The 57,671-nt window shown below is 44.4% G+C and carries 48 protein-coding genes, 1 tRNA gene, 1 other RNA gene and 1 other annotated feature (2 of these 51 running past the window's edge); of the genes, 43 read left to right on the top strand and 7 right to left on the bottom strand.

The annotated features are described in order from the left end of the window. From ftsH to AB5916_RS02735, 10 genes are all read left to right on the top strand, one after another. Positions 1 to 397 carry the 3' end of an ATP-dependent zinc metalloprotease FtsH gene (gene ftsH, locus AB5916_RS02780; RefSeq protein ID WP_368189155.1) on the top strand. 1,457 nt of this gene lie to the left of the window's left edge, so only the last 397 of its 1,854 coding nucleotides appear in the window; its start codon lies off the left edge, out of view; its stop codon occupies positions 395 to 397. Between the two features lie 120 nt (positions 398 to 517). Further along, on the top strand, positions 518 to 856 hold the full coding sequence (locus AB5916_RS02775; RefSeq protein ID WP_158421620.1) for an anti-sigma factor: 339 nt from the start codon (positions 518 to 520) through the stop codon (positions 854 to 856). A gap of 16 nt (positions 857 to 872) precedes the next feature. After that, positions 873 to 3,512 carry a DNA polymerase I gene (gene polA, locus AB5916_RS02770; protein WP_368189154.1) on the top strand — a complete coding sequence of 880 codons (2,640 nt, stop codon included), beginning with the start codon at positions 873 to 875 and terminating at the stop codon, positions 3,510 to 3,512. Beyond that, positions 3,513 to 4,112 (top strand): dephospho-CoA kinase, encoded by a 600-nt coding sequence (gene coaE / locus AB5916_RS02765; RefSeq protein WP_158421622.1) that lies wholly within the window; start codon positions 3,513 to 3,515, stop codon positions 4,110 to 4,112. It abuts the gene before it with no gap. Beyond that, positions 4,099 to 4,896, top strand: a complete 798-nt coding sequence (locus AB5916_RS02760; RefSeq protein ID WP_368189153.1) for an MBL fold metallo-hydrolase — start codon at positions 4,099 to 4,101, stop codon at positions 4,894 to 4,896. The genes coaE and AB5916_RS02760 overlap by 14 nt, the downstream gene beginning before the upstream one ends. Positions 4,897 to 4,922: 26 nt before the next feature. Beyond that, on the top strand, positions 4,923 to 5,195 hold the full coding sequence (locus AB5916_RS02755; RefSeq protein WP_173726738.1) for an ACT domain-containing protein: 273 nt from the start codon (positions 4,923 to 4,925) through the stop codon (positions 5,193 to 5,195). Between the two features lie 84 nt (positions 5,196 to 5,279). Further along, positions 5,280 to 6,644 (top strand): PFL family protein, encoded by a 1,365-nt coding sequence (locus AB5916_RS02750; RefSeq protein ID WP_368189152.1) that lies wholly within the window; start codon positions 5,280 to 5,282, stop codon positions 6,642 to 6,644. A 45-nt stretch (positions 6,645 to 6,689) separates the two neighbouring features. After that, positions 6,690 to 6,939 (top strand) — a binding site (T-box leader). A 243-nt stretch (positions 6,940 to 7,182) separates the two neighbouring features. Next, positions 7,183 to 8,211 carry an ABC transporter substrate-binding protein gene (locus AB5916_RS02745; RefSeq protein WP_368189151.1) on the top strand — a complete coding sequence of 343 codons (1,029 nt, stop codon included), beginning with the start codon at positions 7,183 to 7,185 and terminating at the stop codon, positions 8,209 to 8,211. 21 nt (positions 8,212 to 8,232) lie between these two features. Next, entirely contained in the window at positions 8,233 to 9,153 is a 921-nt protein-coding gene (locus AB5916_RS02740; RefSeq protein ID WP_334297995.1) for an ABC transporter permease, read from the top strand. A 3-nt stretch (positions 9,154 to 9,156) separates the two neighbouring features. Further along, the gene (locus AB5916_RS02735) at positions 9,157 to 9,954 is read left to right on the top strand and encodes an ABC transporter ATP-binding protein (protein WP_368189150.1); all 798 of its coding nucleotides are present in this window, start codon (positions 9,157 to 9,159) and stop codon (positions 9,952 to 9,954) included. Positions 9,955 to 10,007: 53 nt separating this feature from the next. On the opposite strand, the gene AB5916_RS02730 is transcribed toward AB5916_RS02735, so the two are convergent. Then, on the bottom strand, positions 10,008 to 11,216 hold the full coding sequence (locus tag AB5916_RS02730) for a nucleotidyltransferase (RefSeq protein ID WP_368189149.1): 1,209 nt from the start codon (positions 11,214 to 11,216) through the stop codon (positions 10,008 to 10,010). A 333-nt stretch (positions 11,217 to 11,549) separates the two neighbouring features. Here AB5916_RS02730 and pta point away from each other — a divergent pair, with 333 nt between their 5' ends. The 5 genes from pta to AB5916_RS02705 all read left to right on the top strand — a co-directional run bounded on the left by pta (position 11,550) and on the right by AB5916_RS02705 (position 16,217). Then, positions 11,550 to 12,554 (top strand): phosphate acetyltransferase, encoded by a 1,005-nt coding sequence (gene pta, locus AB5916_RS02725; protein ID WP_368189148.1) that lies wholly within the window; start codon positions 11,550 to 11,552, stop codon positions 12,552 to 12,554. A gap of 93 nt (positions 12,555 to 12,647) precedes the next feature. Continuing rightward, complete coding sequence (locus AB5916_RS02720) at positions 12,648 to 13,838, top strand: acetate/propionate family kinase (protein ID WP_158420518.1); 1,191 nt, start codon at positions 12,648 to 12,650, stop codon at positions 13,836 to 13,838. A gap of 177 nt (positions 13,839 to 14,015) precedes the next feature. Further along, positions 14,016 to 14,543, top strand: a complete 528-nt coding sequence (locus tag AB5916_RS02715) for a DUF177 domain-containing protein (RefSeq protein ID WP_158420517.1) — start codon at positions 14,016 to 14,018, stop codon at positions 14,541 to 14,543. Positions 14,544 to 14,546: 3 nt separating this feature from the next. Continuing rightward, a complete protein-coding gene (gene rpmF / locus AB5916_RS02710; RefSeq protein WP_118509587.1) occupies positions 14,547 to 14,729 on the top strand; it encodes a 50S ribosomal protein L32 in 183 nt (60 codons plus the stop codon). A gap of 117 nt (positions 14,730 to 14,846) precedes the next feature. Continuing rightward, positions 14,847 to 16,217: an MATE family efflux transporter gene (locus tag AB5916_RS02705; RefSeq protein WP_368189146.1), complete on the top strand. Its 1,371-nt coding sequence runs from the start codon at positions 14,847 to 14,849 to the stop codon at positions 16,215 to 16,217. On the opposite strand, the gene AB5916_RS02700 is transcribed toward AB5916_RS02705, so the two are convergent. Continuing rightward, positions 16,205 to 18,052: a glycoside hydrolase family 2 protein gene (locus tag AB5916_RS02700; protein ID WP_368189145.1), complete on the bottom strand. Its 1,848-nt coding sequence runs from the start codon at positions 18,050 to 18,052 to the stop codon at positions 16,205 to 16,207. The genes AB5916_RS02705 and AB5916_RS02700 overlap by 13 nt on opposite strands. Positions 18,053 to 18,344: 292 nt before the next feature. Between AB5916_RS02700 and AB5916_RS02695 the strand changes: the two genes are divergently transcribed. From AB5916_RS02695 to selB, 3 genes are read left to right on the top strand one after another with little or no spacing between them, the layout of a single operon-like run. Next, entirely contained in the window at positions 18,345 to 20,159 is a 1,815-nt protein-coding gene (locus tag AB5916_RS02695; protein WP_368189144.1) for an ABC-F family ATP-binding cassette domain-containing protein, read from the top strand. Then, positions 20,152 to 21,516: an L-seryl-tRNA(Sec) selenium transferase gene (gene selA, locus AB5916_RS02690; protein ID WP_368189143.1), complete on the top strand. Its 1,365-nt coding sequence runs from the start codon at positions 20,152 to 20,154 to the stop codon at positions 21,514 to 21,516. The genes AB5916_RS02695 and selA overlap by 8 nt, the downstream gene beginning before the upstream one ends. A gap of 41 nt (positions 21,517 to 21,557) precedes the next feature. Continuing rightward, positions 21,558 to 23,039 carry a selenocysteine-specific translation elongation factor gene (gene selB / locus AB5916_RS02685; RefSeq protein ID WP_368189142.1) on the top strand — a complete coding sequence of 494 codons (1,482 nt, stop codon included), beginning with the start codon at positions 21,558 to 21,560 and terminating at the stop codon, positions 23,037 to 23,039. 30 nt (positions 23,040 to 23,069) lie between these two features. Here selB and AB5916_RS02680 read toward each other — a convergent pair. Then, positions 23,070 to 23,164 (bottom strand) — tRNA-Sec (locus AB5916_RS02680). Between the two features lie 60 nt (positions 23,165 to 23,224). Between AB5916_RS02680 and moaA the strand changes: the two genes are divergently transcribed. From moaA to queA, 14 genes are all read left to right on the top strand, one after another. Continuing rightward, positions 23,225 to 24,214: a GTP 3',8-cyclase MoaA gene (gene moaA, locus AB5916_RS02675; protein ID WP_368189140.1), complete on the top strand. Its 990-nt coding sequence runs from the start codon at positions 23,225 to 23,227 to the stop codon at positions 24,212 to 24,214. Positions 24,215 to 24,374: 160 nt separating this feature from the next. Beyond that, positions 24,375 to 25,403 (top strand): phosphate acyltransferase PlsX, encoded by a 1,029-nt coding sequence (plsX, locus tag AB5916_RS02670; RefSeq protein WP_158420505.1) that lies wholly within the window; start codon positions 24,375 to 24,377, stop codon positions 25,401 to 25,403. A 294-nt stretch (positions 25,404 to 25,697) separates the two neighbouring features. After that, positions 25,698 to 26,381, top strand: coding sequence for a ribonuclease III (rnc, locus tag AB5916_RS02665; RefSeq protein WP_158420501.1), 684 nt, complete (start codon positions 25,698 to 25,700; stop codon positions 26,379 to 26,381). 17 nt (positions 26,382 to 26,398) lie between these two features. After that, positions 26,399 to 29,959: a chromosome segregation protein SMC gene (gene smc / locus AB5916_RS02660; protein WP_368189139.1), complete on the top strand. Its 3,561-nt coding sequence runs from the start codon at positions 26,399 to 26,401 to the stop codon at positions 29,957 to 29,959. 14 nt (positions 29,960 to 29,973) lie between these two features. Next, on the top strand, positions 29,974 to 30,936 hold the full coding sequence (gene ftsY, locus AB5916_RS02655) for a signal recognition particle-docking protein FtsY (RefSeq protein ID WP_368189138.1): 963 nt from the start codon (positions 29,974 to 29,976) through the stop codon (positions 30,934 to 30,936). 27 nt (positions 30,937 to 30,963) lie between these two features. Next, a complete protein-coding gene (locus tag AB5916_RS02650; protein ID WP_368189137.1) occupies positions 30,964 to 32,154 on the top strand; it encodes a right-handed parallel beta-helix repeat-containing protein in 1,191 nt (396 codons plus the stop codon). Between the two features lie 192 nt (positions 32,155 to 32,346). Further along, the gene (gene ilvA / locus AB5916_RS02645) at positions 32,347 to 33,558 is read left to right on the top strand and encodes a threonine ammonia-lyase (protein WP_368189135.1); all 1,212 of its coding nucleotides are present in this window, start codon (positions 32,347 to 32,349) and stop codon (positions 33,556 to 33,558) included. A 632-nt stretch (positions 33,559 to 34,190) separates the two neighbouring features. After that, a complete protein-coding gene (ylxM, locus tag AB5916_RS02640) occupies positions 34,191 to 34,514 on the top strand; it encodes a YlxM family DNA-binding protein (RefSeq protein ID WP_158420491.1) in 324 nt (107 codons plus the stop codon). 3 nt (positions 34,515 to 34,517) lie between these two features. Next, positions 34,518 to 35,867, top strand: coding sequence for a signal recognition particle protein (gene ffh / locus AB5916_RS02635; protein WP_368189134.1), 1,350 nt, complete (start codon positions 34,518 to 34,520; stop codon positions 35,865 to 35,867). 63 nt (positions 35,868 to 35,930) lie between these two features. Beyond that, positions 35,931 to 36,176, top strand: coding sequence for a 30S ribosomal protein S16 (rpsP, locus tag AB5916_RS02630; RefSeq protein ID WP_158420487.1), 246 nt, complete (start codon positions 35,931 to 35,933; stop codon positions 36,174 to 36,176). A gap of 60 nt (positions 36,177 to 36,236) precedes the next feature. Next, positions 36,237 to 36,467, top strand: coding sequence for a KH domain-containing protein (locus tag AB5916_RS02625; RefSeq protein ID WP_158420486.1), 231 nt, complete (start codon positions 36,237 to 36,239; stop codon positions 36,465 to 36,467). Between the two features lie 167 nt (positions 36,468 to 36,634). Beyond that, positions 36,635 to 37,138: a ribosome maturation factor RimM gene (gene rimM / locus AB5916_RS02620; RefSeq protein ID WP_368189133.1), complete on the top strand. Its 504-nt coding sequence runs from the start codon at positions 36,635 to 36,637 to the stop codon at positions 37,136 to 37,138. Further along, the gene (gene trmD / locus AB5916_RS02615) at positions 37,139 to 37,942 is read left to right on the top strand and encodes a tRNA (guanosine(37)-N1)-methyltransferase TrmD (RefSeq protein ID WP_368189132.1); all 804 of its coding nucleotides are present in this window, start codon (positions 37,139 to 37,141) and stop codon (positions 37,940 to 37,942) included. Beyond that, positions 37,939 to 38,973 (top strand): tRNA preQ1(34) S-adenosylmethionine ribosyltransferase-isomerase QueA, encoded by a 1,035-nt coding sequence (queA, locus tag AB5916_RS02610; RefSeq protein ID WP_368189131.1) that lies wholly within the window; start codon positions 37,939 to 37,941, stop codon positions 38,971 to 38,973. The genes trmD and queA overlap by 4 nt, the downstream gene beginning before the upstream one ends. A 159-nt stretch (positions 38,974 to 39,132) precedes the next feature. Here queA and AB5916_RS02605 read toward each other — a convergent pair whose 3' ends face one another. Then, positions 39,133 to 40,377, bottom strand: a complete 1,245-nt coding sequence (locus AB5916_RS02605; protein WP_368189130.1) for a CapA family protein — start codon at positions 40,375 to 40,377, stop codon at positions 39,133 to 39,135. A 232-nt stretch (positions 40,378 to 40,609) separates the two neighbouring features. On the opposite strand from AB5916_RS02605, the gene AB5916_RS02600 reads away from it, so the two are divergent. Further along, entirely contained in the window at positions 40,610 to 41,455 is an 846-nt protein-coding gene (locus AB5916_RS02600; protein ID WP_368189129.1) for a deoxyribonuclease IV, read from the top strand. Positions 41,456 to 41,560: 105 nt separating this feature from the next. After that, positions 41,561 to 41,899, top strand: coding sequence for a hypothetical protein (locus tag AB5916_RS02595; protein WP_173727356.1), 339 nt, complete (start codon positions 41,561 to 41,563; stop codon positions 41,897 to 41,899). Positions 41,900 to 42,109: 210 nt separating this feature from the next. Here the strand turns inward: AB5916_RS02595 and AB5916_RS02590 are convergent, their stop codons facing one another. From AB5916_RS02590 to AB5916_RS02580, 3 genes are all read right to left on the bottom strand, one after another. Next, a complete protein-coding gene (locus tag AB5916_RS02590) occupies positions 42,110 to 43,099 on the bottom strand; it encodes a 2-hydroxyacid dehydrogenase (RefSeq protein ID WP_368189127.1) in 990 nt (329 codons plus the stop codon). A gap of 390 nt (positions 43,100 to 43,489) precedes the next feature. Then, entirely contained in the window at positions 43,490 to 44,761 is a 1,272-nt protein-coding gene (aroA, locus tag AB5916_RS02585; protein ID WP_368189126.1) for a 3-phosphoshikimate 1-carboxyvinyltransferase, read from the bottom strand. A gap of 15 nt (positions 44,762 to 44,776) precedes the next feature. Continuing rightward, entirely contained in the window at positions 44,777 to 45,868 is a 1,092-nt protein-coding gene (locus tag AB5916_RS02580; RefSeq protein WP_368189125.1) for a prephenate dehydrogenase, read from the bottom strand. 207 nt (positions 45,869 to 46,075) lie between these two features. On the opposite strand from AB5916_RS02580, the gene AB5916_RS02575 reads away from it, so the two are divergent. The 9 genes from AB5916_RS02575 to pheS all read left to right on the top strand — a co-directional run. Continuing rightward, entirely contained in the window at positions 46,076 to 48,163 is a 2,088-nt protein-coding gene (locus tag AB5916_RS02575) for a translation factor GTPase family protein (RefSeq protein ID WP_158420476.1), read from the top strand. A gap of 461 nt (positions 48,164 to 48,624) precedes the next feature. Next, entirely contained in the window at positions 48,625 to 49,599 is a 975-nt protein-coding gene (locus AB5916_RS02570) for a cell wall hydrolase (RefSeq protein WP_368189124.1), read from the top strand. A gap of 173 nt (positions 49,600 to 49,772) precedes the next feature. Continuing rightward, positions 49,773 to 51,263 carry a threonine synthase gene (gene thrC, locus AB5916_RS02565; protein WP_368189123.1) on the top strand — a complete coding sequence of 497 codons (1,491 nt, stop codon included), beginning with the start codon at positions 49,773 to 49,775 and terminating at the stop codon, positions 51,261 to 51,263. Position 51,264: 1 nt separating this feature from the next. Beyond that, a complete protein-coding gene (locus AB5916_RS02560) occupies positions 51,265 to 52,707 on the top strand; it encodes a deoxyguanosinetriphosphate triphosphohydrolase (RefSeq protein ID WP_368189122.1) in 1,443 nt (480 codons plus the stop codon). Between the two features lie 107 nt (positions 52,708 to 52,814). Beyond that, positions 52,815 to 52,992, top strand: a non-coding RNA gene (gene ssrS / locus AB5916_RS02555) — 6S RNA. A 95-nt stretch (positions 52,993 to 53,087) separates the two neighbouring features. Beyond that, entirely contained in the window at positions 53,088 to 54,146 is a 1,059-nt protein-coding gene (locus AB5916_RS02550) for an aldose epimerase family protein (RefSeq protein WP_368189121.1), read from the top strand. A gap of 70 nt (positions 54,147 to 54,216) precedes the next feature. Next, positions 54,217 to 55,494 carry a SpoIID/LytB domain-containing protein gene (locus AB5916_RS02545; RefSeq protein WP_368189120.1) on the top strand — a complete coding sequence of 426 codons (1,278 nt, stop codon included), beginning with the start codon at positions 54,217 to 54,219 and terminating at the stop codon, positions 55,492 to 55,494. A 64-nt stretch (positions 55,495 to 55,558) separates the two neighbouring features. Continuing rightward, positions 55,559 to 56,521, top strand: coding sequence for a YihY/virulence factor BrkB family protein (locus tag AB5916_RS02540; protein ID WP_368189119.1), 963 nt, complete (start codon positions 55,559 to 55,561; stop codon positions 56,519 to 56,521). 438 nt (positions 56,522 to 56,959) lie between these two features. Then, positions 56,960 to 57,671, top strand: the 5' portion of a protein-coding gene (gene pheS, locus AB5916_RS02535) for a phenylalanine--tRNA ligase subunit alpha (RefSeq protein WP_158420537.1). 308 nt of this gene lie beyond the right edge of the window; the window shows 712 of its 1,020 coding nt (coding positions 1–712); its start codon is at positions 56,960 to 56,962; its stop codon lies off the right edge, out of view.

Raw genomic sequence — 57,671 nt, 5'->3', positions numbered from 1 at the left:
TGCTACTTTTACAGGAGGACGTGCAGCAGAAGAGCTGATCTTCCATAGCATTACCACTGGAGCTTCTAATGATATAGAGCAGGCGACCAAGATTGCCAGGGCAATGATCACCCGGTATGGTATGAGTGATGATTTTGACATGGTTGCCATGGAAAGCATGAGCAATCAGTATCTGGGCGGAGATTCAAGTCTTACCTGTTCCTTTGAGACCCAGACCCTTCTGGACAAAAAGGTTGTTGAGCTGGTACGCAGACAACATGAGAAAGCAACCAGAATTCTTACTGAGAATATTGACAAGCTTCACGAATTGGCCAAATTCCTGTATGAGCAGGAGACGATTACAGGAGAAGAGTTTATGAAAATCCTGAATGGGCCATCTGCATCTGTAGGGGCATAATATACCACGCTAAAGAGGGACTGACACACAGATTTTTGATCTGCGGGAGTCGGTCCCTTGTTTTTTTACAGATTATCCGTTATAATACCTCTGATATAGGGCTGAAAGGAGACTGGCATTATGGACTGCAGCACTGCGGAAAGCATGGTGAATCGTTATATTGACCATACATTAAGTGTAAATGAATTAGAGAGCTTTCTGGAACATGTAGAGGAGTGTTCTTCCTGCTATGATGAACTGGAAACCTATTTTATTGTCCATAAGGCGATGGAGCAGCTGGATGAAAACGGAAAAGACCAGATTCTGGATTTTCGGGAGTTGCTTGAAGAGGATATTCGTAAAAGCAGAAGATATATCCTGAAAAAGAAGTTTTTCAGGACTGTTGAAGGCGTAGTGATCTGTATTCTTGCGGCAGGGCTGGCAGGATTTCTGTTTTATGCAGTCACGCAGCTATTGTAGGAAAGGAGACAGACAGATGAGTGAAAAAATATTGCTGATAGATGGGCACAGTATTCTGAACAGGGCATTTTACGGTCTTCCGGATCTGACCAATTCAGAAGGGCTGCATACAGGAGCTGTCTATGGTTTCCTGAATATTATTTTAAGAATCCTAGAAGAAGAGAAGCCGAAGTATCTGACGGTAGCATTCGACCTGCATGCACCGACCTTTCGGCATAAGATATATGAAGCATATAAAGGTACACGTAAGCCTATGCCGCAGGAACTGCGGGAACAGCTTCCGCTGATCAAGGAGATGCTGCAGGCAATGGGCGTGGAGATTGTGTCCAAAGAAGGATATGAAGCGGACGATCTGTTAGGAACTCTTGCAAGACAAAGTGAAGCAAAGGGTATGGATGTAACTATTCTGTCCGGTGACAGGGACCTGCTTCAGCTGGCAACCGAAAAAGTGATGATCCGCCTTCCTAAGACTGTACGTGGCAAGACTACCATAGAGGATTATCATGCACAGCAGGTAATAGAAAAGTATCAGGTAACACCTGCACAGGTCATTGAACTGAAAGCATTAATGGGAGATTCAGCAGACAATATCCCAGGGATTCCTGGTGTGGGCGAAAAGACTGCCACCAAGCTGATCGTTGAATACGGTTCCATTGAGAATGCTTATCAGCATGTGGAAGAGATCAAGCCAAATAAGGCCAGAGAATCCCTGCGGGAGCATTATGACCTGGCTCAGTTGTCAAAAACACTTGCAACCATTAATACAGAAAGTCCTGTGGATTTCTCCTATGAAAAAGCCAGACTGGGCGATCTGTATACAAAAGAAGCATTTGCCCTTTGCAAAAGGCTTGATTTTAAGAATCTGTTGGCCAGGTTTGATCAGACAATGCCCCAGGAGCTTACAGAAGTAAAAGAATTTTTTACCTGTGAGGATCTGTCCGGATGTGAAGCCCTTTTTGAAAAAGCAGGGAAGCAAAAGGTTGTAGGAACAGCTCTTTTATCTGACAAGGAAGAGGTTTACGGACTGGGACTTGCCATCACTGAGCAGGAGATATATTATATTCCAGTGGCCAATTTTATTACAGGCCCCTATTTATGCGGAAAGATCGCAGATCTTGCGTTAAATACCAGGATCTGCGCCATAGATATAAAAACAATGTTGAAGCATGTGAACCTGGAAGAAGAACACCAGGTTTTTGATGCAGGTGTGGCAGCTTACCTTCTGAATCCCTTGAAATCCACCTACACTTGCGAGGATCTGGCGAGGGAGTATGAAGGAGGGAAGATGATACCATCCAGGGAAGAACTTCTTGGAAAGGCATCCTTTAGAAAGGCCTGGGAGGAGGACCAGGAAGGGCTTTCCTCCTATGCCTGCTATACAGCAGAAACTGTGCTTTCCTGTATGGAGCCTTTAAAGCAGGCATTGGAAGAAACAGGAATGTGGAAGGTATATACCCAGATCGAGCTGCCTCTTATTTTTACTCTTGATTCCATGGAGAAAACAGGAATTCAGGTAAAGGGAGAGGAACTAAAGGCTTATGGGGACAGACTGGCAGTCAGGATCCATGAACTGGAACAGGCTATTTACCAGCAGGCAGGAGAAGAATTCAATATTAATTCACCAAAACAGCTGGGAGTAGTCCTTTTCGAGAAAATGGGGATCAAAGGCGGAAAGAAGACCAAAACCGGTTATTCCACAGCTGCAGATGTGTTGGAGAAGCTGGCAGAACAGCAGCCCATTATTAAAGATATCCTGGAATACAGGCAGCTGGCAAAACTGAAGTCCACATATGCAGATGGTCTTGCCGGTATGATCGATAAGGATGGCAGGATCCATTCTACCTTTAACCAGACCATTACTGCAACCGGCAGGATCAGCAGCACAGAGCCTAATCTTCAGAATATCCCGGTACGTATGGAACTTGGGCGACTGATCCGTAAGGTTTTTGTACCTGAAGATGGCTGCGTTTTTCTGGATGCAGACTATTCCCAAATCGAGCTTCGTGTTCTGGCACATATGTCCGGGGATCAGACCCTGATCCAGGCGTATCAGCAGGCTCAGGATATTCACAGGCTGACAGCGTCCCAGGTGTTTCATGTACCTTTTGATCAGGTGACAGCTCTTCAGCGAAGAAATGCAAAGGCAGTGAATTTTGGTATTGTTTACGGAATCAGTTCCTTTGGACTGAGCCAGGACTTAAGTATTACCAGAAAAGAAGCAGCAGATTATATTCAGAAATATTTTGAGACCTATCCAAAGATCAAGGAGTTTCTGGATGATCTGGTGGAGACTGCCAGGGAGAAAGGCTATGCCAGCACCATGTATGGCAGACGGCGTCCTGTACCGGAATTAAAGTCCAGTAATTTTATGCAGCGTTCTTTTGGAGAAAGGGTGGCTATGAATTCACCTATCCAGGGAACCGCTGCAGATATTATTAAGATTGCCATGAATCGGGTATACAAACGCCTGAAATCAGAAGGCAAAAAATCCAGGCTTGTTCTGCAGGTGCATGACGAGCTTCTGATCGAGACAAGGAAAGAAGAACTTACGCAGGTAGCCAGGATCCTGGAAGAAGAGATGAAAGGTGCAGCTAGCCTTCAGGTAGAACTGGAAGTGGATATGCATGAAGGAAGCAGCTGGTACGAGGCAAAATAAATGAGGATAATCGGGATCACAGGAGGGGTAGGTGCAGGAAAAAGCACTGTACTTGCTTTTCTGGAAAAAGAATACGGTGCAGCCGTCATACAGGCAGATCAGGTGGGCCATCTGGTAATGGAACCAGGAGAAGAATGTTATGAGGATGTAATAGGTATTTTCGGAAAAGAAATCATAAAAGAGGATAAAACTATTGACCGAAAGAGGGTATCGGATGTAGTATTTGAACAGCCGCATCTTCTGAAAAGGCTGGAGTCTGTAATCCATCCGGCAGTAAAACGGTACATTTGCCGCAGGATCCGGGAACTTCAGGAAAGTGGATGCAGGCTTTGTGTGGTGGAGGCAGCCCTTCTTCTGGAAGAACATTATCAGGATTTTTGTGATCAGGTCTGGTATATCCATACAGATCCACAGATTCGGATTCGTCGCCTGGAAGAAAGCAGAGGTTATACAAGGGAAAAAGCGGAAGGGATCATTGCCAGCCAGGCAACTGAGGAGTATTTTCGTGCCCATACAGATTATGTGATTGAAAATAATAATGATCTGGACAGAACTTATGCCCAGATCAGGGAGAGGATAGAGAAACATGCGGTTTTGTAGTATTGCCAGCGGAAGCAGCGGAAACTGTATTTACGTAGGCACCCAGGAGACACATCTTCTGATAGATGCAGGGATCAGCGGCAGACGGATCGAGAAGGGTCTGAATGAACTTGATCTTACAGGGAAAGATATTGATGGGATCTTGATCACTCATGAGCATTCTGACCATATAGGCGGTCTTGGCGTGATCTCAAGAAAATACCAGATTCCCATTTACACAACAGGAGGTACTGCAGATGCCATCAGCAGGTCGAAAGGGCTGGGCCAGCTGCCCCAGGGGCTGATCCAGGAGATCCGGGAGGATGAACCGTTTCAGATAAAGGATCTGAAAGTAAATGCATTTACCATCCCTCATGATGCAGCACAACCGGTTGGCTTCCGGATTGAGCATGACAGCAGTTCTGTTGGGATTGCAACTGACCTTGGAAAATATAATGATTATATTGTGGAGCATCTTCAGGGGCTGGATGCCTTGCTCCTGGAAGCAAACCATGATATCCGCATGCTTCAGGTGGGGAAATACCCATATTATCTGAAACAGAGGATACTGGGAGATCGGGGGCATCTTTCCAATGAAAATGCAGGAAGGCTTTTGTGCAGACTTCTCCATGATAATCTGAAGGCCGTATTTTTAGGCCATCTTAGTAAAGAGAATAATTATGAACAGCTGGCATATGAAACTGTGTGCTCGGAAGTAACACTGGGGGATAATCCATATCGTTCCGGTGATTTCAGAATTCAGGTTGCCAGGAGGGACTGCTTATCCCAACCGGTTATTATTTAAATTTTACATATAGAAAGGATAATACGATGAAAAAGACAATTATTACTGTGGTAGGAAATGACACTGTAGGGATTATTGCGAAAGTATGTACTTACCTGGCTGAGAATCAGGTAAATATTCTTGATATTTCCCAGACCATCGTTCAGGGGTATTTTAACATGATGATGGTAACAGACACCAGCGCTTCTAAGAAGGATACAGGCGCTCTTGCTGACGGGCTTTCAGCTCTGGGCGATGAGATCGGCGTAGTGATCCATTGCCAGCATGAAGATATTTTCAATGTGATGCACCGTATCTGATATGGTTTTTTGAAAAGACTGCAGAAAGTAAAGCAGCGGTAACAAAAGAACAACGGAAGCAGACCTGGAAGCAAGGAGAAGAATATGATCAACATTTTTGAAGTGAATGAGACAAATAAAATGATAGAGCAGGAGAATCTGGATGTGCGTACCATTACCCTTGGTATCAGCCTTCTGGACTGTATTGACAGTGATTTGGATAAGTTAAATGAGAAGATCTACAATAAGATCACAAAGAAGGCAGAGAACCTTGTATCTACCGGAGAACAGATTTCTGCAGAGTTTGGAATTCCCATTGTTAATAAAAGGATTTCCGTTACCCCCATTGGACTGATCGGAAGTGCTGCCTGCAAAACAACAGAGGATTTTGTATCCATTGCCAAAACACTGGATCGTGCTGCCAAAACAGTTGGTGTGAATTTTATCGGTGGATATACAGCTCTTGTAAGCAAGGGCATGACACCTGCAGAGGAACTTCTCATCCGTTCCATTCCCAAAGCCCTTGCCTGCACGGATCGTGTATGTAGTTCGGTAAATGTAGGATCCACAAAGACAGGTATCAATATGGATGCAGTAAAGCTTATGGGAGAGATGGTGGTTGAGACTGCAAAAGAAACAAAGGATCAGGATTCCCTGGGCTGTGCCAAGCTGGTTGTATTTTGTAATGCACCGGATGACAATCCGTTTATGGCCGGCGCTTTCCATGGCGTTACAGAAGCAGATAGTATTATCAATGTAGGGGTCAGCGGTCCGGGTGTTGTAAAGACCGCTCTTACAAAAGTGCGTGGTGCAGATTTTGAAACTCTTTGTGAGATGATCAAACGTACTGCATTTAAAGTAACCCGTGTAGGACAGCTGGTAGCAAGGGAAGCTTCCAGACGTCTTGGTGTGCCTTTTGGCATTGTAGACCTTTCCCTTGCTCCCACACCGGCTATTGGAGACAGTGTGGCTGAGATCCTGGAGGAAATCGGTCTGGAACGTACAGGCGCACCAGGTACTACTGCAGCACTGGCGCTTCTGAATGACCAGGTAAAGAAGGGGGGAGTTATGGCTTCCACAGCAGTAGGCGGCTTAAGTGGCGCTTTTATTCCTGTCAGTGAGGATCAGGGTATGATCGATGCGGTGAATGCAGGCGCTCTTTCCATCGAGAAGCTGGAAGCTATGACTTGTGTATGCTCTGTAGGCCTTGATATGATCGCAGTACCAGGGGATACCAAAGCCTCTACTATTTCCGGTATCATTGCAGATGAAGCTGCTATTGGTATGGTCAATCAGAAAACAACAGCCGTTCGTCTGATCCCAGTGATCGGAAAAGGGGTAGGAGAGACAGTTGAGTTTGGCGGTTTGTTAGGCTATGCACCGATCATGCCGGTGAACCCATTCTCCTGTGATGCATTTGTGGAAAGAGGCGGCAGGATCCCGGCTCCTATCCATAGCTTCAAAAATTAAAAAATGTGTTGACATTCGGGTATTAGTGTGCTAAAGTAAAACACAGTTAAACCAACGAGAAAGAGTAGTAAGCATTCATGTAACATTTCAGAGAGCAGGTATTGGTGGAAGCCTGTATGGAGCGGTTTGCTGAATGGCCTTTTGAGGGCGGCCCGAAATCATTTTACAGCAGAGTAGGAGCCGACGGGAACCGGACCCGTTATCAATCAGGAGTGTATGATAGTACATGCAAGAGTGGATCAAGGATCAATTTGAGTGGTACCGCGATAATAAGAACATTATTACCGTCTCAAGAACAGCAGATATGTTGTCTTGGGACGGTTTTTTTGACACCAGGGTCAAAAGGTCTAAATCCACATGAGCTTGCTCATAAGTGGATGAAAGACCTTGGGACCCGCCCCTATATGAGCATAAAAGTGGGATGTTAATCCCACGATATGCGAATAGAGGGTAGGATTGCGAGAGTGCAAAGCACGGAGCAATCCGTAGGTGTCATAACACTAAGACAGGTTCAGCGGATCAAGAAAGGAGAACGAAAATGAAAAAAAAGATGATGGTATGTGTAATGGCAGCAATGGCAGCAACAGCAATGATGACAGCAACTGTAATGGCAGATGATTTCAAGATCGGCATCTGCAATTATGTGGATGATGCATCCCTGAATCAGATTGTAGATAATCTTCAGACAAAACTGGAAGAGATTGGTAAAGAAAAAGGTGTAAATTTTGATATTTCTTATGAAAACTGTAATGCAGATGCAAATGTTATGGAGCAGATCATTTCTGATTTTCAGGCAGATGGCGTAGACTTAATGGTTGGTGTAGCTACACCTGTTGCAATGCGTATGCAGTCTATGACAGAAGGCACAGATACACCGGTTGTATTTTCCGCAGTTACAGATCCTGTAGGCGCAGGACTGGTAGAATCTTTGGAAGAGCCGGGAGCAAATATTACAGGTACTTCAGATTATCTTGACACAGCATCTGTGATGAATTTGATCCTTGCTGTGAATCCGGATGTGAAAAAAGTAGGTCTTTTATATGATGTAGGACAGGATTCCTCTGCATCAGCTATTGAGGAAGCAAAAGCATTCCTGGAGGAGAAAGATATTGAAGTTGTAGAGCGTACAGGTACCACAACAGATGAGGTACAGCTGGCAGCAGATGCATTGGTTGCAGACGGTGTGGATGCAGTATTTACACCTACAGACAATACCATTATGACAGCAGAGCTTTCAATTTATGAGAAATTTATGGAGGCAGGGATCCCTCAGTATACAGGAGCTGATTCCTTTGCATTAAACGGAGCTTTCATGGGATATGGAGTTGATTATACAAATCTTGGACAGGAAACTGCAGACATGGTAAGCCAGATCCTTCTGGATGGCGCAGATCCGGCTGTTACACCTGTTAAAACTTTTGATAATGGTACAGCAACCATCAATACAGAGACATGTGAAGGTCTTGGACTGGATCTTGAACAGGTTAAGGCGGCTTTTGAGCCACACTGCACACAGATTAAAGAAATCACAACTGCTGAAAGCTTTGATGAGCTGAATGCTGACTGATCGGAGGAATTTATTGTGAATATCGCAACCATTCTAACACTGGGAGAGACTGCATTAAAGCTGGGACTTATTTGTTCTCTTACAGTTTTGGCACTGTTTCTCAGCTATTCCATGCTGAACGTATGTGACTTGTCAACTGATGGCTGTTTTACACTTGGAGCAGCAGTAGGGGCAACCGTAGCGATCAGCGGACACCCGTTTTTATCCATTCCTGCAGCTATGGCTGCAGGTGTAGGTTCCGGTTTTGTAACTGCGATCCTGCAGACGAAAATGGGCGTGGACAGTCTTCTTGCCGGGATCATTGTGAATACAGGATTGTATTCTGTGAATATTGCAGTGATGGGAGGTTCCTCCCTTTTGAATATGAACAGGACCACCACCGTATTTACGATGATGAAGGATGCACTGAAAGGTACCCCTCTCCAGGGAAGGACAGAGATCCTGGTCGCACTGATCGCAGTAGTGATTGTGGTTGCGTTCCTTGTATTTTTCCTGAAAACAAGACTTGGTCTTGCGATCCGGGCTACCGGAAACAATCCGGATATGGTTAAATCTTCTTCTATTAATCCGGTATTTACCACCATTGTAGGGCTTTGTGTGGCCAATTCCTTTACAGCACTTTCCGGATGCCTGCTGGCCCAGTCACAGAAGTCTGTAGATATTAATATTGGTCAGGGTATGGTGACCATCGCCCTGGCATCCCTTCTGATCGGAGGAACCATCCTGGGCAAGGGAGGTATTTTGCTTCGGGCTGTTGGAATGGTTTTAGGTGCTTTCATTTTCAGGCTTGTATATACCATTGCGCTTAGACTGAATATGCCTGCATTTATGCTGAAACTGGTTTCCTCTGTGATCGTAGTCCTTGCAATCTCAGGCCCATATCTGAAGAAACAATGGCCGCAGATACGAAGAAGGATGACACACAAGAAGGGAGGTATCTGACAGATGCTGGAATTAAACCATATTTCCAAAACATTTAATCCGGGAACTGTAAATGAAAAAAAGGCCTTAAGTGATCTGTCTCTTTCTTTGAAACCAGGTGATTTTGCTACGATCATCGGTTCTAACGGAGCCGGAAAATCTACCTTGTTCAATGCGATCTGCGGGGATTTTCTCACGGATTCAGGATCTATTGTTCTGGATGGACAGGATATTACCTTTGTGCCACAGCATATCCGCTCCAAAAGTATCGGACGGCTGTATCAGGACCCTATGAGGGGGACGGCACCAGGAATGACCATTGAGGAGAATCTTGCACTGGCAGCTGGCAGAGGTGGATGGCTTTCTCATGTATCCAAAGCAGACAAGGAAAGGTTCAGGGAACAGCTTGCACTTCTGGACATTGGGCTTGAGAACCGGATGTCGCAGCCGGTAGGACTTCTTTCCGGAGGACAGAGGCAGGCTTTAAGTCTTCTGATGGATACCATGAATCCACCCAAACTGCTGCTTCTTGATGAGCATACAGCAGCACTAGATCCGGGTACAGCAGCTAAGGTGCTGGCAATGACAAAAAGGGTGGTGGAAGAGAATCATCTTACCTGTCTAATGATCACTCACAATATGTATTCAGCTCTGGAACTGGGAAATCGCACGTTGATGATGGACAGCGGCAGGATTGTGATGGATATCAGTGGAAAAGAAAGAGAAGGCCTGACAGTTGCCGGCCTTCTGGAAAAATTCAATGCAGGAGCAGGTAAAAAATTGGATAATGACAGAATCCTGCTTTCAGGAAAAGATAATTAAATCGTAACGATTCAGTATGCGTACACTTCCTGCCAAATAGTTACATTAAATCATTATAAGACGACCACCGGCTGGCTGTATTCATGAATGAAAGGCTGGCCGGTTTTTTGTGAAAGCATGGTCTGATACAGGTTGGAAGCAAAAACAGTTTCCTGAAACAGATTATTATCTGTAGGGGGCAGCAGTAAAGCGGCATCTGCTGCCTTTGATAGAAGAGGCATGGAGCCTCTTTTTTTTATTTGGGATAAAAGGCTGCTGCTGGCCTTACGAAAACCAAGAATACGTGCATAATGAAAATCGCTGGGAGTGTGCCGGATCTGAAGCAGGGCATGAAGCAGTGCACGCTGAATGCGGGCCTGGGTCATATTCTTCGTTTTAACCTTAGCTGCAAATTCAGTAAATGTGCTATATTCCCAGGCACAGGTACAGATCCGCCTTGCAAGATCCTCGTTCATATCCAGATACTGCTGAAGAGAATCTGGTGTTTCCAGGAGAAGACGATATCTGTAAAGAGGATCCAGGTCACTTTCTTTTAAATACAACCCTTCCTCAATTGCCTTTTTAAAAATAGAAAAGGAAGGCGATGGAATCAGATCCTGAAAACAAGCCAAAGGCTCCTTAAAAATCCGGGTGCGTATACCGGAAGCTGAAGGAAAAGTATCTGACAGATCAGTGTCATGGTAGCCGCTGCCTTCTCTTTGCAGGGCGTAAGGATGGATGGAACTTTTCAGGGAGAGAATCGCCTTACAGTATTCAATTCCCAGGATAGTATTAGGTTTGGAAAGTAAGGTGGCAAGCTGAGGATTATGAGTATAAAGGGTAAGGGCATTGCTTCTGGCAGCAGGAAAGGAAAGCCCATCTTTCAAGTTCTTTGTAAGAAGCTGCCTGTATGGTTCTGGTTCTCTGAGCAGGATCCGGGCAAGCTCCATAAGAAGCTGCGTATCTGTGGATTCACTGCCAAAGCAGAGAACGTCTGTTACGCCAAGGCCTGAGAGCAGGTGTACAGCTCCTTTTGCAAAGCCTTCGGCACTGGCTGTGGAAACAGAAACAGGCAGCTCCACCACCAGGTCTGCGCCGCAGGATAAAGCCATCCTGGTACGCACATGCTTTGGAAAAAGGGCAGGAGTGCCCCGCTGCACAAAATCTCCGCTCATGGCGATCACAATATAATCCGCATGAAGCTTCTGGCGGATTTGATCAAGCTGATATTTATGGCCTGTGTGAAAGGGATTGTATTCGGCAATGATACCTACAGTTTTCATGAAATTGTACCTCATAAAATACGATTATATGGCACATTCTACCATCGAAATGCTTGAAATACAAGGCCGGGAGGTTTATAATATATTACAGGTATGGCCTGAGAAATTCAAGTCGAGCAGTCGCGAGACTTGGCGCGTGATTCTGGTCAGCGTAAGCTGACATATTCTTTACAGAATCACTGCGCATCCTCGCGGAGCGTTTATCTCAGTCGGAGATTGGACTCCCACAGAGACGAACTTGCTGTTACTCACCACCTGAAAGAGGTGGGAGTCTTCTCGACTGAGATAAATTTCTGTCGGGCCAACACTTATGAAAGGAGCTAATGAATTATTATGGGATTTATTGATGTAATCAAAAACAGAGCAAAAGCAAACGTAAAGACAATCGTACTTCCTGAGACAGAGGATATGAGAACTCTGGAAGCTGCTGACAAGGTCCTGAAAGAGGGGATTGCAAAGCTGATTCTTATCGGTAATGAGGAGAAGGTTAAAAAGAGCGCAGCAGAAGGCGGCTTTGATATCTCCGGTGCACAGATCGTTGATCCTGAGACTTCTGAGAAGACACAGGGATATATTGACAAATTAGTAGAGTTAAGACAGAAGAAGGGGATGACTCCTGAGCAGGCAAAGGAGATACTTCTGAACCAGTATCTGTACTATGGTGTTATGATGGTAAAGATGGGCGATGCAGATGGTATGGTATCCGGTGCATGCCATTCTACAGCTGACACACTCAGACCATGTCTGCAGATCCTTAAGACAAAACCAGGCACAAAGCTTGTATCCGCATTCTTCCTGATCATTGTTCCGGATTGCGAATATGGTGCAAAGGGTGCATTTGTATTCGGAGATTCCGGACTGAACCAGAACCCGAACCCGGAAGAACTGGCTGCTATCGCTGGATCTTCAGCTGAGTCCTTTAAGCTTCTCGTTCAGGAAGAGCCTATTGTTGCAATGCTTTCCCATTCCACAAAGGGCAGTGCAAAGCATGCAGATGTTGACAAGGTTGTTGAAGCTACAAAGATTGCAAAAGAGCAGTATCCAGAGCTTGCACTTGACGGAGAGTTCCAGCTTGATGCAGCTATCGTTCCAAGCGTAGGTGCTTCCAAAGCTCCTGGCAGCCCGGTTGCCGGTAAAGCAAATGTATTGATATTCCCGGATCTTGATGCAGGAAATATCGGTTACAAACTGGCTCAGCGTCTTGCAAAGGCTGAAGCATACGGACCTATCACACAGGGTATTGCTAAGCCTGTAAATGACCTTTCCAGAGGATGCTCTGCAGATGATATCGTAGGTGTAGTAGCTATCACATCTGTTCAGTGCCAGGCTCAGAACTGATCCATCAGATTCTATAGCCCATCATATTAAGTACATATTTTGTAACTGTGAAGATAGAAAACTGTTACCATATTTTTTAAGGAGAGTAGAAAAATGAATGTATTGGTAATTAACTGCGGAAGTTCTTCCCTGAAGTATCAGCTGATCGATTCTGAGACAGAGGCAGTTCTTGCAAAAGGTCTTTGCGAGAGGATCGGTATCGACGGAAGACTTGTTTACCAGAAAGCTGGCAATGACAAAGAGATCACAGAGGCTTCCATGCCTACTCACAAAGAGGCTATCCAGATGGTACTGGATGCGCTGACAAATGACAAGACTGGTGCTATCTCCAGTCTGAAAGAGGTTGGTGCTATCGGACATCGTATTGTCCATGGCGGTGAGAAATTTGCTTCTTCTGCAATCATCACAGATGAAATGATCGCAGCTGTTGAGGAGTGCAATGATCTGGCACCTCTTCACAATCCTGCAAACCTGATCGGTATCCGCGTATGTGCAGAGCTTATGCCTGGAGTTCCGCAGGTAGGTGTATTTGATACTGCTTTCCATCAGACAATGCCTGCAAAAGCATATCTGTACGGACTTCCTATTGAATATTATAAGAAATATAAAGTAAGAAGATATGGCTTCCACGGTACATCCCACAGCTTTGTATCCAAACGTGCGGTTGAGTTCCTTGGCCTTGATAAGGACAATTCCAAAGTGATCGTCTGCCACCTGGGCAATGGTTCTTCCATCAGCGCTGTACAGAATGGCAAATGTGTGGATACAACTATGGGTCTTACCCCTCTTGAAGGTGTTGTAATGGGTACACGTTCCGGTAACATTGATCCGGCTATCGTTGAGTACATTGCAAAGAAAGAGAACCTGGATCTTGCAGGCGTTATGAATGTTCTGAATAAGAAATCAGGTCTTCAGGGTATGTCCGGTGTATCCAGTGATATGCGTGACCTGAGAGCTGCAGCTGCAGAAGGCAACGAAGATGCCAAGAATGCTATTGAGGTTCTTTGCTATGGCATTGCCAAGTTTGTAGGCGGCTATGTGGCAGCTATGAATGGTGTAGATGCTATCGTATTTACTGCAGGTATTGGTGAGAATGTAGGCATGATCCGTGAAAAGGTATGCTCATATCTTGGATTCCTTGGCGTTAAGCTGGATGCAGAAGCAAACGAGGCAATGGGAGAAGAAGTAGTGATTTCTGCTGCTGATTCCGCTGTAAAGGTTGCAGTTATTCCTACTAACGAAGAACTGGCAATCTGCCGTGATACAGTTGCTCTTGTTAAATAATTCCGTGCAGCATTCTTAAGAATAAATGGGGATGTGCCTTGGGCAGATCCCCATTTTTATGACTGTTACAGCAAATTTCATAAAATGCAACATTTTTTTCATAAAAAGCTGCAATTTATACGTTGACAAAATACAAAGCCAACGGTATAATTGATTGAGTGTGGATAGGAGATAATTATGCGGATTCATTTATCGGATATTTCATCCAGTGAAGGTAAGTGCATACAGCAGTCCGTTCCTTTTGAGATGGATCGGATTTCTTTTCAGGCAGGTACATATCCTGTTCTGGCGAAGAAACCGGTAGAGCTTTGTATTACTAATACCGGAGACCGGATTCTGGAACTGACAGGACATGGACAGATCACAGTGTCGATTCCATGTGACAGATGTCTGGAGGAAGTTTCAGTAGATATTCCTTTTCAGATCCAGAGAAAGCTGGATATGAAGCTTACGGAAGAAGAACGGATAAATGATCTGGATGAGAGCAGCTATCTCACAGGTATGGACCTGGATGTGGACCAATTGGTCTATCTTGAGGTACTGATGGGCTGGCCCTTAAAGGTTTTATGCAGAGAGGATTGCAAAGGTATCTGCAGCCAATGTGGGAAAAACCTTAATGACGGTCCCTGCGGATGTGTGGATGAGCCTAAGGATCCCCGCATGGCAGCTATCAGTGATATATTCAGTAAATTTAAGGAGGTGTAACCAATGTCCATCTGCCCAAAGAATAAATCTTCCAAAGCAAGACGTGATAAGAGAAGAGCAAACTGGAAAATGAGCGCTCCGAATCTTGTAAAATGCAGCAAATGTGGTGCTCTGATGATGCCACACAGAGTTTGCAAGGCTTGTGGAAGCTATAACAAAAAAGAGATCATTAAGGTTGAAGACTAATTCAACACTGCAGAAATGATTCAAGGGGCTGTGGCATTAACAGCGGACATGGATAAGAAATATTCGTGGCTGGTGTTAATGTTGCAGCCCCTTGTTTTGGGGTAAAAGGGGGTAAATATGAAAAAAGAGGCAAAAACCGCAGTGAATCAGATCACAGAAGGAGTGATCTGGAAACAGCTGCTTTTATTTTTCTTTCCAATTGTTTTCGGTACATTTTTTCAGCAGATCTATAATACGGCAGATACCATTGTGGTGGGCCGCTTTGTAGGAAAACAGGCACTGGCTGCAGTAGGCGGTTCCACCACTGTGATCGTGAACCTGGCAGTCGGTCTGTTTGTAGGCCTGTCTTCTGGTGCGTCTGTGATCCTTGCACAGTTTTACGGGGCTAAGGATGATGACAGCCTGGAGAAAACTCTTCACACCGCATTCGCATTTTCTATCATTGGAAGCATTGTGCTGGGAGTGATTGGCTATGCCGGCTCCAGATGGATGCTGCAGATCATGGATACACCGGCAGATGTGCTGGAAGATTCTGTATTATATCTGCATATTTATTTTATAGGCATGCTTTTTAACCTTCTATATAATATGGGAGCAGGGATTCTCCGTGCAGTAGGAGATTCCAAACGTCCTTTGTATGTACTGATCATTACATGCACTGTAAATATTATCCTGGATCTTCTTCTTGTGATCGGATTTGGTCTGGGCGTTCTTGGTGTGGCTGCTGCAACAGTGATCTCTCAGGCGATCAGTGCGGTTATTGTGATAGTAATGCTGCTGAAAACGAAAGAAAGCTACCGGTTGATTCCATCCAGGATTCGCTTTCACAGCCGTTATCTGAAAGCAATTCTCAGGATCGGAATACCGGCAGCTCTTGAATCTACCATGTATAATGTGTCAAATTTGATCATCCAGGTATATGTTAATAAGCTGGGTACAGATACTGTGGCTGCCTGGGGAACCTTAAGCAAGATCGACGCCTTTTTCTGGATGGTGCTGAATGCTTTCGGCATATCCATAACAACATTTGTGGGACAAAATTACGGGGCCGGAAAATTTACAAGAATGAAAAAGAGTGTGCGTATCTGCATGATCATGGCCTTGTTCTCCTCAGTAGCCATCAGCGGTACGATCATTCTTTTTGGAAAAGAACTTTTCGGACTGTTTACTTCTGATCAGAAGGTGCTTCAGATCGGAGTACATATGATCTTCCGTATGCTTCCTGCCTATTCCATATTTGTAGTGATCAGCATCCTGTCCGGTGCACTTAGGGGTGCTGGAAAGGTGCTGATCCCTATGGTACTTACCTGTGGAGGTGTATGTACGCTCAGACTCCTTTGGTTGTTTACTATGGTGCCCAGATATCCTGGAATCGACACCATTATGCTCAGCTATCCTATTTCCTGGAGTATTACTGCTACATTGTTTGTTATCTATTATTTAAAAAGATTTCCCAAAAGTTATCCTGAAGCTGGTCAGAATGCCTGATCCTGGATTTGGCTTTTTAACCGGTGGTTCAGGCTCTGTATGGTATGGGGAACAGGTTTTATCATTTCACGGTCATAGGTAAGGATACCATTTACTTCTTCTTCCACATCTGATAATTGGGTGTAGACAGATGCGGAAATGCCTTTGGGAACAGCAGGAAGAAGAGTGTTAAGGAAAAGTGCTTTTATCCCACTGGTAAGGGCCTTTTGACTGTTGAATTTTTTATAGCCATAGATTTTATTATAGGCACTGTGTCCGGAAATCCTGAAGGAATAGCCGCCGAACTCAGACAGAGCCATTACCCGGTTTTCTTTTCTGGGAAGAGGCAGGCCAAAGAAATAGTAATGGATGCTTTTTATATCTCCACAGTTCTGGTCAAACCAGCCGCTGGCAGGATCTACCAGTCTGGAAGAATCCAGCTTCCGGATCATATCACTGATTTTCTTCGTGGAAAATTGTCCCCAGCCTTCATTAAAGGGAACCCAGCATACAATGGAAGGATGGTTGTAAAGTGCCTGGATGGTCTGTCTGGTTTCCTGGATAAACTCCTGTCTGCCTTCATAGCTTTTTCTGGAAAAAAGAAAACGGCAGTGATCTTTTACAGGAATGCGAAGATAATTCATAAGAGTTGCCAGGTATGTAACAAACCAGGATTGATAAGTGCTGCCGCCATTTACCATATCCTGCCATACCAGCATGCCCATACGGTCACAATGGAAATACCAGCGATCGGCTTCGATTTTTCCGTGCTTGCGGAGCATGTTAAAGCCCAGCTCCTTCATAGTCTGGATATCGTAGATCAAGGCCTGGTCAGAGGGAGCTGTGTAAAGCCCGTCCGGCCAGTATCCCTGGTCCAGCACTCCAGTCTGGAAAACGGGATGATCATTCAGACAGAAACGGGGAATGCCTTTTTTATCTAGCTGAATATCCAGCTTGCGCATGGCAAAATAAGTGTAGATCTGATCCTGACCAAAGCTGATCCGTACCGGATAAAGAAGGGGAGAATCAGAAGTCCAGGGGATCGGATCCTTTACAGGGATGCAGGCTGTTTTGCCAGGAATAATAGAGCCTTCAAAGAGAAGCTCCTGACATGCTTTTTCAGTGACCCCCTGCTCTGTAAGAAGACAGGGAGCATAAATCTGGCACAAGGCTTCCTGCCTGCAGTCAGAACTGCTGACCTGTACTTTAAGGGAAAGGCTTTGATGATCCAGATTGGGAGTCAGTTTCAGGCTTTTAATGTGGTCTGCAGCAACTTTTTCCAGCCATACAGTCTGCCAGATCCCGCTTTGGGCAGTGTAGAACATGCCGCCTGGAGTCAGTTTTTGTTTTCCGCGGCTGTGATAGGATGTGTCACTGAAATCCCGCACTGATACAAGAAGATGGAGCTTTTGGGAACGTGCAGCGGCCTTTGTGATATCCAGGGTGAAGGGCAGATATCCGCCTTTATGATATCCGGCATGATGACCGTTTACGTAGACCGTACAAATCTGATCCACTGCGCCAAAATGCAAAAGCAGACAGTCTGTGGTTTCATTTATGGTATCCCAGGGAAGAAGAACTGTCAGGGAATACCACAGGGTTTCATCAGGCTTTAGCTGGCGCATCACGCCGGAAAGAGGTGCCTCCGGTGAAAAGGGAACTCGGATCTGGCCCTGAAATGGAAAGGAATCCGGGTCTTCAAAGTCAGCAGGTGTGATTCGTGTGTCTGTTATGATATAATCCCAGATGCCGTTCAGGCAGACCCATTCGTTTCGTACCATCATAGGCCTTGGGTATTCCTGCAGTGTTTTGCCAAGTGCGGCCTGGTTCGTCCAGCGGGTTGTAAGTATGTTCATGATTTAATACCTCCTGTATTTCCAGTATATATGCAAGGGCAGGGGGATTTCAATGTTTTTCTATATCAGCTGGGAGTCAATCCCCAGCTGATATAGCCTCCGGCAGGATTGCAGAGGTGCGCAGGAGAAGTATGTTATGCAATTGCATGACGCGCACCTCGCAGCAAGAATGCCGAGGCATTCTTGTTTAAGGAGATGGCTAGTTATTAAAGAAGTGGAAATAATAAGCGGTTTGTGATAGGATGGAATATGGGTCAAAAGCCCCAGGCTATGATAACAAGGAGTTTTTAGGATGAATATATTAAATATAGAACATATCAGCAAGGTTTATGGCGAAAAGGTGATTTTTGACGATATATCCTGCGGTATACAGGAAGGTGAGAAGATTGGGATCATCGGTATCAACGGTACAGGGAAAAGCACTCTTCTAAGGATCCTGGCAGGGCTGGAAGAAGGCGATGAAGGCCAGGTGATCATGCAAAATGGTGTCCGCATGGCATACCTTCCGCAGAATCCTCAGTTTCCTGCAGACAGTACCGTTCTTGATTATGTGGCAGATGGAAGATGGCATAAAGAGTGGGGCACGGAAAGTGAGGCCGGAAATGTGCTGAATAAGCTAGGGCTTACAGATCATCAGGCTAAGATTTCCCATCTGTCCGGAGGCCAGAAAAAGCGGGCTGCACTTGCCAGGATACTGGTGAATCCTTCGGATATCCTGATTCTGGACGAGCCTACCAACCATCTGGACGGAGAAATGGTTTCATGGCTGGAGGATTATCTGATCCGTTTTAAAGGGGTGCTGATCATGGTCACTCATGACCGTTATTTCCTTGATCGGGTGTCCAACAGGATCCTGGAGATCAGTCACGGGAGCTTGTATTCTTATGAGGCAAACTATTCCAGATTCCTGGAACTGAAAGCCCAAAGAGAGGAAATGGAGCTTGCCAGCGACCGGAAACGCCGCAGTGTGCTTAGAATGGAACTGGAATGGGCAAAGCGGGGATGCAGAGCCAGGAGCACCAAACAAAGAGCACGTCTGGAACGTTTGGAAGCCCTGAAAAACGGAACCACACCTTTGGCAGAGCAGACGGTAGAAATGGATTCCGTAGAAACACGAATGGGGAAAAAAACCATACTTCTTCATCATCTTACAAAGAAATATCAGGATAAGATGCTGGTAAATGATTTTGATTATATTGTACTGAGAGGGCAGAGACTGGGGATCATTGGTCCAAACGGCTGCGGAAAATCCACATTGATCCGTATGATCGCAGGTGTGGTACAGCCGGACCAGGGAGAAGTAGAGGTAGGTGAAACGATCCGGATCGGATATTTTGCCCAGGAAGTACCGGATATGGACAACAACCAGCGTGTGATCGATTATATCCGTGATGTGGCAGAGTATATTCCTACCAGGGATGGAAAGATCACAGCCTCTATGATGCTGGAACGCTTCCTTTTTGACTCCGCCATGCAGTATACTCCCATCCAGAAACTGTCCGGTGGTGAGAAAAGGCGTTTATATCTGCTGAAAGTCCTTATGGAAGCACCAAATGTGCTGCTTTTGGATGAGCCGGGAAATGACCTGGACATCCCTACATTAACTATATTAGAGGATTATCTGTCTTCTTTTAACGGGATTGTGATCACAGTGTCCCATGACCGATATTTTCTGGACAATGTAGTGGATCGGATTTTTGCATTTGAGGGGGATGGCCATCTGGTACAATACGAAGGCGGATATACAGACTATGTAAAGGCAAAGCAGGAAAAAGCAGTGCATGCTTCTTTGGCATCTTTGGAGAAATCTGCAGAAGATAAAAAGAAGGCTGCAAAGGAATGGAAAAAGAACCGGCCGGAGAAGCTGAAATTTTCTTTTAAAGAACAAAAGGAATTTGAGACGATTGATGATGTGATCAGCAGCCTGGAAGAGAAGATTGAAAATCTGGATCAGGAGATTCTTAAAAATGCCACCAATTCCTTAAAACTTCAGGAGCTGATGAAAGAAAAAGGAGATGCAGAAGCGCTTCTGGAGGAAAAAATGGACAGATGGGTTTACTTAAATGATCTGGCCCAGCGGATTGAAGAGGAAAAAGAAAATGGATGATCCAAAAAGGATGCGGCAGATCCCTAAAATGGATCAGCTGATGGCTCAGGAAACAGGCAGGCAGCTTGCCCGGGCTTACGGATATCAGGAAACCCTGCAGGCTGCAAGGATTGCTGCAGACCAGATACGGCAGGATCCTGGAAAAGACCCGGGAGATATTTTTAAAGAGATCCGTGCCATACTAAAGAAGCAGAAGCGCAGGCATCTGACCCATGTGATCAATGGCACAGGGGTGATCCTGCACACCAATCTGGGACGTGCACCTTTTGGAGAGGAGACAGCAGAGCATGTGGCACGGCTGATGACCGGGTATACCAATCTGGAACTGGATCTGGAAACAGGAAAAAGGGGAAGCAGGCTGGCTTCCTTTCAACAGGATCTGGAGAGTCTTACAGGCGCTGAGGCAGTAGCAGTGGTCAATAATAATGCAGCTGCAGTGTTTCTTATGCTTACTGTATTGGCTTTTGAACGTCAGGTTTGTGTTTCAAGAGGGGAACTGGTGGAAATCGGAGGGAAATTCAGGATCCCTGAGGTTATGGAGCAAAGCGGAGGAATCCTTGTTGAGGTAGGCACTACAAACCGAACTTACCTTGAAGATTATACCGGCGCAGTTACAGAGAACACGGCTGCATTCCTGAAGGTGCATACCAGTAATTACCAGATCACAGGTTTTACTTGTACACCTTCTGTAAAAGAACTGGCAGAGGAAGCACATAAGCGTCAGCTGTATCTGCTGGTGGATCTGGGCAGCGGAGATCTGGGCTATATTCCCGGAACGGACCCAAAAGAGACAGTCAGGTCAGTTCTGGCTCAGGGGGCAGACCTGGTGTCCTTCAGTGGAGACAAGCTGCTGGGCGGGCCGCAGGCAGGGATACTTGCAGGAAAAAGAGAACTGATCCACAGGATAAAAAAGCATCCTCTGATGCGTGCGCTCAGGATCGATAAATTCACGGCAGCTGTGCTGGATGAAACAGTAAGGCTGTACAAGGAATCTGAAAAACAAAAGATCCCGGTATTGGAAATGACCAGCCGGAGCCTGGAACAGATGGAACAGATGGCAGATGCTTTATTAAAAAGCCTGGAATATGAAGCAGGAGATCATGTGCAGCTTCAGATAATCGACACTCTAGGAACAACAGGTGGAGGCAGTATGCCGGGAAAGGATCTGCCAGGAAAAGGCCTGTCTATCCGTTCATCCAGGTATTCTGTGATGGAGATAGAAGAAAGGCTGCGCCACAGTGAGCCTCCGGTAATCGGGAAAATTGAGAAAGACCAGGTGGTTCTGGATATGCGGACCATATTTCCGGGAGAAATGAAGGAATTGACACAAATAATCAAAAAAGTTCTTGATATTTAAGAAAGCTAAAGAAACGTCCTTCCTCACAAGGAGGTGAGTGGATGCAGTACGTTACCATTGGGACAGCAGGACATGTGGATCATGGGAAAACCTGTTTGGTAAAAGCGTTGACAGGGGTGGATACAGACCGGCTTCTGGAAGAAAAGCAAAGAGGCCTGACGGTTGATCTTGGATTTGCCCCTGTTGATCTGGGACAAGAGATCCGTGGCGGGATCATCGATGTACCGGGGCATGAGCACTTTATCAAAAATATGCTGGCTGGTGTGTGGGGAATGGAGATCATCTTATTTGTGGTGGCAGCTGATGAGGGGATCATGCCTCAGACAGTAGAGCATTTGCAGATCCTGTCACTTCTGGGGATCAAAAAAGGATTGATCGCCCTTACCAGATGTGATCTGGCTGATGCAACGCAAAAGCAGAAGGTGAGACAGGATATAGAAACCCTTGTAAAAGGGACTTTCCTTGAACAGGCACCTGTCATAGAAACCAGCATACTTACTGGTGAAGGGATCAAGACCATACGAAAGGAGCTGTCACAGCTTGCCAAAATGCTGCCGCCAAAAGACCTTTCTCTGCCTTATTTTCTGCCTATTGACCGTGCTTTTACAGTGCCAGGGTTTGGAACTGTAATTACAGGTACCCTGGTTCAGGGAAGGATCTGTGCAGGTGCAAAAGGAATCCTGTATCCAAAAGGGAAAGAAGTTAAGATCCGCAGGCTGGAGATCTTTGGAAAACAGGCTGAATGGGTACAGGCTGGCACCAGGGTGGCAGTGAATCTGCCGGGAATAGAAAAAAAGCAGATTTCCAGAGGCATGGTACTGGCACAGCCTGGCAGTCAAAAGCCTGCAGGGAGAATAAATATACAGTTTCAGATCGTAAAAAGCTTAAAAGAACCTGTAAAAAATAACAGTCGTATACAGGTATGCTGGGGCTGTGGTACATTTCAGGGCAGGATACTTCTGGAAGGTAAGGAACAGATTTTTCCAGGAGAAGAATGCCAGGCACAGCTTCGTTTGGAAAAAGAACTTTATATAAAGCCTGGAGATCATCTGATCCTTCGGAAATATTCTCCTTCAGAAACCATTGGAGGCGGTGTAGTAATACAGCTTTGCGATAAGGTTAGACGGGAAAAGGTATGCCAAAAGCCAGAGGAATCCGGTGAAACCATGAAAAAGATCTGCACTTTGTATCAGCAGGCGGGTTTCTTTCCACCTAAAACCTGTGAGGTCAAAAAACAGCTTGGGAAAGAACCGGGATTTTCCCGGGCTTTTTTCAAAATGATACAGCAGGGAGATTTATGCAGGTTTGGAGAGGGAAATTATATGGCAAAAGCCTATTATAAGAAAGGAAAAGAATGTGCTGCTTTTCTTTTTAGGCAACATGGTGAGATCCCTACAGGAATGTTCAGGGACATACTTGGTATTTCAAGAAAGTGTGCCATTACTCTTTTGGAAAGCTACGACAAAGAGCATTTTACCAGCTGGAATGGAAAGAAAAGAATCCTGGCACGCAGCATTGGATAACTGAAAAGCTGTAAAATAGATATGATTTACTGGCGGGAACATGTGGGAATCGAACCCACCCGGGACAATCCATGCCCCACACTGGTTTTGAAGACCAGGAGACACACCAGCACCTTTCTGCTCCCGGAAAAATTATACTAAAAATCATCAGGTGTTTCAAGGAAAAAAAGAAAGGAGGAAGCCGTATGCAGGACAGTTATGGCAGAACCATTGACTATATCAGGATTTCTGTAACAGATCAGTGCAATCTTCGGTGTATTTATTGTATGCCAGAAGGCTGTATACAAAAAGTGCCCAAACAGATGCTCAACGATGATCAGATCCTTATGCTGTGCAGGTGTTTTGCGCAGCTTGGAGTTTCCAGAGTCAAGATCACAGGCGGTGAACCTCTTTTGCGGCCTCAGGTCCCCGCACTTATTAAAGAAATAAGGCAGATTCCTGGGATACGCAGCGTTACTCTTACAACGAACGGGATTTTATTGAAAAAGTATCTTCCCCAGTTGGTAAAGGCAGGGATTACAGGAGTCAATATCAGTATTGATTCCCTGAATTCCGTACATTATCAACAGATCAGCGGCAGGGACAGGCTCCTTCCTGTTATGGACAGTCTAAAAGCAGCCTTATCTTATCCGGAGCTTGTAACAAAGCTGAACTGTGTGCCTGTTTATGGAAAAAATCATCAGGATCTGGCAGATCTGGCTTTACTTGCCAAAGATCAGGACCTGCATGTACGTTTTATTGAAATGATGCCTATCGGATATGGGAAGGATTTTACCTGCTGCACAGAGGATCAGATTCTGATGCTTCTGGAAAAGAAGCTTCATACTCAGCTGATTCCTTATGAAGGCAGTCTGGGAAATGGTCCTGCCCATTATTATCAGGCACAGGGATTTAAAGGAAAAATTGGCTTCATCAGTGCAGTAAGCCATAAATTTTGCAGTCAGTGCAACCGGATCCGGCTGACCAGTGACGGATATCTGAAAACCTGTCTTCAGTATCAGGCAGGCTGTGATCTTATGCCTTACCTGCAAAAAGGGGCATCAGAAGAAACGCTGAAACAGATGATCCTTAAGGCAGTAAAAGAAAAACCTATGTGCCATCATTTCCTGGAAGAGCAAAAGGACGAAAGGAAAGAAAAGGAAGAACTAAGGGCTATGTGTGAGATTGGCGGATAACAGGATGCCACCGGAGCATATAGAGGAATGCTATTGACTTTTGCGCCTTGTTTTTAGTATAGTAAGATACGGAGTAACTGTAAGCGTATGTTAGGACAGTTGGCCACAGGGAATACTAAATCCAGAAAGCAGTTTCGCTTTTTTCAGGAGGTAATTATAAATGTCAGAATTGGTAAAAGTAGTTGTAGATGCAATGGGAGGCGATTATGCACCTCAGGAGCCTGTAAAGGCAGCCGTAGAAGCGGTTACGGAAAGAAAAGATATCCAGGTGATCCTGACAGGTCCTGAGGATGAAGTGCATGCCCAGCTTGCGAAATATCCTGATTATCCTAAGGACAGGATCCAGGTGGTACCAGCCACAGAGGTGATCCAGACAGCTGAACCGCCGGTTATGGCCATCCAGAAGAAAAAGGATTCTTCACTTGTAGTAGGACTTAAGATGGTAAAGCGCCAGGAGGCAGATGCATTTGTATCTTGTGGAAGTACAGGTGCCATTCTTGTTGGAGGTCAGGTTCTTGTAGGCAGACTTAAAGGAGTAGAGCGGCCGCCTTTGGCACCTCTGATTCCTACAGAGAAGGGAGTTTCCCTTCTGATCGACTGCGGTGCTACAGTTGATGCCAGATCTTCCCATCTGGTACAGTTTGCCAAAATGGGATCTATTTACATGGAGAATGTAGTGGGGATCAAGAATCCCAAAGTAGCCATCGTGAATATTGGTGCAGAGGAAGAAAAGGGAAATGCACTTGTAAAAGAGACATTTCCCCTTTTGAAGGCATGCCCTGGTATTAATTTTATCGGAAGCATTGAAGCAAGGGATATTCCTTCCGGATATGCAGATGTAGTGGTATGCGAAGCCTTTGTAGGCAATGTGATCCTGAAGCTTTATGAAGGGCTTGCAGGCACACTGATGAAGAAGATCAAAGGCGGCCTGATGTCCAGTTTCCGCAGCAAGCTGGGGGCACTTCTGATCAAGCCTGCACTTAAGAAGACCCTGAAATCCTTTGATGTGACAGAGCATGGCGGAGCACCGCTTCTTGGCCTTAAAGGGCTTGTGGTAAAATGTCATGGAAGTGCCAGATCCATAGAGATCAAAAACGGGATTTTCCAGTGTGTTCAGTTTAAACAGCAGCGGATCAATGAAAAGATCGGGGAACATATTCTGGAGATGGCTGACACATCTAAAGAGTAAGGATAACAGCTGGGAGATGACTCCCACCTCTATAGGTGGTGAGCAACAAGCTGGTATCAGTGGTGGGAGTCAATCCCCCAGCTGTTATAGCCTCCGGCAGGATTGCAGAGGTGCGCAGGAGAAGTATGTCATGCAATTGCATGACGCGCACCTCGCAGCAAGAATGCCGAGGCATTCTTGAGAAGGGATTGCCGGTTTTGGGGACAGCCTGGAACGGCAGCCCTTTCTTGTGTGTAGCAGGAAATTACTCAGTAATGTTTGCAATAGGATGATTTGTTATAATAAGGAGATAATATGGAGACGAATTTAACGGAATTGGAGAGCAGGATCGGGTACAGCTTTAAAGATAAAACCCTTCTTGTGAAAGCCTTGACCCATAGCTCTTATGCAAATGAAAAAAAGCTTGGAAAAGGAGGCTGTAATGAACGGCTGGAATTCTTAGGAGATGCAGTGCTGGAACTGATCAGCAGTCATTTTCTTTTTGAAAAATATCCAAAGCTTCCGGAAGGAGAATTAACAAAGAAACGTGCAAGCCTGGTATGTGAGCCAAGCCTTGCATTTTGTGCAAGGGATTTTGAGTTGCCTAAGTATCTGCTCCTTGGCAGAGGAGAGGAACTTACAGGAGGACGGAACAGGGATTCTATTGTCTCAGATGCAACAGAGGCTCTTCTTGGGGCTATTTATCTGGACGGTGGTTTTGCTAATGCAAAGGAGTTTGTATTGGATTTTATACTGAATGACCTGGAGCATAAGCAGCTCTTTTATGATAGCAAGACCATCCTGCAGGAAATTGTCCAGGAGAATCTGAGTCATGGAGTAGAATACCGCCTTGTGGGAGAATCAGGACCGGATCACAACAAAAGCTTTACAGTGGAAGTGCTGGTGAATGACCAGGTAATGGGACAGGGCACCGGGCACACCAAGAAAGCTGCAGAGCAGGCAGCTGCTTATGAGGCAATCCGAAAACTGAGAAAATAAAGGGCCATAGGTAAAATATGTACTTAAAAAATATTGAAGTGCAGGGATTTAAATCATTTGCACAGAAGATCAATTTTGAATTTCACAATGGCATTACTGGTATTGTAGGGCCTAACGGCAGCGGAAAAAGCAATGTTGGTGATGCAGTACGCTGGGTTCTTGGAGAACAGAGTGCCAAGCAGCTTCGAGGCGGCAATATGCAGGATGTTATTTTCTCAGGAACAGAGACAAGAAAGCCATTAAGCTTTGCCTCCGTTGCCATTACGCTGGATAACAGTGACCATAAGCTGCCAGTGGAGTTTAATGAGGTAACAGTTACAAGGCGTTTGTACCGCTCCGGTGAAAGTGAATATCTGATCAACGGTAGTGCATGCAGGTTGAAAGACATTAATGAGATGTTTTATGATACCGGTATCGGAAAGGAAGGCTATTCCATTATCGGACAGGGACAGATCGACAAGATCTTAAGCGGAAAGCCAGAGGATCGAAGAGAACTGTTTGACGAGGCAGCAGGAATCGTCAAGTATAAACGCAGGAAAAATACCACCATCAAAAAGCTGGAGGATGAACAACAGAATCTGGTTCGTGTAACCGATATCTTAAGCGAGCTTACCAAGCAGCTTGGACCTTTGGAACGTCAGTCTGAAACGGCAAGGATCTATTTAGCGAAAAGGGACAGCTTAAGGGAACTGGATGTAAATATGTTTCTTTTGGAAAGCCGGCAGACAGAAAAGGATCTGTTGGTGTTAAGAGAGAAGAATGAAACAGCATCTGCACAGCTTGAAGATACCAACAGAGAATACCAGCAGACAAAGGTAGAGTATGACCGTCTGGAGCAGGAACTGGAAGAACTGAACCGGCAGATGGATGAGCTGAGGGAAAAGACCCAGCAAAATGCGTTGCAAAAGCAGCAGTTGGAAGGCCAGATCAATGTTTTAAACGAGCAGATCCAGGCAGGCTTGCAAAGTGATACACATTTTAAGAACCGTCTGGAAATTGTGGAAGAGGATCTGAAGCAGAGACAGCAGGCCAGATCTGAAGTAGAAGAAGAGAAGGGATCTCTTCATACCATTGTAAAAGAAGCTCAGAAACGGCTGACAGACCAGGAAGACAGACTGCATACGGTGCAGGAACAGATCTCCCAGTGTGAAAGTGCAGTAGAAGACGGCAAGAACGAGATCATAGAGATCTTGAATTCCAGAGCTACCACAAAAGGAAAGGCTCAGAGATTTGATACTTTGATGGAGCAGGTGGGGATTCGTAAGGCAGAAGTAAATCAACACATTCTTCACCTGAAAAGTGAGGAAGCCCAGCAGAAGACCATTCGGGCAAAAGCCCAGTCAGAGTATGACCAGATCACAGAAGAGATCCATCAGATCGATCAGAAGTCCAGACAGATGGACCAGCAGGTACATAGCCTTAGTGAAGATCTGAAAAAACAGACCACACAGCTGGAAATCAGTCAGACCGCCTACCACAGGGAAGCATCCAGGCTGGAATCCTTGCGAAATATTACAGAACGCTATGACGGATATGGCAACAGTATCCGCAGGGTCATGGAGCAGAAAGACCGGGTATCCGGCATCCGTGGTGTGGTAGCAGATCTGATCCAGGTTAACAAAGAGTATGAGATCGCCATTGAGACAGCCCTTGGAGGAAGTATCCAGAATATTGTTACTGACAATGAGCAGACTGCAAAAAGGATGATCGAATACCTGAAGAAGAACCGTTTCGGTCGTGCCACATTTCTCCCTTTGAACAGCATTAATACAAGAGGGGAGTTCAGTCAGAAAGATGCATTAAAGGAGGCGGGTGTGATAGGCCTGGCTTCTGATCTGGTTACCACAGAGAAAGAATATACAGGGCTTACCAGGTACCTTCTTGGCAGAGTCCTGGTAGTGGATCAGATTGACCATGCAATTGCCATTGCAAAAAAGTATCACCACAGCCTGCGTATGGTAACTATTGAGGGAGAATCCTTAAGTCCGGGCGGGTCCATGACAGGTGGTGCGTTTAAGAATAACAGCAATCTTCTGGGAAGGCGCAGGGAGATCGAGGAACTGGAAGGAAAGGTGGCTGCCCAAAAGGAAGAGGTAAGCCGTCTGGCTGCTTCTATGGAAGAGAACAGGCATAACCGCAATCAGCTCCGTGAGCAGATTTCACAGCTGCAGGAACAGCTGCGCAGCAAATACGTAGCACAGAATACTGCAAAAATGAATCTGGTACAGCTAAATGATAAAGAGCAGGAGATCCGTGATGGATATGAAAGAATCCGTCTGGATCAGGAGCAGATCCGCAGACAGATCAGTGAGATCAAGCAGGATCATGACAAGATCGATGAAGAATTAAAGGCTTCCAGACAAGATGAGAAAGAACTGGAAACCTATATCGAGACAAGGCAGAAGGAACTGGAAGAATGGAAAAATGAAGAAAGTTCAGTACAAAGAAAGCTGGAAGATCTTCGTCTGGAAGCATCTACCACCCAGCAGAAAGAAAGCTTTGCATCTGAGAATCTTTCCCGTCTTATTTCTGAGATCCAAGGACTTGTGCAGGAAAAACAGACTATTTTGGAAACCCTGAAGCAGGGAAATCAGGAGATGGAAAATAAGCGCAGATCTGTGGAAGAGCTGAAAGAAGCAGTGTCCGGATTTGGCGGCCAGGAAGAGGCAGACAGACAGCAGCTGGAGAATTGGCAGAAAGAAAAGGATCTGAAAAACACCAGCCATAAAGCCTTTTTTGAAAAAAGGGATCATTTGTCCGGCCAGATTTCCTTGCTAGATAAAGAATGCTTCCGCCTGAAAAGCCAGATGGAAAAGCTGGAGGAAAGCCGGGAGGCTCAGATTTCCTATATGTGGGAGGAGTATGAGATCACACCTAACAATGCTCTTCAATATCGAAAGGAAGAATATACAGACCTGAAGGAAATGAAGAAGCAGATCACACAGTTAAAGGATGAGATCAGAAAGCTTGGTTCTGTAAACGTAAATGCTATTGAGGATTATAAAAATCTTCAGGAACGTCATGCATTCCTTTCCGGCCAGTATGAGGATCTGAAAAAAGCAGAGGCTCAGCTTGAAAATATTATCCGGGAATTGGATGAAGGCATGCGTCAGCAGTTTTCCGAAAAATTCAGAGATATCCAGAGAGAGTTTGACAAAGCCTTCAAGGAATTGTTTGGGGGAGGCAAGGGTACTCTGGAATTGGAAGAAGATGTGGATATCCTGGAAGCTGGCATTAAGATTATTTCCCAGCCACCAGGCAAGAAGCTGCAGAATATGATGCAGCTGTCCGGTGGTGAGAAGGCATTGACTGCAATTGCCCTTTTATTTGCAATCCAGAATCTGAAGCCTTCACCGTTCTGTCTTCTTGATGAGATCGAGGCAGCCCTGGATGATTCCAATGTAGGAAGGTTTGCCGGGTATTTGCAGAAGTTGACGAAGAACACACAGTTTATTATAATAACACATAGAAGGGGAACCATGAATGCAGCAGACAGACTGTACGGTATCACCATGCAGGAAAAAGGAGTATCCACTCTTGTGTCTGTTGACCTTGTGGAGAACCAGCTAACGCAGTAAGGAGGGAATGGGATATGGCAGAGGAGAAAAAAGGCTTTTTTAAAAGGCTTGTAAGTGGTCTTACCAAGACCCGTGACAACATTGTGAAAGGGTTTGACTCCCTTTTCAGCGGATATTCCAGTATTGATGATGATTTTTACGAGGAGCTGGAGGAGATCCTGATCATGGGAGATATTGGGATCAATGCCACTACAGCTATTCTTGAAAATCTGAAAACTCAGGTAGAAGAGAAGCATATCAAGGATCCTATGGAGTGCAAGGAACTTCTCATCGACAGTATTAAAGAACAGATGTATGTGGACAGCACAGACTATGAATTTGAGAATCGTAAGTCAGTGATCCTGGTGATCGGTGTAAATGGTGTGGGCAAGACTACATCTGTAGGTAAGCTGGCAGGTAAATTAAAGGATCAGGGGAAGAGAGTGATCCTTGCAGCAGCAGATACCTTCCGTGCAGCAGCGGGAGAACAGCTGACCCAGTGGGCCAATCGTGCAGGTGTGGATATTATCGGTGGCCAGTCAGGAGCAGATCCTGCTTCAGTAGTATATGATGCAGTGGCTGCAGCAAAAGCAAGAAATGCTGACGTGCTGATCTGTGACACAGCAGGACGTCTTCACAATAAGAAGAATCTGATGGAAGAGCTTCGGAAGATTTACCGGATTCTTGAGAAAGAATATCCGGAAGCATATTTGGAGACTCTGGTTGTATTGGATGGCACCACAGGACAGAATGCTCTTGTACAGGCCAGACAGTTTGCTGAAGTTGCCAATGTAAACGGGATCATCCTTACCAAGCTTGACGGTACAGCCAAAGGTGGTATTGCAGTGGCAATCCAGTCTGAACTGGATATTCCGGTCAAATATATCGGTGTAGGTGAGAGTATTGATGATCTGCAGAAATTTGATGCCAACGAATTTGTTAATGCATTGTTCAATGTTGATGAAAGAGCCCTGAGCAACGGAGAAGATAATGAATAAACACGTGATCGTGTAAGGAGGTAGAATATGAAAAAAACATGGAGAAATATCTGTTTTCTGCTGCTTGCAGTACTGATTCTGGCTGGATATCCTCAGATAACACATGCGGCAGTATCTGAAGCTTATGGAGATTATACCGTTTATAATGTGACCGAATACGGGGCAGACCCAACAGGAGCACAGGCCTGTGATGCTGCTATTTCATCTGCTTTACGTGCAGCAAGAAAAAACAGTGGTAAAAAACTGCTATATTTTCCAGCAGGATCTTATACAGTTCACGGTACGGTAAAACTTGCATCCAGGATGGTGCTGGCTGCTGATGAGCAGACGGTTGTAACAGGTACAGGCAGCAAGCTGATCAACCTGACCGGGGCTTCCGGTGCAGTGATAGATGGCGGTACCTGGAGAGGAAGGGCGGGTTCTACTGTTATTTCAGGCAACAGCGGATCTGATATCCGTCTTCTTAATATGAATGTGGAATCAGGATTGAATGGTATTAAATTACGTGCAACGACCGCATACCTGGAAAATGTAACCATTTCCAAGAGTACCAGCATTGGTATGGGACTGTCTGGTCAATGTCAGGTTACAGCCAAAGACTGCAAGATCCTGAATAATGGTTCCGGATATCCAAAGCAAGGGCTGGGACATGGAGTAGGCGTATATGAGAAGTCTGTTTTCAATATTTCAGATTCTCAGCTGAATGGCAACCGTGAATGTGGTATTTCCGTAAAGAATGGTACAGCATTTGTTACAAATTGTAAGCTTTACAATAATGGACGTCATGGTCTTGGTACAGCACTTGTGTGCAATGTTACAATGACTAATTGCGATATTTACAAAAACGGACTGAAAGACAAACATGATGGGGTTATCCTTGTTGGCGGTTCTAAAGGAACATTTACAAATTGTAAATTCCGTGCCAATGCAGCAACAGGGCTTCTTGTAAATGATAGTAACACCCGTGCGGTGATCAAGAAGTGTATTTTTAAGAATAATAAGGCACACAATATTTATAGTGAAAACCTGAAATCCGGTAAAGTAAGCCTGGTGATCGACAGTTGTAGCTTTTACAAATGCAAAACATCTGATTCTGTAAGGATCCATGTAAATAAAAAATCTGCTTACAGTCTTAAGATCAAAGGAAAAAACAAGTATTACAAAGTAAAGCCAAAATATACTTTCTGGATAAAAAACAAACTTACTTATAAAAAATAAGCCTACTTATAAAAACTAAGCCTACTTATTAAAACCAAACTTACCTGTAAAAACTAAATTTACTTAAAAAACTAATGTAACTGTTCTTTATGGGCATAGTTACGATTTGCTACAAAATGATGTTGGGGGCAAAAGCCTCCAACGATGATACTAAATTAAAATTCTGCTGACGGCAGACGAGGAGGAAGCACAATGTTGACACTGGACAGTTTTGAACAGGCATCAGAGATCGTGAAACAGGTGACACAGGAGACAAAGCTGATCAAAAGCAGTTATTTTTCAGAAATGACTGGAAATAAGGTTTATTTTAAACCTGAAAATATGCAGCGTACAGGAGCATATAAGGTGCGTGGTGCTTATTATAAGATCAGTACACTGACGGAAGAAGAGAGAAGCAAAGGGCTGATCACTGCTTCTGCAGGAAACCATGCTCAGGGTGTTGCCTATGCAGCACATAAATATGGGGTAAAAGCAGTCATCGTCATGCCAACCACCACACCCCTGATCAAGGTAGAGCGTACCAAAAGCTATGGGGCAAAGGTGATCCTTCATGGGGATGTATATGATGAAGCCTGTGCATTTGCACTGGAACTGGCAGAAAAAGAAGGATATACTTTTATCCATCCCTTTGATGATCCGGCAGTAGCTACAGGTCAGGGAACCATTGCTATGGAGATCGTACAGGAACTTCCGCTGGTAGATTACATTCTTGTGCCTATTGGAGGCGGCGGACTTGCTACAGGAGTTTCCACACTTGCAAGGCTTCTGAATCCCCATATCAAAGTGATTGGTGTAGAGCCGGCCGGTGCAGCTTGCATGAAAGCATCTCTTGAGAAAGGGGAAGTGGTTACCCTTCCTCATGTAAATACTATTGCAGATGGTACTGCTGTTCAGACGCCTGGTTCCAAAATCTTCCCTTATATCCAGAAGAATCTGGACGGGATCATCACCATTGAGGATGATGAACTGATCGTTGCTTTCCTGGATATGGTTGAAAATCACAAGATGGTTGTAGAAAACTCCGGACTTCTTACGGTAGCAGCCCTTCGCCATCTTGATTTCAAGAACAAGAAAGTGGTTTCTATTTTAAGCGGTGGCAATATGGATGTGATCACTATGTCTTCTGTTGTTCAGCATGGGCTGATCCAGAGAGATCGTATCTTTACTGTATCTGTGCTGATTCCGGATAAACCAGGTGAATTGGTACGTGTAGCAAGCATTATTGCAGAGAATCAGGGAAATGTTATCAAGCTTGAGCATAATCAGTTTGTAAGCACCAACCGTAATGCGGCTGTTGAACTGAAGATCACGCTGGAGGCATTTGGCACAGATCATAAGAACCAGATCGTAAAAGCACTGGAAACAGCTGGCTGCAGACCAAAAGTGATCCGCGCCAGCCTTTAACAGGCAGAATTATATATCTGTCAAGAAAAAACACTTGACATTATTCGCTCAAAAATCCAGTAAATACAAGGGTTCTAGCAGTTGAAAAGATTAATCTGTGACAATCTTGTGACAAATGAGAAAATTTTTGGATTTCAAGCAAGATGGTATATTGATTTCAAAATTTGCATATGCTATAATTGCCATAGGCGAAAAGAAATAGCAAGTCCATGGAGACAAAAAGAGTGAAGCCCTCAGTACTGCGAATACTGGGGGCTTCTTCTTGCTTATTTATAGTAGACAAGAAACTACTAGGCTAGTGTTGTCTCACTTATCACCATCTAACCATTTGCAAACATAATAGGCGGCTATGCTCGCCAGACAGGAGATAAGAAAAGAAATAGCAATGTTTTCCATAGAGATTTCACCTCCTCCCGTTGCCGGGTATCGGCTAGACAACATATTTAGTATAGCATGGGGCAGAACAAAATGGAACATGCAGAAATAACTACCCAGTACAAATTAATATGCCGGTTTTTTGAACCATTTTATCAATAGATGAACGTAGACGAAAAGACACGAACAAAAGTTCGTAAAGAAAAAACACTTGACATCCGGATGCAAATACGGTAAGATACACAAGGTGATTACGAATGGAAAAGTTTGTAGAGCGTACACTTTTGTATGATTTTTATGGTGAACTTCTTACCAGTAGGCAGCAGCAGGTGTATACGAATGTTGTCCTGGAGGATTATTCCTTAAGTGAAGTAGCACAGGATCTGGGAATTTCCAGACAGGGAGTACACGATATGATCCGGAGATGCGATAAGGCACTGGAGGAGTATGAAGAGAAGCTTCATTTAGTTGACAAGTTTCTGAATATACGAAAGCAGGTAAAGCGGATCCATCAGATTGCTGAAGAATCCGGGATTGAAGAGATTGCAGCGATTTCCAATGTGATATTAGAGGAGTTATAATACATGGCATTTGAAAGCTTGACAGAAAAATTACAGAATGTATTCAAAAAGCTGAGAAGTAAAGGCAGGCTGACAGAAGAAGATGTTAAGATCGCTTTGAAAGAAGTTAAGATGGCTCTTCTTGAAGCAGATGTCAATTTCAAGGTGGTCAAGCAGTTTACCAAGTCTGTGCAGGAGCGTGCAGTAGGACAGGATGTAATGAATGGTCTGAATCCGGGACAGATGGTGATCAAGATCGTAAATGACGAGCTTGTAAGCCTGATGGGCAGTGAGACTACAGAGCTTCCTATTAAGTCAGGCAATGATATGACAGTGATCATGATGGCAGGTCTTCAGGGAGCTGGTAAGACCACTACAGCGGCCAAGCTTGCAGGTAAGCTGAAGGCAAAAGGCAAGCGTCCGCTTTTGGTTGCCTGTGATGTATACCGGCCGGCAGCTATTACACAGCTTCAGGTAAATGGTGAGAAGCAGGGCGTAGAAGTTTTTTCCATGGGAGACAAACAGAAGCCTGTAGACATTGCCAAAGCTGCCATCGGTCATGCAAAGGAACATCAGCAGAATGTTGTGATCATTGATACTGCAGGACGTCTTCATATTGATGAGAATATGATGCAGGAGCTTGCAGATATTAAGGAGAATGTACAGGTAGATGCTACTGTTCTTGTTGTGGATGCCATGACAGGGCAGGATGCAGTAAATGTAGCCAAGACCTTTACTGATAAGGTGGGGATTGACGGTGTGATCCTTACCAAGATGGATGGAGATACCCGAGGTGGTGCAGCCCTTTCCATTAAGGCAGTTACCGGCAAGCCTATCCTTTACGTTGGTATGGGTGAGAAGCTTACAGATCTGGAACAGTTTTATCCGGACAGGATGGCATCCAGGATCTTAGGTATGGGTGATGTGATGAGTCTGATCGAGAAGGTGGAAGCCTCTGTAGATCAGGAGCAGGCACAGGAGATGTCCAAGAAGCTTAAGAAAATGGATTTTGACTTTAATGACTATCTTACCAGCCTGGATCAGATGAATAAGATGGGCGGGATCGGAAGTATCCTGAACATGCTTCCCGGTATGGGCGCCAAGATGAAAGACATTGAAGGGATGATCGATGAAAGTGCGATGAACAGGACCAAGTCCATTATACTTTCCATGACGATTCAGGAACGGAGCAATCCGGGAATCCTGAATGTATCCCGTAAGAATCGTATTGCCAAAGGGGCTGGCGTGGATATTTCCGAAGTCAACCGTCTTGTGAAGCAATTTGAACAGAGCAAGAAGATGATGAAGCAGATGCCCGGTATGATGGGTGGCAAAAAAGGTGGTAAAAGAGGTGGCTTCAAGCTTCCTTTTTAACATAAATTATTTACAATAAATAATCAAAAACAACACATAATCAAAAAATGGAGGAAAACAAAAATGGCAGTTAAGATCAGATTAAGAAGAATGGGACAGAAGAAAGCACCTTTCTATAGAATCATTGTTGCAGATTCCCGCAGCAAACGTGATGGAAGATGTATCGAGGAGATTGGTACCTACGATCCTAACCTTGATCCAAGTGTATTCAAAATTGATGAGGAAGCAGCTAAAAAATGGCTTTCTGTAGGTGCTCAGCCAACAGAAGTTGTTGCTAAGCTTTTCAAAGCAGCCGGAATCGAAAAATAAGAAATACCGGAGAGGGTATTTCTGTGACGTCCCCAAAAGGACGAGACAGGGAGGTATGTGATGAAAGGATTAGTTGAAGTAATTGCAAAATCTCTTGTTGAAAATCCGGATGAAGTAGTCGTTACTGAGACAGAGAAAGATGATGTGATCGTCATCGAATTAAAAGTGGGACCTTCTGATATGGGTAAGGTCATCGGACGTCAGGGCAGGATCGCCAAGGCAATCCGTACTGTAGTAAAAGCGGCTTCTTCCAAAAGCAGCAAAAAAGTGATTGTAGATATTCTGCAATGAAATAGTTTTCAGGGGCTGTTGCAATAGTATGGATGCAACAGCCTTTTTTTGTAATAGGAAATTACTCTGTAATGTTCCTATTAGAAAAAACGTTCCGCAAGGATGCGGTCAGATGCATGAGGAATATTCGTATTTTTATTAATAAGTACACAGACAGGAGCTTGGTGATGGAAGATTTATTAAAAGTAGGTGTGATCACTACCACACATGGTGTGAGAGGAGAAGTAAAGGTATATCCTACAACGGATGCAGAACGCTTTCCTGATCTTGAATATGTTTTTTTGGATACAGGCAGGGAGAAGAAACAGCTTTACATCCAGAATGTAAAGTTTTTCAAGAATCTTGTGATCCTGAAATTTAAAAATATTGATAATATTAATGATATAGAGAAATATAAAGGCAAAGAGTTGTGGATCCCCAGAGAGGAAGCACAGGATCTGGAAGAAGATGAGTATTATATTGCAGATCTGATCGGAATGAAGATTGTGACAGAGGATGGGACTTCTGTGGGAATTCTGAAGGATGTAATGGAAACAGGTGCTAATGATGTTTATGTGGTTCAGGATGCACAGGGCAAAGAACTTCTTCTCCCTGCCATTCACCAGTGTATTCTGGATGTGGACATTGAAAAAAATATTATGACTGTACATCTGATGAAAGGACTGGTATAAATGAATTTTCATGTACTGACCCTATTTCCGGAGATGATTCGGAACGGGATGAATACCAGCATTACAGGCCGGGCAATTGCAGCCGGTTATTTGTCCATAGAAGCTGTGAACATCCGGGATTTTGCCTATAATAAGCACCAGAAAGTGGATGATTATCCGTACGGCGGCGGCGCAGGAATGCTGATGCAGGCTGAACCGGTTTATCTTGCCTATGAGTCAGTGGTACAGCGTATCGGGAAAAGGCCAAGAGTTGTTTATCTTACTCCCCAAGGCAGGGTGTTTAATCAGGAAATGGCCAGAGAGATGGCAAAAGAAGAGGATCTGGTTTTTTTGTGCGGTCATTATGAAGGTATTGATGAACGTGTTCTTGAGGAGATCGTTACAGACTACGTGTCCATTGGAGATTATGTGCTGACAGGTGGTGAACTGCCTTCTATGGTTATGATGGATTCTATTTCCAGGATGGTGCCCGGGGTATTAAGCAACAAAGAATCTGGTGAGACAGAGTCTTTTGCTGGGAACCTTCTAGAATATCCCCAGTATTCCAGACCGGAAATATGGCATGGAAAAGCCGTACCTCAGGTGCTGATGTCCGGGCATCATGCTAATATTGAGAAATGGCGCAGGGAACAGTCTGTGATTCGTACTGCCAAAAGTCGGCCGGATCTTTTGAAAAAGGCTGATCTTACCAATAAAGAATGGAATTATGTAAGGCAGCTGAAAAAGCAATGGAAGGAAGAAACCCAACAGGCAGCTGCCTATGCGGACATGACCTGTGAACCGGAAAAAGAGGAGGAATTATGAAAACATCAGATTTTTATTATGATCTGCCCCAGGAGCTGATTGCCCAGGATCCTCTGACAGACCGAAGTGCATCCAGATTGATGCATTTGTCCATCAAGGATGGAAGTATTGAACATCGTCATTTTACGGATATCCTGGAATATCTGAACCCTGGAGACTGTCTTGTGATCAATGATACAAAGGTGATCCCGGCCAGATTGTATGGACATAAAGAAGAAACCGGAGCATTGATTGAGATACTTCTTTTAAAAAGAAATGAAAACGATGTGTGGGAATGTCTTGTAAAGCCTGGAAAAAAGGCACGAAAGGGAACCAGGATCAGTTTTGGTGATGGCTTATTAAAGGGTGAGATCGTAGATGTGATCGAAGATGGGAACCGCCTGATCCATTTCGAATATAACGGCATTTTTGAGGAAATCCTGGATCAGTTGGGAGAGATGCCTCTGCCTCCCTATATCACACACAAATTACAGGACAAAAATCGTTATCAGACGGTTTATGCAAAGCATGAGGGATCTGCTGCTGCACCTACTGCAGGGCTCCACTTTACAAAGGAACTTCTGGAAAAGGTAAAAGAAAAAGGTGTGCAGATCGCCCATGTGACATTGCATGTAGGGCTTGGCACTTTCCGGCCTGTCAAAGTAGATGATGTGGAGCAGCATCATATGCATTCTGAGTATTACGTGGTAGAAGAAGATCAAGCAAAGCTGATCAATGATACTAAGAAAAACGGCGGCCGTGTGATCGCTGTAGGGACTACCAGCTGTCGTACCCTGGAATCAGCCACCGGAGAAGATGGCGTTTTAAAAGCCGGTTCAGGCTGGACAGAGATTTTTATTTACCCAGGCTATCATTTTAAGATGATCGACAGCCTGATCACCAACTTCCATCTTCCAGAATCAACTCTTATGATGCTTGTTTCCGCGCTGGCTGGTAAGGAAAAGATTATGCATGCTTATGAAGAGGCTGTGAAGGAAAGATATAGATTTTTTTCCTTTGGGGATGCCATGTTCATTGACAGCAATCCATAATGAATATTTGTTGTAATTATTCAGCAGATAGTAGCTTTGAGGGTATTGAACAGTTATGAATTAATAGAAAAAGCCAAGGGTCAGTTCCCTTGGCTTTTGCAGATTCTATTATAATTCTGTAAGAAATTGTTGGTAATGAGATGATGCTATATTTAAACATCAGGATAGGGTATCGATCATGGAACTGCGTTCCTGGATTTTTTCCATGATTCGTGTTTTTTCATCCCCCTCTGCAGGCGTTGGCTGATAATTATTATAGACTTGTGCAGAAGAAATAGAGCAGGGGATGATATTGGTAACATTGTCATTCTGAAGAGAGCCATTGCTGAAGGTAAAGGATTGCTGGAAGATCATGGAATCCATATCGCTTGGAGCACTGTTGCCTCCGAAGCAGAAATTTCCAAGACTGTACACAATATTCTTACCTTTGTATGTTTCAATGCCCTGAAGTACATGAGGATGATGCCCGCATACCAGGTCAGCACCCTGATCAATGGCCAATCTGCCTAATGTTATCTGATTGGAATCAGGAACAGTTTCCTTTTCATTGCCCCAGTGGAAGATCACAATGGTAAGCTGGGCACCTTCGGATTTTACTTTTGCTATATTGTCTTTTAACTGCTGTTCCCGTTCAAGATGGTCATTTAACTCGTAAATACCAACCAGTCCCACCTTGATCCCTTTCACATCCATAACTGCTGTTTCGTCATAGCCAAAATGAACAATCCCTGCATCATCCAGGGCAGATAATGTATCCGTAAAGCTTTGCTCTCCATAATCATGACTGTGGTTATTGGCTGTGTTGACTGCTTCCACAGAACCACTGGTAAGGATTCCGGCATAAGAAGCAGGGGCTTTAAATGCAAAGGTTTTGTCAGCTCTCTGAGTGGATTCGGTAAGGGTTCCTTCCATATTGGCGATGGTCAGGTCATCTGCCTGGAAAATGCTTTTTACATTCTGGAGGAAATATTCTTTCCCGTAATTTTCGTAGTAGGCATTCAGACTGGTACTGTAATCAAAGGTTTCATCTGTACCAAGTGTACAGTCGCCTACAACACTGATGGTTAAAGTGACAGGAGCCTGCGTAGGAGTTGATTCTGCCTCAGAAGTAGTATCCTCAGTATTGCTGTCTGGGATCTCTTGCTTATTTGAAACTGGTGCATCCTGTGTACCTGTACTGGAAGCAGGCTTTGCTGAAGAAGAACAGGAGTGAAGGGAAATGCCTACGATGAGAACCAGCAGGACAGCCAGGAACCCTAGACAAATATGGATGCGACGCTGTCTTTGCCGATAATATCTGGATTTACGATATATATTTTTTCTGTGTCCCTGTATGGACGGTTGTGCTTTCTTCCCGCCAGGTTTGGCAGAACGCTTCGGGCGGGTATTTCTCTTTTCGGCCATAGTAAAAATCTCCTTGTAAATATATATTTGAGATGTTTGGTGTAAAAGTCAGAAATACAATTAGATACTTTAACAAATTTCAGTATACAAATATTTCCTGTTTTCGTCAATAAGCATATGTCCGCTGCACCAGAACTGCCTAAGCTGTATAGGGATTTTCAGAATACAAAAACGAGGAAAAAAGGAGTATAATATTTCCCATAAAACTATTTTACACCAGAGAGGAATAAGAATGTTATATATAGGTAATCATACATCATCTGCCAAAGGTTATGCATCTATGGAAAGACAGACCATAGCCAATGGAGGCAATACCTTTGCCTTTTTTACCAGGAATCCCAGAGGAGGCAAGGCAAAGGAGATCGATCCGGAGGATGTGGCAAAGTATCAGGTGCTTGCTGCAGAACATCACTTCGGGAAGATTGTAGCTCATGCACCATATACACTGAATGCTTGTGCTGCCAAAGAAAATCTTCGGGATTTTGCCAGAGATACCATGAGAGATGATCTGAGACGTATGGAGTTTACACCAGGTAATTACTACAATTTTCATCCTGGCAGCCATGTGGGACAAGGTACAGAAGAAGGGATCCGGAAGATTGCAGGAATCTTGAATGATGTGCTGACAAATGAGCAGACCACAACCGTTCTTCTTGAGACTATGGCAGGTAAGGGGACAGAAGTGGGCAGGAGTTTTCAGGAACTGAGGCAGATTATTGATCTTACAGACCAGAAGGATAAGCTGGGGATCTGTCTGGATACCTGCCATGTGTGGGATGCAGGTTATGATATAGCAGACCATTTGGATCAGGTTCTGGAAGAGTTTCAGGAGCAGATCGGTCTGGAAAGGCTGAAGGCCATTCATCTGAATGACAGTATGAATGAGCTAGGCAGCCATAAGGACAGGCATGCCAGGATCGGGGAAGGGAAGATCGGTCTTGAAGCACTGGTCCGAGTGATCTGCCACCCGGCTCTTCAAGGGCTGCCGGTTATCCTTGAGACACCGAATGATGATGAAGGATGGACAAGGGAGATTCATCTGCTTCGGGAAAAACATGAATCACTAATACTAATATAGGAAGATGTTGGGGGCAAAAGCCACCAACTATGATATCTGTAAATAATACAGGAAAATGAATTATCCTGTATTACAAATATAAAGAATCAGCACAGGAGGTATCATATGAAGCGATATAAATTATTATTATTTATTGGAATTATTTTTGCTTTTACATTTACGATAACAGGCTGTGGAAATAAAAGCGAAGAAGATGCATTTGAAGATGATATGGAGCCATTGGACAGCGATGAACTGGCAGATTTGGAAGTAATGGGAGATGATGATGTTCAGAGTGTTGATGACAGCCAGGTATCAGAAGAGGAGCGTCAGGCAGCAGAAGAACTGGAGAAGAATGCAGCCGAAAGTGGCGTATTTGAGGACGAAGGCGTTACAGAGGATGAGATTGACAAAGAAGTACAGCAGGAGCTGGAAGAAGCAGGGCTGACTGACAGTCAGCAGTAAAGCATATTCCGAAAATACAGTCTCCGGCAGGATTTAAGATGTCAGGACAAAAGCATGTGATGGGCTTTTAGATGAGCCTCCGGCAGCAAGAATGCCGGAGGTATTTTTGGTGATGGAAATACATAACTATCCTCTGCCTTGCATATGAGAAAATCATTCTGCCCAAATATAGCAGATACTTCATTTTCACTGTACTAGGGTACTGAACTGTTATGATAATACTTCGTTTTTAAGCTCTTTCTGATTCATGAAATCAGCAGCATTCTGAAGGGTAGTCTCTGCGATATTGGATAGAGCTTCTTTTGTAAAGAATCCCTGATGGGAAGTCATGGTAACATTCGGGAAGGAAAGCAGTCTCTGGATCAGGGACGTCTGCATGATCTCCTCAGACATATCCTCGTATACATAGTCTGTTTCCTCTTCGTATACGTCAAGACCTACAGCAAAGAATTTATGCTCACGGATTCCTGTGATCAGATCCTCTGTTTTGATCAGACCGCCTCTGGATGTATTTACAAGGATTACTCCATCCTTCATTTTATCAATGGTCTTAGCATTTACCAGATGCTTTGTTTCATCTGTCAGCGGGCAGTGAAGGCTGATCAGATCACTGGTTGCCAGAAGCTCATCAAGGGATACATACTCCAGGAAATCCAGGTTTTTGTTTGGATAAAGATCATAAGCGATAACTTTCATGCCAAATCCCTTGCAGATCCGTGCCATAGCCTGACCGATCTTACCGGTACCGATGATACCAGCTGTTTTATGATAAAGGTTCACACCCATCAGACCATTTAAGGAAAAATTATTTTCACGTAATTTGATGTAAGCTTTGTGGGTATGACGGTTGGCAGTAAGTGCCAAAGCCATGGCATGCTCTGCAACAGCTTCCGGGGAATAACCGGGAACACGCAGCACATGGATTCCATGTTTATGTGTGGCTGCCAGATCTACATTATTGTATCCTGCACAACGCATCAGGATCAGCTTCACACCCTGTTCTGCCAGAGCATCAATAACAGGAGCACTAAGATCTGCATTTACAAAAGCACAGATTGCATCATAACCTTTGGAAAGAGAAGCAGTTTCTTCGTAGATATTGGCTTCAATAAATTTAATTTGAATCCCCGGGTAATCCGGAAGGATCTTCTCGAAAAATTCTTCATCGTAATTTTTAGTACCATAAAATAAAATTTTCATGTGCGAATACCTCCTGGTCAGTCATAAACAATTTTGTAACTATTTCATTGACAGCAAGTGTGCCTGAAGAGTTACACAATTTTATTATTTCCTTACGAAGGGGATTATACACGCTTTTTTGTCTGAAAAAAACCAAAAAATAGCAAAAAAATGAAAATCTCACTTTGTTATAAAATTAACGAATTAATATGTGAAAAAATTGTCAAATATGAACAAGAAAAAAAGCGCCTGAATCTCAAAAAGAAATCATAAAGACTTATAGAGAAAATCCATCATTTTCTCAAAAATCTATCAGTTTCACATGAGATCAGACACTTGGTAATGAAAGCTTCAGATTGTGCTACATGGGAAATATTTCATGCATGATCCATTTACAATCCTGAACTTGTATTACAATAGGCTGTACAAATCTGTATAAAATTCCGGATAAGAGATATTGACACATTCTCCGTCAGTAATAGTAAGCAATCCTTCACAGATACCGCCTGCCACTGCAAAGGACATGGCAATACGGTGATCCTTATGGGAATCAATTGTGGCTCCATGTAAAGGCTTGCCTCCATGGATGATCATTCCATCCGGTAATGCCTCTACATCTGCACCCATCCGGGTAAGATTATCCGTCATAACCTGGATGCGGTCAGATTCCTTGACTTTAAGCTCTGCAGCGTCCCGGATCACAGTAGTGCCCTCAGCAAAGGCTGCCATTACAGCAATCATGGGGATCTCATCAATCAAGGTAGGGATGATCTCACCCTTTATCTCTGTGCCATGAAGAGAACTGCTTCTTATAAGAAGGTCTGCAGTAGGCTCCCCGTCGTTTCGTACATTCAGTAACGTAATATCACCGCCCATAGCCTGACATACACGAAGCAGACCGTCCCTGGTAGGATTGATACCCACATTGCACAGCAGAATCTCACTTCCTGGTACCAGAAGTCCTGCAGCAATAAAGTATGCAGCAGAAGAGATATCGCCGGGGACTGTAATGTCACGGGCCTTAAGATCAGGCTGTGGAAGTATGGAAGCGGTGGTGCCTTTTGAAGTAACCTGTGCACCAAAGTAATTCAGCATAAGCTCAGTGTGATTTCGGGAAAGAACTGGTTCAGTAACGCTGGTTGGTGCATCGGCATACATGCCTGCAAGAAGTACACAGGACTTTACCTGGGCAGATGCCACAGGTGACTGATAATGTATTCCGTGGAGGTGTCCTCCCTGAATGGTGAGAGGGGCGCAGCCATTCTGATTCTGGCTTGTGATCTGAGCACCCATCAGAGAAAGGGGAGTAATGATCCGTCCCATAGGACGCTGGCAGATAGAGGCATCCCCGGTAAGCCGGCTGGTGAAATCCTGACCGGCTAAGATGCCGGAGATCAGCCGGGTAGTAGTACCGCTGTTGCCAACATCAAGAATATCTAAGGGAGCCTGAAGCCCGTGAAGTCCTTTTCCTTCTACCAGCACTTTATCTTTGTTTTTCTGGATATGAATCCCCATTGCCTGAAAACAGGAAATTGTGGAAAGACAGTCAGCGCCCTCCAGAAAATGGGTGATCCTTGTGGTGCCCTGTGCCAGGGCTCCAAACATAACAGCCCTGTGGGAAATCGATTTGTCTCCGGGAATGGTAAGCTTCCCGTGAAGCTTGTTCAGTTTTGGGATTTCCATGATGCCTCCTGTAGTCTATCGGTCATAAACAATATAGTTACGTTTTTTAAGGAGAGCCTTGCCTCGCTCCATAGCTTCTTCTTCATAGAATTCGATCTTAAGTACACCTTCTTCAAACTCACGGTTGTGGATGATGCCGATATTTTTGATACTGATATTATCCATTGCCAGAATAGTGGTGATGGTAGCGATGCCGCCGGCTTCGTCTGCCAGGTCAAGATAAAGGACATAAGCCTTCCTGGTCAGACCGTTGTCTACCACGTCAATGGAATCACGATAATCTCTGGAACTTGCAAACATCTGATAAATGTAATCTGGATCCTTGTTGTCAATGGCACACCGGATCTGTATCAGCATACGGATATAATCGTCCAGTACATTGGAAATATTCTGGGTGTTTTCCAGGCAGATCTGCTGCCACATCACAGGAGAGGAAGAGGCGATCCTTGTAATATCACGGAATCCTCCGGCTGCAATGGTCTTCATATATCCTGCATCATTATCCAGGGTCTTTATAAGATTCACAAGGGCAGAAGCAATAATATGAGGAAGATGGCTAACTCCGGCAGTGATAAAATCATGTTCATCAGCAGTGAGAACCATGGGAATAGCGCCAATGGAAGCAATCATCTCTGTCAGATCGGTAAGACGTTCAAGAGGGATCTCTCCGCCTGGGGTCAGGATATAATAGGCATTTTCCACAAGACGGTCGGTGGAATGCTCAAAGCCTGATTTTTCAGAGCCTGCCATAGGATGACCGCCTACAAAACAGTCTGTCATACCAAGAACTTCAACCTTTTCATGGATGATGCCTTTTACGCTGCCTACATCTGTGATGATACAGCCTGGCTGACGGATCTCTTTCAGAAATTCAAGATACTTTAGGTTATATTCTACTGGGGCACAAAGAAAAACATAATCACAGCTGCCAAAACGGTTATCCTTTTCTTCGCAAACCCCATCTATAATATTGCCGCTTACAGCGGCTGCAAGAGTGCCACGGTTCTGGTCAAATGCCAGAATATGATAGTCCGGGTGATATTTGCGAATCGCCTTGGCAATGGAGCCGCCGATCAGTCCCAGACCTATAAAACCAATGGTTTTCATTAAAAAAACATCCTTCCCGCATAGTTTATAGTAAAACAACAGGTTTATTTTATGATATATAGGAAAAAAAGTCAATTCCCTGTAAAAATGACAGTATTTTATCTGAAAACGACAAAAAAATATTGTTAAAACTATATAAAATACTTGAAAGTTGAAAGAAAGTTTAGTAAAATATGAACATATTAGACAAACAGGGAGGTATTACATATGGACGTTTTTAGAACTGACCGAATTAGAAATGTAGTCCTATTAGGTCATGGTGGGGCTGGTAAGACAACTTTGGCAGAGGCTATGGCCTACTTGGCAGGTTTGACAAACCGACTTGGCAGAGTTGAAGATGGCAACACTGTCAGTGATTATGATAAAGAAGAAATCAAACGGCACTTTTCTATTTCTACATCTGTGATCCCGGTTCCATGGCAGAAGATGAAGATCAATATTCTGGATACACCGGGCTACTTTGACTTTGTTGGTGAAGTAGAAGAGGCAGTTAGTGCAGCTGATGCAGCGATCATCGTTGTTTCCGGTAAGGCAGGCGTTCAGGTTGGTACACAGAAGGCCTGGAATCTGTGTGAGAAGTATAAGCTTCCCCGCATGATCTTTGTCACAGATATGGACGTAGATGATGTAAGTTACAGGAAAGCAGTTGAGGATCTTACCGAATTATATGGCAAGAAGATAGCACCTCTTCATTTCCCGATCCGTGAGGATGGTAAGTTTGTAGGCTATGTCAATGTTGTGAAACAGGCCGGCAGAAAATATATTGACAAAGGCATGAAAGAAGAATGCCCGGTTCCGGATTATCTGGAAGAGTACCTTGAAAAATACCATGATATCCTGATGGAGTCTGTAGCTGAAACAAGCGAAGAATTTATGGATCGTTATTTTGAAGGCGATGAGTTCTCTGTTACAGAGGTTTCTGCAGCACTTGCTACCAATATCCAGGAAGCAAGTATTGTGCCGGTGTGCATGGGTTCCCCTGTGAATTTGCGGGGTGTTTCCAACCTGCTGGATGATATCTGCGGATATTTCCCAAGCCCTGATAAAAGATCCTGCAATGGTATTGCACAGAAGACCAATGAGATCTTTGAGGCTAATTATGACTTTGCTAAGGCTAAATCTGCCTATGTATGGAAGTCTATTGTAGATCCGTTCCTTGGCAAATATTCCCTGATCAAGGTATGCTCTGGTGTAATTAAGGCAGATGACACACTTCTTAACGTAGAGAAGGGTGTTGAGGAACGTCTGAATAAGCTGTATGTGCTTCAGGGCTCCAAGCCCATCGAGGTTCCTGAACTTCATGCAGGAGATATTGGCGCCATTGCCAAGCTTGTAAGCGTACAGACAGGCGACAGTCTTGCTACAAAGGCCAATCCGATCCTTTATCCAAAAGCTGTTCTTTCTGTTCCTTATACCTATAAGAGATTTAAGGCAGTGAATAAAGGGGATGAGGATAAGATCTCCCAGGCTCTTTCCAAGATCATGAGTGAAGATTGCACCGTTCGAGTTGTTAATGATGGCGCTAACCGCCAGAGCCTTATTTATGGTATGGGTGATCAGCATCTTGACATTATTGTCAGCATGCTGAAAGAGAGATATAAAGTAGATGTGGAACTTTGCAAGCCTAAGGTTCCATTCAGAGAGACGATCCGCAAGAATTCCGATGTGGAAGGAAAGCATAAGAAACAGTCTGGCGGACATGGCCAGTATGGTCACGTTAAGATGCGCTTTGAGCCATCTGGCGATCTGGAAACACCGTATGTATTTGAGCAGGTGGTAGTAGGTGGTGCTGTACCGAAGAATTACTTCCCGGCTGTTGAGAAAGGTCTGCAGGAGTGCGTTCAGAAGGGACCTCTTGCTGCTTATCCGGTAGTTGGTGTGAAGGCTACTCTTTATGATGGATCTTATCATCCGGTAGACTCCTCTGAGATGGCATTTAAGATGGCAACTATCCTTGCATTTAAGAAAGGCTTTATGGATGCATCACCGATTCTTCTGGAGCCGATCGTTTCCATGAAGGTTACAGTTCCGGACAAATACACAGGCGATGTAATGGGCGACCTGAACAAACGCCGTGGCCGTGTACTGGGAATGAATCCTGACCATAATGGAAATACCATTATTGAAGCAGACGTGCCTATGTTGGAGATTTATGGATATTCTACAGATCTGCGTTCCATGACTGGCGGAAGCGGAGAATTCTCGTTTGAATTTGCCCGCTATGAGCAGGCACCTTCTGATATACAGCAGAAGGAGATTGAAGCGCGCGCCAGCAAGCTGGATGCAGCAGATTGATCCTGCACTCTGACAGAGATATTGTTATATTTTGTATCCTGCCTGATTTATCTGTCAAAGGCTGTCAGTAACTGTCAATCGAATCTGATTGACGGATCGTATCAGACCATATATAATCTGATACATAGCCGGAGACACAAGGGTATGTTACGGCAGGGGAGAAGCATCAGATCGATTGGGCAAGTGGATATTCCAGTCCGCTTCGCTGTTTGATTCGGTTAAATAAGGGGACACTTTCATATGTTTCTGGTTTCTGTTTTTGACAGTATCAGAGCATTATGAGAGTGTCCTCTTTTGCTTTTTTTTAACTTTTGATTTCCATATTTTTAATGGAAAAAAATACAAAAATAGCTTGACATATCTAAGCATATTAAATATAATTTTCTCATACGTTACAAAGTTGTTACAAATTAAATAACGAAAGAAAAGAAACCATAACAAAGAAGCAAGGAATGAAAAGCATGAAAGTTAAAAAAGAATTACAAGGCGTAACAAAAAAAGAAAAGAGACAGGAAAGCAGGAATGACACATTCCGTAATTTCGCACTTGTTTCCGGATGCGCTCTGTTATCTGTCAGCATTGCGGTTGGTTCCAAATTTGTTGATAATGGCGACCGCAGCCAGGTTTATGCCGCTTCTGAAGCTGAAGAGAATATGGTTTCTGCTTCGTCGGAGAGAGGAACTTTTGACGGCAGTGAGCTTCCTACAGGGATCGCAGGTGTTGTGTCAGGAGTTTCTGAGACACCCGCTGCAGGAACCAGGATCAAAAGGATCGGTACTTCCTGTGAGAATGTGCTGGTAGGGCAGAGGGTTAAGGTGGTAGAGGATGGCGCAGCCAGATTGAATGTTAGCTCCTCTATGGAGAACACCGTGGAGAATCTTGACCAGACAGCTGCGTATATGGCTGAGAATCCAACCATTATGTCTGATGGAGATTATGATGTTTTTTTAAGAATCGTGGAGGCAGAGGCAGGCACAGAGGATCTTAAGGGCCGCATCCTTGTTGCCAACGTGATTCTGAACCGGGTCAAGAACGATGAATTCCCTGATACGGTAACGGATGTGGTGTGGGATTATAGATATGGAGTACCTCAGTTTTCACCTACTTATGACGGCCGGATCTATCAGGTCACAGTTACAGATAAGACTAGGGAGGCCGTGAAGCAAGCTTTGGAGGGTGTGGATTATTCCCAGGGAGCATTATTCTTTGTTGAGAAAGAAGCGGCAGAGAAAAAGAATGTAGCCTGGTTTGAAAAAGATTTACAGAAACTTTTTAAATACGGGGTTCATGAATTTTATAAATATCCGGATGAAGTCAGCGGTAAGGAGGATGCTTCATCTAAGGATGTTTCTTCACCTAAGGACGATTCTTCATCCGATAAGAATAATGATCAGGAAACTGTGGTACAGATGGTAAAAAATGATATTAAAAACTGATATTAGAAACTGAACAGCAGTAATTATAGAGGGGACAGCGAAAAAGCGCTGTCTCCTCTTTTAACATTTTGATGTGGTAATTTAAAAAAGCATGTGCTATAATGGCAGAAACTACAGGGCATTGTTGGATTTAATGTCGAAAAACACTTATCATAGAAAGGCAGGAACACATAATGGAGGTAATGTATCAGAGTACAAGAGGCAAAGGTGATCTGGTGACTGCGTCACAGGCCATATTAAAAGGACTTTCTGATGACGGAGGTTTATTTGTACCTACACAGATCCCAAGGCTGGATATTCCCATGGAGAAGCTTTCCAGAATGACCTACCAGGAGACAGCCTATGAGGTGATGAGCCGTTTCCTTACAGATTTTACAGAAGATGAACTGAAGTATTGTATTCGCAGTGCATATGATGAGAAATTTGATACAGATAAGATCGCACCAATCCATCAGGCGGACGGGGCATATTTCCTGGAATTGTACCATGGTGCTACCATTGCATTTAAAGACATGGCATTATCCATCCTTCCATATCTGATGACTACAGCAGCGAAGAAGAATGGAGTTACCAACGAGATCGTAATCCTTACGGCTACATCCGGAGATACAGGTAAGGCTGCAATGGCAGTTTTTGCTGATGTGCCGGGCACCAGGATCATTGTATTTTATCCGAAGCATGGTGTCAGCCCGGTCCAGGAAAAGCAGATGGTAACACAGAAGGGCAAGAATACATATGTTGTAGGGATTACTGGCAACTTTGATGATGCCCAGACAGCAGTAAAGAAGATGTTTAATGACAAAGACCTGGAGAATTTACTTGGCAGTGCCGGATTCCAGTTTTCTTCTGCCAATTCTATCAATATCGGACGTCTTGTACCGCAGATCGTATATTATGTATATGCGTACAGCACCCTGATCCGCCAGGGCAGCATCAAAGCGGGAGAGAAGATCAATATTGTTGTGCCTACTGGCAATTTTGGTAATATCCTGGCTGCTTTCTATGCGAAACAGATGGGACTTCCAGTGAATAAGCTGATCTGTGCTTCTAATGAGAATAAAGTACTTTATGATTTCTTTGCCACAGGTACTTATGACAGGAAGAGGGATTTCATCCTGACTACTTCCCCGTCTATGGACATCCTGATTTCCAGCAACCTGGAAAGGCTGATCTTCCGTCTTACAGGAGAGGATCCGGCTGCTTGTGCAAAACTGATGGAAGAACTGTCAAAGGGAGGAGAGTACACCATCACTCCCCAGATGAAAGCTGGACTTTCTGATTTCTATGGTAATTACTGTACAGAAAAGGAAACAAGCGAAGCCATTCATCAGGTATTTGAAAAGGATCATTATGTGATTGATACGCATACAGCTGTGGCTGCCGGCGTATATAAGAAATATAAGGCTGATACAAAGGATGACACACCTACTGTGATCGCATCTACAGCCAGCCCGTATAAGTTTACCAGAAGTGTTATGGAAGCCATAAGCAGTGACAGTGAAACTATGGATGATTTTGCACTTGCAGATGCCCTTGCAAAGCTGTCCGGTACCAGCGTGCCGAAAGCGGTAGAGGAGATCCGTACAGCACCTGTTCTTCACGATTGTGTAGTTGATGCCCAGGATATGCCGGCTACAGTGAAGAAGATCCTGGGTATTTGCTAAGATGAAATGGGAGCGGCTTCTTTCCACAAAAAGAGTCAGCACCTCCATGTGTGACCTGGCACAGCCTGCTCATTTAAGGGATCTGAGAAGTGAATTTGAAAAGGACTATCACAGGATCATTGGAAGTTCTTCTTTTCGAAGGCTTCAAGATAAAACCCAGGTGTTTGCCCTGGACAAAAGTGATTTCATCCGCACAAGGCTGACCCATTCTTTGGAGGTGTCTTCCTTTGCCAGATCTCTGGGACAGAATATTGGAGAATGTATTATGAACCAGGGCTTGGATGCTGGCTTCACAAGAGAGATGCAAAGGGATATCTGTGATATCCTTCAGTGTGCCGGCCTGATCCATGATATTGGAAATCCTCCCTTTGGACATTTTGGGGAGGAAGCGATCCGGGATTGGTTTGCCAGGAAGCTGGAAAGTCTGTTCTATAAAGGTAAGCCTTTGACCCAGGTGCTTACCAGTCAGATGCTTCAGGATTTCCTTTATTTTGAGGGAAATGCACAGGCTCTCAGGCAGGTGACCAAGCTTCATTTCCTTTCTGATGAGAATGGCATGGACCTTACCTATGCCCTTCTTGATACTATGATCAAGTATCCGGTTTCATCCTGTAATATGGATCCGGAGGGGGATAGGATCTCCAGGAAGAAAATGGGTTATTTTTACGGGGAGCAGTCTTTATATCAGCAGATCGCCGGTGACATGGGTACTCTTGGGGTGCGGCATCCACTTACCTTTATTCTGGAAGCTGCCGATGATATAGCTTATCGTACCGCTGATATTGAGGATGCATTTAAAAAAGGCTTTATTACTTATCCTATCCTTGCAGAGGAACTGGAAAAGGGCCAGAAAAAGGCTGCCAGGGAAGGAAAGTATGCAGACAGGGAACATATGGATCCTTTAAAGGTGCTGGCTGACCAGTATCAGGCAGGAAAGACAAAGGGAGTAGTAAGTCCTGAACTTTATGCTGTTCAGAATTTCCTTTCCTGGCTGCAAAGCGAGCTTCTTTTCTGTGCTGCCACAGGCTTTGTTTCCCATTATGAGCAGATTATGGCTGGTACTTATGAAAAGGATCTGTTTTATGGCACCTGTGGTGACTGGGTGATCCGGCTTCTTGGTGATATAGCTTACAGAAGAGCCTTTCTTTCAAAGCAGATCCTGTCTATGGAGGTTTCTGCCTGGACGATCCTGAATTTTCTTATGGATTTGTTTGTGCCTGCAGTGATCCATTATGATACAGATCAGCCTCAATCCATGATGGATCAGAAGATGGTTGCCCTGATTTCGGAGAATTACAGGCAGATCTATCTTATGCACAGACGCCATACTGCCAACGAAGAAGATCAGCTTTATCTGCGGCTGCTTCTGGTAACAGATTTTATTTCAGGAATGACAGACACCTATGCAAAGGATCTGTACCAGAAATTAAATGGGATCAGTTAAACGATCTGTCAGTAAATTGTGCAATAAGTCATAAAAAATATAAAAATACTTGTATTTTCTGTTGAAAAAGGGCATATACTAGAGTATAATGAATTTTAGAAAAAAACAGTATCCTGGAATGTGCGAGCACCCTTTTATTTTTGAACCTACATTGACATTAAGGGACTCCAAGATCGCAGTTTGGATGTCAGACCTCTCGCTGTGGTAGGCAGAAGGACTGTTGAGGACACCCACCTGGCCGCAGGCTAGGCGTCAAAAAGAAGGGAACGGCATTCTGGGACCAACAGAAAATTACAGGGCCGTTGCATGATGGGCATACACAGTAAGTGGAGCCTGTGCAGCGGCTTCTTTTTTTATTATGATTCACGGGAGGAAAGAAGATGGGTGTAACAGAACGAAAATTCGGAGAACTTTCAACAGGCCAGGATGTGCTGATCTATCATCTTGAGAATTCATCCGGAGCTTATGTGGAGGTCACAGAGCTAGGAGCAGTTCTGGTAAAAGTATGCGTGCCTGACAGGGAGGGTGTGCTTACAGATGTTGTTCTTGGTTTTGATAATGTGAAGCAGTATGAGGAGAATCCGTTTTTTTTCGGTGTTGTGGTAGGACGTAACTGCAATCGTATCGGTGGTGCGAAGTTCAATCTTTTTGGTAAGGAGATCAGACTTGCTGCCAATGAGAACGGAAATAACCTGCACAGTGGCCCTGATGGGTTTGAAACGAAAATGTGGAAGGCTACAGAGATCTCCCAGGAGAAGCAGTCGGTTACTTTTACAAGGGTCAGCCCGGACAATGAGAATGGTTTTCCAGGAGAGTTTAAGGTATCTGTAAAATACGAGTTTACAGATACGAATGAACTGCGTATCCATTATGCAGGGATCTGTGACAGAGATACAGTAGCTAATATGACCAATCATTCCTATTTCAATCTTGGCGGAGAAGGCAGTGGAGATGTGCTGGATCAGTTTCTTACCATCCACAGCAAATTCTATACGCCTGTAGATCGGGAGTCGATTCCTACAGGTGAATACGCTCCTGTAGAGGGTACTCCTATGGATTTTAATCAGCCTAAGAGGATCGGACAGGACATTGAAGCGGACTTTGAGCAGCTTCACTTCACCGGCGGATATGATCACAATTATGTGACAGACAATTATGCCAAAGGGAACTGCCGCCTGATTGCCAGCGCTTATTGCCAGGAAAGCGGTATTGTGATGGATGTGGCTTCTGACTGTCCATGTGTTCAGTTCTATGCAGGCAACTTTATCCAGCCGCCGATCAAGGGCAAATGTGGTCATACATATACCAAGAGGAATGGCTTCTGTCTGGAAACGCAGGTAGAACCAAATGCTGTAAATGTAGAGAATTTCCATTCTCCCATCTTGGAGGAAGGGCAGTTATATTCCTCTGTAACTACTTTTGCTTTCCGTGTGAAATGATTTAAGTGTGCATGACACATTCTATTTTCTAAGGCTCTTTCATATACTAGGTATATGAGGAGCCTTTTTTATGCATAAAATATCAGGAACAACATACAAAAAGATCATGTTTGCAGTTTCTTTTCTTGCCTGTCTGATGCTTGCAGGCGAAGCACTTTTGATCCATATGAAAGATCAAAGCCTGAAAGACAAGGCACAGGAAGCTATGAAGACAAACACAAAGGAAAAAATGATCCCTGTCACACAGCAGTCTGTAATCAGGGAAACAAAAAAGATGGAGCCAAAGATCCGGGTATTGCTTATGGATTCCGGATATGATACCTACCAGCACACTAAAGTATCTGTGTTGATCCAGGGGAAAGCGGTATCCTATACAGCAAAAGACCTGAAAAAACCAGGGGAAATCATAACGCTGGATGGAGGAGATGAAGGGATCACTGTCACATCCATACAGAGAAATTATGGGAATCCTACCTACAAGGGGGCGTTGAAGATCAAGAAGACCGAAAATCAGGAAGCATTGTATCTGATCAATGAGCTGCCGCTGGAAACTTATCTGGAGGGGGTGGTGCCAAGTGAAATGCCTTCTTCATATCATCAGGAGGCTCTGAAGGCTCAGGCAGTCTGTGCCAGAACTTATGCTTGGAAACAAATAGAAGATGGCTGCCTGGAGAAATATGGAGCGGATGTAGATGACAGTGTGAATTTTCAGGTTTATCAGAATCAGGCGCAGGCAGAAATCACGGACGAGGCAGTGGCATGTACAAAAGGGCAGGTCATGACACACAATGGAGAACTGATCCAGGCATATTATTTTTCAACCTCTGCAGGGACAACCAGTACAGATCAGATCTGGGGAGCCGACAGTGCTGCTCCATTTCTGAAAAGCGTTGCTTGCAGGTTTGATCAGGATCAGCCCTGGGGTAGCTGGAAAGTGGATATTCCCTGGGAAAAGCTTGAAGACAGTACAGCCATGTACAACAAGGGAAAGCTGCAGAGTCTGCTTGTCACAAAGAAAAGTGAAAGCGGTGCTGTTACAGGATTAACTGTAAATACAGATCTTGGAAGTTTTCTTGTAGAAGGGGAATATGATGTGCGAAGTTTCCTCACGACGGCCGGCTGCCAGATTACCGAGCAGGATGGCAGCACAACAGTTGGCGGTGACTTACTGCCAAGTGCCTATTTTACCATGGAACAGAAGGCTGACAGTGTATGCATCCAGGGAAAGGGATATGGACATGGAGTTGGAATGAGCCAGTGCGGGGCAGATCAGATGGCAGCAGAAGGCTATACCTGGAGGGAAATCCTGGAATATTTTTTTAATGACATTCAGATTACCAGCCGATAGGCTGTTCTCTTGTCAGAATAATTAATTCATGATATGATACAAGAAAATTTTCAGGAGCAGAGGTATGGATGAGAAAAAGGAAAAACAGAATATTCCCAAGCTGCTTTTAGGGTTTGTGGAGCGGATCAATGGGGATCATGTGGGAGCCTATGCTGCACAGGCGGCTTACTTTATGATTATGTCCTTTATTCCCTTTCTGCTTTTTTTAACAACTTTGATACAATATACACCATTGACCTACAATGTGGTCAGTGATGCAATCCGTGGATTTATGCCGGACAGTCTTCAGAATTTCGTGCTTTTGATCGTAGCAGAGGTATATAATCGAAGCGTTGCAGTTGTGCCGATTTCCGCACTCCTGGCTTTATGGTCCGCAGGAAAAGCCATGCAGTCCCTTACCAATGGATTGAATACCATCTATCATGTGAAGGAGACACGTAACTGGCTGCTGAACAGGATTTATGCAGTTCTTTATACTTTGCTTTTCGGAGTGGCGCTGATCGTTTCTTTGCTGCTTCTTGTACTTGGCAATAAGATTCAGGCAGCATCTTCAAAATATATACCAGTACTCGGAAAGCTGATCGGCAGTATTATCGGGGCAAGGACTCTTCTGGTTTTTGGCGTGCTTTTTCTTGTGTTCCTGTTTCTTTATAAAGTCCTTCCAAACAGGCGGGCAACCATGAAAAGCCAGGCGCCGGGAGCACTTATGATCGCTGTAGGATGGTCTGTTTTTTCATTTTTCTTTTCTTTGTATTTTGAAATTTTTCCTAATATAAGCAATATGTATGGAAGCCTGACAGCATTGATCATGCTGATGCTTTGGCTATATAGCTGTATGTATCTTGTACTGTGTGGCGCAGAGATCAATGCTTACTTTGAAAAGCAGTTCAGGATGGCACAGGCATCCATGCGGGAGATGCTTAACAGAGAAAAAGCAGAAAATGATGATGGAAAAGAGAAAGTTTCTTCTGATGCAGGACAAGAGGAGACGGTTGCTGATATAGAGAAAGAGAAAGATCCCTCTTGACAGATGAGATGTGGTGTGGCATAGTAAGAAATGATGAAAAGTTGCTGTGGACAGTAACATGAAAAGGCGTAGAAAGTGTTTCAGGAAATGATTTTCTTACAGAGAGAGGGAGCCACCGGCTGTAAGCCCCCTTAAGTTCAGATTATTTCTCAGTTTCCCACTGGAGCCGCATTTCTGAAGTATACTGGTCGTCATGATAAGACCCAGTCTGAGGATGGTACTGGAGGTTAGTTGATCAGGAAGTAGGAAGTGACGTAAGCTGTGCGTTAAACAGATCAGAGAGCCTGTTTATAACAGGAATCAGGGTGGTACCGCGGAAGTATGCTCCGTCCCTTTGGGGATGGGGCTTTTTTTATGTAATAAATTCCGTTATGTTCTTATTACATAGAAGTTTCCCATATGTGCTTAAAAACCAAAAAAGGAGATAAGTTTATGGATATGAAAGAAAGACTCCAGGAACTGGCTGAGAATGCCAGGAAAAGAATCGAAGATTCAGAAGGCCTGGACAAATTAAATGAAGTCAGAGTGGCATATCTTGGTAAAAAAGGTGAATTGACAGCGATTTTAAAGGGCATGAAGGATGTAAGCCCGGAGGAACGTCCAAAAGTAGGACAGCTTGTAAATGAAACAAGAAGCAAGATCGAGGCTCTTCTGGAAGAGTCTAAGCAGAAACTGGAAGAAGCTGTTCGTGAAGAGAAAATGAAAGCAGAAGTGATCGATGTGACACTTCCTGCAAAAAGAGCTAAGCTGGGACATCGTCACCCTAATTCCATTGCCCTGGAAGAGGTAGAACGTATCTTTATTGGAATGGGCTATGAGGTAGTAGAAGGCCCGGAAGTGGAATATGCTGATTATAACTTTACAAAGCTGAATATCCCGGAAGACCATCCGGCAAGAGACGAACAGGATACATTTTTTATTACAGACTCCATTCTGCTCAGATCCCAGACCTCTCCGGTACAGGCACGTACCATGGAGAAAGGTAAACTGCCCATCCGTATGATTGCACCTGGAAGGGTATTCCGTTCTGATGAAGTAGATGCTACACATTCACCTTCCTTCCATCAGATCGAAGGTCTTGTTGTGGATAAGAATATTACTTTTGCAGACCTTAAGGGAACACTGGAGGAATTTGCCAAGGAGCTTTTTG

Source organism: Blautia sp. 1033sp1_1033st1_G9_1033SCRN_220408, assembly GCF_040929965.1.
Taxonomy (GTDB): domain Bacteria; phylum Bacillota; class Clostridia; order Lachnospirales; family Lachnospiraceae; genus Blautia_A; species Blautia_A ammoniilytica.
The sequence above is the reverse complement of the archived record's forward strand: the minus strand, read 5'-3'. Positions and strand labels throughout refer to the sequence as shown.

Bases quoted from the DNA above. Each gene is read 5' to 3' on its own strand.
- AB5916_RS02775 (WP_158421620.1), top strand. From the start codon at position 518: ATGGACTGCAGCACTGCGGAAAGCATGGTGAATCGTTATATTGACCAT.
- polA (WP_368189154.1), top strand. From the start codon at position 873: ATGAGTGAAAAAATATTGCTGATAGATGGGCACAGTATTCTGAACAGG.
- coaE (WP_158421622.1), top strand. From the start codon at position 3,513: ATGAGGATAATCGGGATCACAGGAGGGGTAGGTGCAGGAAAAAGCACT.
- AB5916_RS02760 (WP_368189153.1), top strand. From the start codon at position 4,099: ATGCGGTTTTGTAGTATTGCCAGCGGAAGCAGCGGAAACTGTATTTAC.
- AB5916_RS02755 (WP_173726738.1), top strand. From the start codon at position 4,923: ATGAAAAAGACAATTATTACTGTGGTAGGAAATGACACTGTAGGGATT.
- AB5916_RS02750 (WP_368189152.1), top strand. From the start codon at position 5,280: ATGATCAACATTTTTGAAGTGAATGAGACAAATAAAATGATAGAGCAG.
- AB5916_RS02745 (WP_368189151.1), top strand. From the start codon at position 7,183: ATGAAAAAAAAGATGATGGTATGTGTAATGGCAGCAATGGCAGCAACA.
- AB5916_RS02735 (WP_368189150.1), top strand. From the start codon at position 9,157: ATGCTGGAATTAAACCATATTTCCAAAACATTTAATCCGGGAACTGTA.
- AB5916_RS02730 (WP_368189149.1), bottom strand. From the start codon at position 11,216: ATGAAAACTGTAGGTATCATTGCCGAATACAATCCCTTTCACACAGGC.
- pta (WP_368189148.1), top strand. From the start codon at position 11,550: ATGGGATTTATTGATGTAATCAAAAACAGAGCAAAAGCAAACGTAAAG.
- AB5916_RS02720 (WP_158420518.1), top strand. From the start codon at position 12,648: ATGAATGTATTGGTAATTAACTGCGGAAGTTCTTCCCTGAAGTATCAG.
- AB5916_RS02715 (WP_158420517.1), top strand. From the start codon at position 14,016: ATGCGGATTCATTTATCGGATATTTCATCCAGTGAAGGTAAGTGCATA.
- rpmF (WP_118509587.1), top strand. From the start codon at position 14,547: ATGTCCATCTGCCCAAAGAATAAATCTTCCAAAGCAAGACGTGATAAG.
- AB5916_RS02705 (WP_368189146.1), top strand. From the start codon at position 14,847: ATGAAAAAAGAGGCAAAAACCGCAGTGAATCAGATCACAGAAGGAGTG.
- AB5916_RS02700 (WP_368189145.1), bottom strand. From the start codon at position 18,052: ATGAACATACTTACAACCCGCTGGACGAACCAGGCCGCACTTGGCAAA.
- AB5916_RS02695 (WP_368189144.1), top strand. From the start codon at position 18,345: ATGAATATATTAAATATAGAACATATCAGCAAGGTTTATGGCGAAAAG.
- selA (WP_368189143.1), top strand. From the start codon at position 20,152: ATGGATGATCCAAAAAGGATGCGGCAGATCCCTAAAATGGATCAGCTG.
- selB (WP_368189142.1), top strand. From the start codon at position 21,558: ATGCAGTACGTTACCATTGGGACAGCAGGACATGTGGATCATGGGAAA.
- moaA (WP_368189140.1), top strand. From the start codon at position 23,225: ATGCAGGACAGTTATGGCAGAACCATTGACTATATCAGGATTTCTGTA.
- plsX (WP_158420505.1), top strand. From the start codon at position 24,375: ATGTCAGAATTGGTAAAAGTAGTTGTAGATGCAATGGGAGGCGATTAT.
- rnc (WP_158420501.1), top strand. From the start codon at position 25,698: ATGGAGACGAATTTAACGGAATTGGAGAGCAGGATCGGGTACAGCTTT.
- smc (WP_368189139.1), top strand. From the start codon at position 26,399: ATGTACTTAAAAAATATTGAAGTGCAGGGATTTAAATCATTTGCACAG.
- ftsY (WP_368189138.1), top strand. From the start codon at position 29,974: ATGGCAGAGGAGAAAAAAGGCTTTTTTAAAAGGCTTGTAAGTGGTCTT.
- AB5916_RS02650 (WP_368189137.1), top strand. From the start codon at position 30,964: ATGAAAAAAACATGGAGAAATATCTGTTTTCTGCTGCTTGCAGTACTG.
- ilvA (WP_368189135.1), top strand. From the start codon at position 32,347: ATGTTGACACTGGACAGTTTTGAACAGGCATCAGAGATCGTGAAACAG.
- ylxM (WP_158420491.1), top strand. From the start codon at position 34,191: ATGGAAAAGTTTGTAGAGCGTACACTTTTGTATGATTTTTATGGTGAA.
- ffh (WP_368189134.1), top strand. From the start codon at position 34,518: ATGGCATTTGAAAGCTTGACAGAAAAATTACAGAATGTATTCAAAAAG.
- rpsP (WP_158420487.1), top strand. From the start codon at position 35,931: ATGGCAGTTAAGATCAGATTAAGAAGAATGGGACAGAAGAAAGCACCT.
- AB5916_RS02625 (WP_158420486.1), top strand. From the start codon at position 36,237: ATGAAAGGATTAGTTGAAGTAATTGCAAAATCTCTTGTTGAAAATCCG.
- rimM (WP_368189133.1), top strand. From the start codon at position 36,635: ATGGAAGATTTATTAAAAGTAGGTGTGATCACTACCACACATGGTGTG.
- trmD (WP_368189132.1), top strand. From the start codon at position 37,139: ATGAATTTTCATGTACTGACCCTATTTCCGGAGATGATTCGGAACGGG.
- queA (WP_368189131.1), top strand. From the start codon at position 37,939: ATGAAAACATCAGATTTTTATTATGATCTGCCCCAGGAGCTGATTGCC.
- AB5916_RS02605 (WP_368189130.1), bottom strand. From the start codon at position 40,377: ATGGCCGAAAAGAGAAATACCCGCCCGAAGCGTTCTGCCAAACCTGGC.
- AB5916_RS02600 (WP_368189129.1), top strand. From the start codon at position 40,610: ATGTTATATATAGGTAATCATACATCATCTGCCAAAGGTTATGCATCT.
- AB5916_RS02595 (WP_173727356.1), top strand. From the start codon at position 41,561: ATGAAGCGATATAAATTATTATTATTTATTGGAATTATTTTTGCTTTT.
- AB5916_RS02590 (WP_368189127.1), bottom strand. From the start codon at position 43,099: ATGAAAATTTTATTTTATGGTACTAAAAATTACGATGAAGAATTTTTC.
- aroA (WP_368189126.1), bottom strand. From the start codon at position 44,761: ATGGAAATCCCAAAACTGAACAAGCTTCACGGGAAGCTTACCATTCCC.
- AB5916_RS02580 (WP_368189125.1), bottom strand. From the start codon at position 45,868: ATGAAAACCATTGGTTTTATAGGTCTGGGACTGATCGGCGGCTCCATT.
- AB5916_RS02575 (WP_158420476.1), top strand. From the start codon at position 46,076: ATGGACGTTTTTAGAACTGACCGAATTAGAAATGTAGTCCTATTAGGT.
- AB5916_RS02570 (WP_368189124.1), top strand. From the start codon at position 48,625: ATGAAAGTTAAAAAAGAATTACAAGGCGTAACAAAAAAAGAAAAGAGA.
- thrC (WP_368189123.1), top strand. From the start codon at position 49,773: ATGGAGGTAATGTATCAGAGTACAAGAGGCAAAGGTGATCTGGTGACT.
- AB5916_RS02560 (WP_368189122.1), top strand. From the start codon at position 51,265: ATGAAATGGGAGCGGCTTCTTTCCACAAAAAGAGTCAGCACCTCCATG.
- AB5916_RS02550 (WP_368189121.1), top strand. From the start codon at position 53,088: ATGGGTGTAACAGAACGAAAATTCGGAGAACTTTCAACAGGCCAGGAT.
- AB5916_RS02545 (WP_368189120.1), top strand. From the start codon at position 54,217: ATGCATAAAATATCAGGAACAACATACAAAAAGATCATGTTTGCAGTT.
- AB5916_RS02540 (WP_368189119.1), top strand. From the start codon at position 55,559: ATGGATGAGAAAAAGGAAAAACAGAATATTCCCAAGCTGCTTTTAGGG.